Origin of the sequence: Pseudomonas sp. 2(2015) (genome assembly GCF_000955865.1) — a bacterium.
GTDB lineage: Bacteria > Pseudomonadota > Gammaproteobacteria > Pseudomonadales > Pseudomonadaceae > Aquipseudomonas.
On sequence record NZ_JYOF01000016.1, the window covers coordinates 56,916 to 99,175 of the forward strand.

The window sequence follows — 42,260 nt, forward strand, 5'->3', positions numbered from 1 at the left end:
CCTTGTAGGCTTTGTCATCATTGCCCAGCAGCAAGCCGCTGTCGGCCTTGAGCCCCAGTTTGTCGAGCACGGCTTGCGCCTCGCTGGCCAGGCCAATCGGCTTGAGGTGCTTGTAGGCTTCAAGCAGAAAGTGCAGCGCCACGCCGTCACCGGCCAGGGCCTGAAGCGAAGCCTTGCCGCCCGGCACCCAGGCCGCATCGAAGATCACCGACGGCATGCCTTCCATCGAGGCATCCACGGCCAGCGCCTTGCCCTGGGCGGTTTTTACCGGCGCCGAACTCGGGCCAAGGATCTTGATCTGCGCGCTCTCGGCTTCCAGCGCCTTGACCAGGCTATCGACACTGTCGCCATCCACGCCATCAGCCACCAGCACTGCAACCTTGCGGCCCTTGATGCCTTCGCCGAGCAGGTTCATCTGGCTCAGCGCCGGTGACTCCTTGAGGCTGGTTTGGGGCACATCCACCGTGCCTTTCTTCGGCGCCGGCAGGCCAAGGTTGGCGGCCACCCGCGCCGCCAGCTTAAGGTCGATGTTGGCAAGAATTTCATTGACCTCACGGGCGCGGATGAACTCCCGCTCAACTTTGCCCAGTTCGAAGCTGTAGGCGCTGATGATGTGCTCCTGCTCGGTCGGGCTCATGCTCTGGAAGAACAATCGCGCCTGGGAGAAATGGTCGGCGAACGACGGGCTGCGCTGGCGCACTTTGTGCGCCTCGATGCGCTCCGGATACGACTCGAAACCACCATCGCTGGCTGCCGGCGCAGTCTCCTTGGGCCAGCCACCGTCGATCGAGTTGGGCTCGTAAGAGGCACGGCCCTTGTCCAGCGTGGTGCGGTGCTGCGCATCGCGCTGGCCGTTGTGGTTAGGGGCTAGCGGACGGTTAATCGGGATCTCGTGAAAGTTCGGCCCGCCTAGCCGGCTGATTTGGGTATCGGTGTAGGAAAACAACCGGCCCTGCAGCAGCGGGTCGTTGGAGAAGTCGATGCCGGGGACGATATGCCCAGGGCAGAAGGCAACCTGTTCGGTTTCAGCAAAGAAATTGTCCGGGTTGCGGTTAAGCACCATCTTGCCCAGCGGCGTCACCGGTACCAGCTCTTCGGGGATGATCTTGGTTGGGTCGAGCAAGTCGAAGTCGAACTTGTGCTCGTCTTCTTCGGCGACGATCTGCACGCCGAACTCCCATTCCGGGTAATTACCGGTTTCAATCGCTTCCCACAGATCGCGGCGGTGGTAATCGGTGTCTTTGCCCGCCAGCTTCTGCGCTTCGTCCCACAACAGCGAACACACGCCGGCCTTGGGCTTCCAGTGGAATTTGACGAAGCTGGATTTGCCCTCGGCATTGATCAGGCGAAAGGTATGCACGCCGAAGCCCTGCATGGTCCGCAGGCTTTTAGGAATGGCGCGGTCGGACATCGCCCAGATCACCATGTGCGCCGACTCCGGCACCAGCGAGACGAAGTCCCAGAAGGTGTCGTGGGCCGAGCCGCCGGTGGGCATTTCGTTGTGCGGCTCAGGTTTTACTGCATGGACGAAGTCGGGGAACTTGATCGCATCCTGGATGAAAAACACTGGCATGTTATTGCCGACCAGGTCGAAGTTGCCTTCGTCGGTGAAGAACTTCACGGCAAAACCGCGCACATCGCGCACGGTATCACCCGAGCCACGCGGGCCCTGAACGGTGGAAAAGCGCACGAACACCGGGGTGATTTTCTCCGGGTCCTGGAGAAAACCGGCCTTGGTCAGCGCGGCATGCGATTCATAGGCCTGGAAGTAGCCATGGGCCCCGGTACCGCGGGCATGGACGATGCGCTCGGGGATGCGCTCATGGTCAAAATGCGTGATCTTTTCACGCATGATGAAGTCTTCCAGCAGCGACGGGCCACGGTCACCGGCTTTCAGGGTGTTCTGGTTGTCGGCAACCTTGACCCCCTGGTTGGTGCGCAGCGCCTGGCCGGTGGCGTCACTGCGAAATGTTTCCAGGCTTTGCAGCTTGGCGTTGGTATTGGCGCGGTCCGGGGTCTGGGTACCGGCGAGTTGGCTTTCCTTGGGTGGGTTCTTCTTGCTGGGCATCAGTGTGCTCTCCTCACTCAATCAGTCCTACGGTTCGACCCCACGGCGGGCCCTATTCAGTAGTGACTGATGGCCCCTGCAGGCGTTCCTTCGGATTGACCACTGATCGCGTTATTCCAGTAGCATTGGTCAATTGCGAAATAAATGCTAAGAACCTCTATACGAACAGGCTAAAATGCGCGCCCGGCTAACCGCTGACCCCATTCCCATGCGCCCCACAAGGTTCGCTACGTGATCGAGTTTCAAAATGTTCATAAAACCTACCGCGTAGCCGGTAGGGATATCCCCGCACTGCACCCGACCAACCTGAGCGTCGAAGACGGCCAGGTGTTCGGGCTGATCGGCCATTCCGGCGCCGGTAAAAGTACCCTGCTGCGCCTGATCAACCGCCTTGAAGCGCCAAGCGGCGGCAAGATCATCGTCGACGGCGAAGACGTCACTGGGTTCAACGCCAACGATCTTCGTCGATTCCGCCAGCAAGTCGGGATGATCTTCCAGCACTTCAACCTGCTGGCCTCCAAGACCGTTGCCGATAACGTAGCCTTGCCGCTGACCCTGGCCGGCGAGCTGTCACGCAAGGAAATCGACACCCGCGTCAACGAGTTGCTGGCCCGCGTCGGCCTGGCCGATCACGCGAAAAAATACCCGGCACAGCTTTCCGGCGGCCAGAAGCAGCGCGTCGGCATCGCCCGCGCCCTGGCCACCAAGCCGAAGATCCTGCTGTGTGACGAAGCCACCAGCGCCCTCGACCCGCAGACCACCGCCTCGGTGTTGCAACTGCTGGCCGAGATCAACCGCGAACTGAAGCTGACCATCGTGCTGATCACCCACGAAATGGACGTGATCCGCCGGGTCTGCGACCGCGTGGCGGTGATGGATGCCGGGCAGATTGTCGAGCACGGCCCGGTGGCCGATGTATTCCTGCACCCGCAGCACCCGACCACCAAGCGCTTCGTCCAGGAAGACGAGCAGATCGACGAAAACGAACAGCGCGACGACTTCGCCCATGTGCCAGGACGCATCGTGCGCCTGACCTTCCAGGGCGATTCGACCTACGCGCCGCTGCTGGGCACCGTCGCCCGGGAAACCGGTGTGGACTACAGCATCCTCGCTGGCCGCATCGATCGCATCAAGGACACCCCGTATGGGCAGCTGACCCTGGCCGTCACTGGCGGCGACATGGAAGCGGCGTTCGCCCGCTTCACTGCGGCTGATGTTCATATGGAGGTACTGCGTTGATGGACGCCTTGAGTTTCTTTGCCAACGTCGACTGGGCCGAAATCTGGCTGGCTACCATCGACACCATGATCATGCTGTTCGGCTCGCTGTTCTTCACCGTGCTGCTCGGCCTGCCGCTGGGCGTGTTGCTGTTTCTTTGCGGCCCGCGCCAGCTGTTCGAGCAGAAGGGCGTGTACGCGCTGCTGTCGCTGGTGGTAAACGTCCTGCGCTCGCTGCCGTTCATCATCCTGCTGATCGTGATGATTCCGTTCACCGTGCTGATCACCGGCACCTCGCTGGGCGTCGCCGGGGCCATCCCGCCCCTGGTGGTCGGAGCCACGCCGTTCTTCGCGCGCCTGGTGGAAACCGCGCTGCGTGAAGTCGACCGCGGCATCATCGAAGCCACCCAGTCGATGGGCGCCACCACTCGCCAGATCATCACCAATGCCTTGCTGCCCGAGGCCCGTCCGGGCATCTTCGCGGCCATTACCGTCACCGCCATTACCCTGGTGTCGTACACCGCGATGGCCGGTGTGGTGGGCGCTGGCGGCCTCGGTGACCTGGCGATCCGCTTCGGTTACCAACGTTTCCAGACCGACGTGATGGTGGTCACCGTGGTCCTGCTGCTGGTACTGGTTCAAGTCCTGCAGAGCGTGGGCGACAAACTGGTTGTGCATTTTTCCCGTAAGTAACCCCATGGGTCGGCACTGCCGACGCACCGGGGGCCGGACTGGCCCTCACAAGGAGTGATTTGATGAAAAAGCTGCTTGCTGTTGTCGCCGCCGTCGCGGCCTTCTCGGCCCAGGCCGAGACCCTGACCGTCGCCGCCACCCCGGTGCCGCACGCCGAGATCCTCGAGTTCGTCAAACCGGCCCTGGCCAAAGAAGGCGTGGACTTGAAGGTGAAGGTGTTCACCGACTACATCCAGCCGAACGTGCAAGTGGCCGAGAAGCGCCTGGACGCCAACTTCTTCCAGCACCAGCCGTACCTGGATGAGTTCAACAAGGCCAAGGGCACCCATCTGGTCAGCGTTGCCGGCGTGCACCTGGAGCCGCTGGGCGCCTACTCGAGCAAGTACAAGAAGCTCGACGAGCTGCCGTCGACCGCTACCGTGGTCATCCCCAACGACGCCACCAACGGCGGTCGCGCCTTGCTGCTGCTGGACAAGGCCGGTGTGATCAAGCTCAAAGACAACAGCAACATCCTCTCGACCGTCAAAGACATCGTTGAGAACCCTAAGAACCTGAAGTTCCGTGAACTGGAAGCGGCAACCATCCCGCGGGTGCTGACCCAGGTCGACCTGGCGCTGATCAACACCAACTACGCGCTGGAAGCCAAGCTCAACCCTGAGAAGGACGCACTGGTCATCGAAGGCAGCGATTCGCCTTACGTGAACATCCTTGTTGCCCGCCCGGACAACAAGGACTCGGAAGACATGAAGAAGCTGGCGGCTGCGCTGCACTCGCCTGAGGTGAAGAAGTTCATCGAAGAGAAGTACAAGGGCGCGGTCAAGCCGGCGTTCTGATAAGCCGCATCGCCCTCATCGCTGGCAAGCCAGCTCCCACAGGTTCAGGTGCGAAGCCGGACCTTGTGGGAGCTGGCTTGCCAGCGATGCTTTTCAGTCGCGCTTAACCAGCCCAGGCAACTGCGCAACCAGCTTCTGGTTGTTGAACGGCGCGCGGATAAACCCGCGCTGCTTGCCGTCCGGCCCCAGCAGCGCCAGGTTGCCGCTGTGATCGACCGTGTAGTTCGGCTTGCTGGTATCGGCCGGAATGAACGGAATGCTCACCGCATTGGCCAGCTTCTGGATGTTTTCCAGCGAGCCGGTCACCCCGCGAAAATCCTTGTCGAAATAACCCAGGTACTGCTTCAGCTGTGCCGGGGTGTCGCGGTTCGGGTCGACGCTGACCAACACCACCTGCAAACGGTCTACCGCTTCCTTGGGCAGCTCGCTTTTCACCTGGCGCAGCTGGGCGAGGGTGGTCGGGCAGATGTCCGGGCAGAAGGTGTAGCCGAAGAACAGCAGCGACCACTTGCCCTTGAGCTCGTCCATCACCACAGGCTGGCCCTGTTCGTCGGTCATTTGCACGGCAGGCACGGTGCGGCTCTGCGGCAGCAGGATGATGCCGGCATCGATCAGCTCGGTCGGGTTGCCTTCGCTGCGGCCATTGAGCACCTTGTTGACGGTAAGCCCGAGGATCACGGCGACCAGGGCAACGAGAATAAAGACGGTTTTCTGGGTTCGAGTCATAGGTTCAACAGTAGGTAGTGGTCAACAAGCAGCGCGATGAACAGCAGCAACAGGTACCAGATAGAGTACTTGAAGGTCTTGATCGCCGCGTGCGGCCGACTGCCACGGTACAACACCCAGGCCCACTGCAGGAAGCGCCCGCCCAGGGCCAGGGCGCAGGCCAGGTACAACGGCCCGCTCATGTGGATGGCGTAGGGCAACAGGCTGACCGCCAGCAACACCAGGGTGTACAGGAGGATATGCACCTTGGTGTAGTGCTCGCCGTGGGTCACCGGCAGCATTGGAATATCAGCCTTGGCGTACTCTTCCTTGCGGTGAATGGCCAGGGCCCAGAAGTGCGGCGGGGTCCAGGCGAAGATGATCAGTACCAGCAGCAATGGCTCGGCGCTGATGTGCCCGCTGATCGCCACCCAGCCCAGCAAAGGCGGCGCGGCGCCGGCCAGGCCGCCGATAACGATGTTCTGCGGCGTGGCGCGCTTGAGAAAGCCGGTGTAGATCACCGCGTAGCCGAGCAGCGAGGCCAGGGTCAGCCAGGCGGTCAGGGCGTTGGTGAACACCAGCAGCAATGCCATGCCCAGGGTCGCCAGCAGCAGGGCAAAGGTCAGCGCCGCCGCCGGTGCCACGCGGCCCTCGGCAATCGGGCGTTTATGGGTGCGCGCCATCAAGGCATCGATGCGCCGGTCGACCACATGGTTGACCACTGCCGCACCACCGGCGCAACAGGCAATGCCCAGGTTGCCGAACAGCAGGATGGTCCACGGCACCCCGGCACGGGTGGCGAGGAACATGCCGACCAGCGAGGTGATCAGCATCAGCACCACCACCTTGGGTTTGGTCAGTTCGAGGTAATCGCGCCAGCCTGCCTGCAGCCTGCGCTCGCTCAGAAGCGTCGCCATGAATTATCTCCCAGATAATGAACGACTCCGCCGCTCGCCAGCGGGGTCAGGCGCCAGCCCTGGCTGACCCGGCGGACCTTGGCCTGGGCAACCAGGCGAATGCGGTAATTGACCAGCACCATACTCAGCAACAGCAGCGCGCCACCGGCGTTATGGGCCACGGCCACGGCCAGCGGCAGATGGAACAGCACGTTGCTGATGCCCAGGCTCACCTGCAGTGCCAGCGCCGCCAATACCAACCCGGCCAGCCGGCTCAAACCATGCCGGTGCAGCTTCCAGCTCAAGACCAGCATGACCGCCGTCACCAGCAAAGCGCCCAGGCGGTGACTCATATGGATCGCCGTGCGCGCGTCACTGTCGAGCTGGCCACCGAGGTAATTGGGGCCGATATGCTGGGTCAGGTGAAAGCCGTTGGCGAAGTCTGCCTGCGGCCACCACTGGCCATGGCAGGTCGGCAGGTCGATGCAGGCCACTGCCGCGTAGTTGGCGCTGACCCAACCGCCCAGGGCGATCTGGCCGATCACCACCAGCAAGCCCAGCGCCGCCACCCGGCGCACGCTCAAAGGCAGCTTGGGCAACGGCGCAAAGGCCCGTGACAGGCGCAGGCTGAGCAAAAACAACAGGCTCAAGGTGGCAAAGCCGCCCAATAGATGTGCCGTGACCACCTGCGGCCACAGCTTGAGAGTCACCGTCCACATGCCGAAAGCCGCCTGGGCGAACACCACGCCAAGCAACAACAGCGGCAGGCGATAGGGCTGGCCGTCGCGGCCATGGCGGCGCCAGGCCTGCAGGGCGAGCAGGGTAATCACCAGGGCCAGGGTGCCGGCAAAGTAGCGATGGACCATTTCGTTGCGGCCTTTGTGCGCTTCCACCGGAGTGTCGGGAAAGTGCAGCTCGGCGTGGGCCAGCTGTGCTTCAGTCTTGGGCACGCTGATAAAGCCGTAGCAGCCGGGCCAGTCAGGGCAGCCCAGGCCAGCATGGGTCAGACGGGTGTAGGCACCGAGCAACACGACAACCAGTGCCAGCAGGGTGGCGAAGACGGCGAGGCGAAATCCAGGTCTGGCCATGGCAATGTCCTACCCGATATTGGACAGCTTCAGCAGGTGGCGCAGGTCATTGAGCAAGTCCTTGCCCTTGACCCTGGCGTCGTAACGCAGCACCAGGTTGCCGTGCGGGTCGACGATCCACAGCTGGGCATCCTGTTTGCCCTGGCTGAGCGCGCCATAGCGCGACAGGTCCAGGGGGTAGCGTTGCAGTTGCGGGTACTCGCGCTCGAGCTTGGCCTGGTAGTCCGCCGTCAGTGGCTGGGCGTTGGCCAGGGCATGGCTGGCACGGCTGGCATCGCGGCCCAGGCCGATCTGGATCTGCCGGGCCAGGTACACCAACTGTTGGCAGTCCAGCCCGCACTCTTTAGGCGTGCTCACTAGCAGTTGCCAGCGTCCTTCCTCAGCGCTGACGCCGAGGTCGGCGAGGGTCTGGCCGTTGCCAATCATTTCGCCGTGGTAGCTGCGGCTGTCGGGCACCCAGAACTTGAGTTTGTACATGCTGGTGGCGAGGATCATCGGGCCGAGGACCACCAGCAGGATCAGCAGCAGTTGCAGGCGTCCACGCGCACGATTGCGCGGTTGCCTGCCCTCAGACATGTTGAGTGGACTTGTGGCGGCTCCCATGCTGTTTCTCCTTGTTGTTATGCCAGCCGAAGTAGAGGTAGAGCAGCACCAGGGCCAGGGCAAACCACTGCACGGCGTAACCCAGGTGTTTTTCCGGGCCCAAGGCGACCACCGGCCAGTCCAGCCGGTAGCTGGCCGGGCCTGGTTCCAGGCGCAATTCATGGGCAAAACCTTCGCGGCCCAGTTGCGGCCACAGCGCGCCGGCGTCAATCGCCGTGATCAGCCGCGGCCAGCTGCCGCCTTGCGGGTCGGCATGCAGCTGGAAGGTGGTGCCCGGGGCGACATACACCGAGGCGTCCAGGCTCAAGGCTTGCCCAGGGGTGCTGAACTGCACCGGGATGCGCCGGTCCGGCCACGGCAGCCAGCCGCGATTGATCAACAGCCACAGGCCGCTGGCCTGGTCGAGAAAGGGTTGCAGCAGCTCGACGCCAACCTGGCCATCGCGCATGCGGTTATCCAGCAACAAGCTGTGCTGGCTATCGAACTGGCCGTACAGGTGCACCCGGCGATAGGCCGGATCGGCGATCTGCAGCAACTGCGTGCTGCCCACCGCGTCGCCGGCACTGCGTTCGGCATACACCTGCAGCAGCTGGCGTTTCTGCTCGGCGCGCGCCAGCTGCCAGCAGCCCAGCGCGATCAACCCCGGCAGCAGCAACAGCACCACCAGGGTCGGCACGATGCCGGGGCGAAAGCGCTTCACCGGGCCCTCGAAAGGTCAGTCGCTATACTTGTACTCATCACTGCATCCCCCCGGAGTTTCGCCATGCTCAAAGCCGCGATTGTCCTGATGCTGTTGGCGACCATCGCCAGCCTGTTCAGCGGCCTGTTCTTTCTGGTCAAGGACGACGGACAGTCGACTCGCCTGCTCAAAGCCCTGACTATTCGTGTCACCCTGGCCGCCTTGACCCTGGCCCTGGTGACCTGGGGTTTCTACAGCGGCCAGTTGGTTTCCCACGCGCCGTTCTGAACCCGGCTACAGCACGTAAACGAAGATAAACAGCCCCACCCAGACCACATCGACGAAGTGCCAGTACCAGCTGGCCGCCTCGAAACCGAAGTGTTTGTCGGCGTTGAAATGCCCGCGCAGGATGCGCACCAGCATCACGATCAGAATCAGGGTGCCCATGGTCACGTGGGCGCCGTGGAACCCGGTGAGCATGAAGAAGGTTGCGCCATAGATACCCGAACCCAGGGTCAGCCCCAGTTCGGTATAGGCTTCGTGATACTCGTAGGCCTGCAGCACCAGGAAAGACAAGCCAAGAAGGATGGTCAGCGCCAGCCAGGCCTTGAGTGGCCCGCGATGGTTCTTGCGCAGGGCATGGTGGGCGATGGTGATGGTGACGCTGGAGCTGACCAGCAAAATGGTGTTGATCAGCGGCAAGTGCCAGGGGTCGATGATGTCTTTGGGCGGCGGAAACAGTTTCGGGTCTGGCGTGTTCAGTAGCGGCCAGGAGAACTCGAAGTTCGGCCACAGCATGTGCGCCACGCCCTTGGCGCCGTCACCACCAAGCCAGGGTCCGGCCAGGTTGCGCACGTAGAACAGCGCGCCAAAGAAGGCGATGAAAAACATCACCTCGGAAAAGATGAACCACGACATGCCCCAGCGGAACGAGCGGTCCAGCTGCGGACTGTAGAGCCCGGCGCGGCTTTCCTTGACCACCGCGCCGAACCAGCCGAACAACATGTAGGCCAGGCACAAGGCACCGAAGAAAAAGATCCACGGCCCGTGGGACTCCGGCCGCCCGGCCTTGAGGTCGTTGAACCAGGTGCCGAGGCCGAACACAGTGATGAACATGCCGACCGTGGCAATGATCGGCCACTTGCTTTGCGCCGGTACGTAATAGTGCTCATGGGAAGCCATCGTGGTGTTCTCCTTATCGGGCGCCCTGTGCAACCGGGTCCGCCAGGTGTGCGACCGGCGGGTGGCGAGCGGTGATATCGAACAGCGTGTAAGCCAGCGTCAGGTGTTTCACATCCTTGGGCAGGTCACGGTCGACGATGAAACGCACCGGCATTTCGATGCGCTCCCCCGGCTGCAGCACCTGCTGGGTAAAGCAGAAGCATTCGGTCTTGTGGAAATACGCCGCCGCCTCGGCTGGGGTAATGCTGGGGATGGCCTGGGCGCTCATGGGTTTGTCGGTCGGGTTGCGAGCGATGAACACCATCTGGTTGACCGCCCCCGGGTTGACGTCGATCTGGTCGGCGGTGGAATAAAAATCCCAGACCATGTCGCTGGCGTTGGTCGACATGAACTGCACCTTCACCGTGCGGTTCAGGTCGCTGACCTGGGTGCCTTCGTACTGGCCGCCGGTCTTGCCGTTGATGCCGAACGCCTTGCACATCACGTCGTAGATCGGCACCAGGGCAAAACCGAAGGCGAACATCACCACGGTCAGCAGCATCAGCCGCCACACCAGGCGCTTGAGCGAGGTCCCTTCACTCATGGCTGCATCCTCAGGCCGAAGCGGTTCATTTCACTTCCGGTGGAGTCTGGAAGGTGTGGTAAGGCGCCGGTGACGGCACCGACCATTCCAGCCCTTCGGCGCCATCCCAGGGTTTGGCCGGCGCCGGAGCGCCGCCGCGAATGCACTTGATGACGATGAACAGGAAGAAGATCTGCGTGGCGCCGAAGGTGAAGGCGCCAATCGAGGAGATCATGTTGAAGTCGGCGAACTGCAGGTTGTAGTCGGGGATCCTGCGCGGCATGCCGGCCAGGCCGACGAAGTGCATGGGGAAGAAGGCCATGTTCATGCCGATGAACGACAACCAGAAGTGCAGCTTGCCCAGGGTTTCGTCGTACATGTGCCCGGTCCACTTCGGCAGCCAGTAGTAGGCCGAGGCGAAGATGCCGAAGATCGCCCCGGGCACCAGCACGTAGTGGAAGTGAGCCACCACGAAGTAGGTGTCGTGGTACTGGAAGTCCGCCGGAGCAATCGCCAGCATCAATCCGGAGAAGCCGCCGATGGTGAAGAGAATGACGAAGGCGATGGCGAACAGCATCGGGGTCTCGAAGGTCAGCGAGCCTTCCCACATGGTGCTCACCCAGTTGAACACCTTCACCCCGGTGGGCACCGCGATCAGCATGGTCGCGTACATGAAGAACAGCTCGCCGACCACCGGAATGCCGACCACGAACATGTGGTGGGCCCAGACGATAAACGACAGGAAGGCAATCGCGCCGGTGGCATAGACCATCGAGGTGTAGCCGAACAGCGGCTTGCGCGAGAACGCCGGGATGATCGAGCTGACCGCGCCGAAGGCCGGCAGGATCATGATGTACACCTCGGGGTGGCCGAAGAACCAGAACACATGCTGGAACAATACCGGGTCACCACCGCCAGCAGCGCTGAAGAAGCTGGTGCCAAAGTGGATGTCCATCAGCATCATGGTCACCACGCCCGCCAGCACCGGCATCACCGCGATCAGCAGGAAGGCGGTGATCAGCCAGGTCCAGACGAACAGCGGCATCTTCATCAGGGTCATGCCCGGGGCACGCAGGTTGAGGATGGTGGCGATGACGTTGATCGCGCCCATGATCGAGCTGATGCCCATCAGGTGGATGGCGAAGATGAAGAAGGTCACGCTTTCCGGCGCGTAGGTGGTTGAGAGCGGGGCGTAGAAGGTCCAGCCGAAGTTCGGTCCGCCACCGGGCATGAACAGGGTCGAGACCAGCAGCAGGAACGCGGCCGGCAACAGCCAGAAGCTGAAGTTGTTCATACGTGGCAGGGCCATGTCCGGCGCGCCGATCATCAGCGGGATCATCCAGTTGGCGAGGCCAACGAAGGCCGGCATCACCGCGCCGAAGACCATCACCAGGCCGTGCATGGTGGTCATCTGGTTGAAGAACTCCGGCTGGACGATCTGCAGCCCGGGCTGGAACAGCTCGGCGCGGATGACCATGGCGAACGAGCCGCCGAGCAGGAACATCATGAAACTGAACCACAGGTACATGGTGCCGATGTCTTTGTGGTTGGTCGTCAGCACCCAGCGCATCAGGCCCTTGGCCGGCCCGTGGGCGTGCTCATGACCGTGGCTGTGGTCGTCGATCACTGCGCTCATGTCCTGTCTCCTGCAGTCCGGTGGCGGGGGCGCGGATAGGCATCAACCCGGCTCATTTGCTTTCTGCCTGTTTGATCGCCAGCACGTCTTTTGGCGTGACCATATCGCCCTTGTTGTTGCCCCAGGCGTTGCGTTCGTAGGTCACTACGGCGGCGATATCGACTTCCGAGAGCTGCTTGCCGAAGGCGGCCATGGCCGTGCCCGGCTTGCCGTGGAAGACCAGGCTCAGGTGATCTTCCTTGGGTCCGGTGGCAATTTTCGAGCCCTTGAGCGCCGGGAACATCGGCGGCAGGCCCTGACCTTCGGCCTGGTGACAGGCCACGCAGGTGGTGTGGTAAACCTTGTCGCCGCGCTCGACCAGCTCTTGCAGGGTCCATTCCTTGCTGGTCAGCTCCTTGAGCTTGGCCGCCTCGGCCTTGCGCTCGCCGAGCCAGGTGTCGTAGTCGGCCTTGGACTTGACTTCGACCACCACCGGCATGAAGCCGTGGTCCTTGCCGCACAGCTCGGTGCACTGGCCGCGGTAGATGCCGGGCTTCTCGACCCGGGTCCAGGCTTCGTTGACGAAGCCTGGAATGGCATCGCGCTTGACCGCAAAGGCCGGCACCCACCAGGAATGGATAACGTCGGCGGCGGTGACCAGGAAGCGCACCTTGGCACCCACCGGCAGCACCAGCGGCTGGTCGACTTCGAGCAGGTAGTGCTCGTCCTTGGGCGCTTTGTTGTGGATTTGATCGGCGGGGGTAGCCAGGTTGCTGAAGAACTCGACATCCTGGCCCAGGTATTTGTAATGCCATTTCCACTGGTAGCCGGTGACCTGGATATCGACGTCCGACTCGCTGGCATCGTAGATATCGATCAGGGTCTTGGTCGCCGGAATGGCCATGGCCACCAGGATCAGGAACGGCACCACCGTCCACATGATCTCGACCCAGGTGTGCTCGTGAAAATGCGCGGGCTGCTGGCCGGTGGAACGACGGTGGATGATCATCGACCAGAACATTGCGCCAAAGACCACCAGGCCGATGATCACGCAAATCCAGAAAATGGTCATGTGCAGGTCGAACACTGCGTTGCTGACTTCAGTCGCCCCTGGCGCCATGTTCACGGTCCAGGCGGCGTGCGCCTGACCGAATACCGACCACAACAGGAGGCCCATCCAGACATGTGGATGTCGCATCATTGCGGGTTCCCCTTATCGTTCTTGTTATCCCGGAGGCGTGGACCTACGGCTAAGGGTACGGCGGCCAAGACTGCGAACTTCGACGACCGAGCCCCTGCGAACTGCAGTCGGGCCTCATCAGCGAATCACTTTCAAACCGGAGTATAGACAGCGACCCCGGCGCCGCAATGCGCACAGGGAAAACATCGGCAGAAGTTGAACGTTTGCGCGCAAAGCCGCTAATTACCTGGCTTGAGGCACAATGATGGCATTTAGATATAATTGGCGAATATTAAGTTGTTAATGGTTATGCCAAATGCGTCTTAGGCATTTTCAGAACCGAGCTACCTTATGTCTTCCGTTTGTCACGCCTTTACCCTGGAGTTGTCATGAACATCGCCGCTTTGCGCGAGCAGATTACCCGTGCCCGTCAACATGAGACCGAAACCGGCCAACTGAAAACTCAACTGGAAAACCAGCTACCCCACCTGCACCCTTCGATCCATCTGCCAAAGGCCGATGCCCAAGGCGCCCTGGTGCGCTTCGTCGACGCCTATATCGATCAGGTACCGGAACTGCTGGAGGCGGCCAACGAGGTTGCCCGCGAAGCCGGCATCGAGTCGCAGATCAAACCGGTGCTGAAAATCGCCGAGCAGTACTTCCTGCAACCGCCCGCCATCACCGATACCCACCTCGGCCTGGGCTGCCTGCTGGATGAGGCCTACCTGGCCCATCGCCTGGTGGAAGAAGTTAACGACTTGTACATCAAGCACTTCAACCAGCCGCTGATCCCGCTCGACACCACTGTGGCCAACCTGATCGCCCACCAGCTGATCGGCGAGCAGTTTGCCAACCAGCTGGATGAAGTGGTGCACCACTCGGTGGACGAGATGCTCAACGAAGAAAGCTTTGCCCTGGAGTCGGTCGAGCAGTACCGCGACAAGCTCAGCAGCCCGAACACCGGCGAAGCCTGGAAGCGCTGGCCGTGCCTGTCGCGTCAGCTGGGTGTGGGCCTGGAGCTGGATCAGTCGGCTTAAGGCTGATTCGGTTCAAGCCCCCAACCCGGCGGTTGTCCGCACCCGCCCTTCGACCCGGCGCTTGAGCCGCCGCTGCTCGATCAGCAGCCGCGAGCCCTTGCCGGCATTGGCCCGGCCCCAGTCCTCGAGCAGCTCCAGGCAGGAGTGGTCGATGTAGCTGAGGTTGGCCAACGGCACGTGCAGGGTGGTCCCGGGCGGAATGCCTTCCAGCACCTGGGCCAGTGCCGGCACCTTGAGAAAGGTCGCCGCACCGCTCAGGCGCAGTTGCATATGGCCCGGTTGATCAAGGCTGGCCACGCTGATTTTCAGGCGTGCGGCCTTGAGCGCAAGCTTCAGCAGGGTCAGGGCAAAACCGAGCAGTACGCCGGTCAGCAGGTCGGTGAAGATGATCGCCAACGCTGTCGCCGCATAGGTGAACATCGGCATCCGGCCATACCGCCCCAGCCCGCGAAAGGCCTTGAAGTCGACCAGCTTGATCCCGGTGTAGACCAGCACACCCGCCAGGCTCGCCACTGGAATCTGCTGCAGCACGCTGCTGAGCACTACCACGAAAGCCAGCAACCAGACCCCATGCAGGATCGCCGACAGGCGCGTTTGCGCCCCGGCCTGGACGTTGGCCGAGCTGCGCACGATAACCCCGGTCATTGGCAGTGTCCCCAGAACGCCACAGAGCATATTGCCCAGGCCCTGGGCCGACAGTTCGCGGTCAAAGTCCGAGCGCTGGCCGTTGTGCATGCGATCGACAGCGGCGGCAGATAGCAGGGTTTCGGCGCTGGCGATAAAGGCCAGGGCAAAGGCGGCGACCAGCAGGTTGGGGTCGGCCAGGTGGAGCAGGTCGGCCGGGCTCAGCCAGTCGATGGCTTCGCTGAGGTTAGCCGGCACTTCGACGCGGTTCACCGGCAATGCCAGCCAGATGCTGATCGCGGTCATCAAGGCCACGCCTAGCAAAGCCCCAGGCACGAAGCGCAGCGACTGCGGGCGCAAGCGCTCCCACCCCCACATGATGGCGATGGTGCCGAGCCCGAGCGCACCGGCCTGCCAGCCGTTGCCCGGGCTTTCTAGCGGCAATGCCTGGGCCAGGGTCGCCGGAAAGCCCAGCAGGTTGGCCAGGCCCGAAGGTTGCGGGGCGCTGTCGAACATCACATGCACCTGGGACAAGACAATCAGCACGCCGATACCGGCGAGCATGCCGTACACCACCGCCGGCGCCGTGACCCGGAACCAGCAGCCCAGGCGCAAACGGCCGGCGAGCAGTTGCAGCAGGCCGGCCAACAGCAGGATCGGGCCGAGCATCGCCACGCCATGCTGGCGCACCAGTTCGAACACCAGCACCGCCAGGCCGGCGGCCGGACCGCTGACCTGCAACGGCGAGCCGGCCAGCCAACCAACGACGATACCGCCGATGATCCCGGTGATCAGGCCCTTGGCCGGTGGCATGCCCGAGGCGATAGCGATGCCCATGCACAAGGGCAGGGCGACCAGAAACACGACTACTGACGCCAGTAATTCACGCGGCAAGGCCGCTTTCACTTGTGTCTTGTTCACCCTGTTACTCCTTCTCTCACGTTTCATGGCCATTCCAATGGCCGCTGGCACAACCCCTGACTTACGCGCAGCCGCATACCGCCAGCGGGCGCCGGCACGGCAATCAGGGAGATTCAAGGCAGCCGATGACCAGGCCGCACCAGGCAGGTGCAGCCGTCAATCAGCGATTCGCGGGGGTGTCAGGGACGCTTAGTAGCGGCCTTTGGGGGTGGCGCAGGGGATCGGCTGGCCTTGGGCAAGCGGCAGGAAGCTGTCGCTGGCGGCGTCATAGGCCTCGATCTGGCTGGTTTCGATGTCGTAGATCCAGCCATGGATATACAGCTGGCCGGCTGCCAGGCGCGAAGCCACCGACGGGTGAGTGCGCAAGTGGTGCAGCTGGGCGATGACGTTTTCTTTGGTCAGCACCTGCATGCTTTCATGCTCGCTGCCACAGGAGCAGTTGTCTTCGACCACCGTGCGGGCGACCTCGGCATGGCGCAGCCAGGCTTTGACCGTCGGCATTTTCTCCAGGCTCTGCGGGTTGAGCACCGCGCGCATGGCGCCGCAATCGGAGTGGCCGCAGACGATGATGTGGTGAACACCCAGGGCCAGCACCGCATATTCGATGGCGGTGGACACACCGCCGTTCATCTGCCCGTAAGGAGGCACGACGTTACCGACGTTGCGAGTCACGAACAGGTCGCCAGGGGAGCTCTGGGTAATCAGCTCGGGCACGATGCGCGAGTCGGCACAGGTGATGAACATCGCACGGGGCTTTTGCGCGGTGGCGAGTTTCTTGAACAGCTCTTGCTGCTCGGGAAAAACGTCATGATGGAAGCGCAGGAAGCCGTCGACGATATGCTTCAGAGCGGCATCGGCGCTCTCGGCTGGGGCTTGCGGGACAACCTTGGATGGGTCCTTGACGGGCATGATTCATCCTCTTTGACGGTTTTGGGTTAAGTCCATTTTACCGGGTTGATGATTCAAACGGCGTATGACAGTTGGATGAAATACGCGCGCCAACCATCACATCAGTTGTTGACTGAATTCCTACGCTACTCGGCGAAACTTAACTCAAACTGAATTGCGAGGCTCTAGAACGGGCGTTCCAGAGATTCAAAGAGGTGTCTGGATAATAGCAAAAAAACATTAATGGCCAATACCCATTAATGAAATCAGAGCAGCGACATCTGCCCGCCTGGAGGACAAAACGCTGTGCAATCAAGCGCGTAGCCTTCGCGCCGATTCAGCCCCAGGCGGCGGATCGCCTTGCTGAAGCGTTGCGCCAGCAACTCGGCAAATACCCCCTCGCCGCGCATGCGCGCACCGAAGCGGCTGTCGTACAACTCACCACCGCGGCTCTGGCGAATCAGGCTAAGGACATGATTGGCCCGTTGGGGGTAATGGTCCAGCAGCCATTGCTCGAACAGCGGTGCCACCTCCAGCGGCAGGCGCAGCATCATGTAGGCCGCGTTCAGGGCGCCGCTGGCCTTGGCCGCCTCGAGCAAGTGCTCAAGCTCGCTGTCGTTGATCATCGGGATCATCGGCGAACACAGCACACCCACCGGCACACCGGCCTCGGCCAGCACCCGGATCGCCCGCAGACGTGCCTTGGGCGCCGCTGCCCGTGGCTCCAGCGTACGCTTGAGCTCGTCGTCCAGGGTGGTCAGGCTGATCATCACCTGTACCAGATTCTGCCGGGCAAGCTCGGCGAGCAGGTCCAGGTCGCGCAGAATCAGTGAGCCCTTGGTGACGATGGTGACCGGGTGCCGGTAGCGCAACAGCACTTCGAGCAGGCGCCGGGTCAGTTGTTGCTCGCGTTCGATGGGCTGGTAGGGGTCGGTGTTGGAGCCCAGGTTGATCGGTGCGCACACATAGCCAGGCTTGCTCAGTTGCTGTTCGAGCACGGCGGCAGCGTTGGTCTTGGCAATCAGCTTGGTTTCGAAGTCGAGCCCCGGCGACAGATCCCAATAAGCGTGGCTGGGCCGGGCATAGCAGTAGATACAGCCGTGCTCGCAGCCACGATAAGGATTGATCGAGCGATCGAAGGGCAGGTCGGGCGAGTTGTTGCGGGTGATGATGGTCTTGGCGGTTTCGATGCGTACTTCGGTACCCTGGGTCAGGGGCACTTCCTGGTACCAACCGTCATCCTCGGCCACCGAGCGATTCGGGGCGAAGCGGTTATGGGGATTGCTCGCGGTGCCACGACCCCGCACCGGCCCTTGAGGATTGAACATGAAAAACCCCGGATACTGTTTTTATATACAGTACACGGGGCTAGTGTTCGATTCCAGTACCGCTGGGCGCCAGCGGAAAATGCTGGCGCTGGCGCGTTTACTCGGTTGTCTTCTTCAACTTCGGATTGGGGAAGAACTGCACCGTCTGCACCGTGGTCGCGGCAGGTTTCACCTCGACCTTGTTGACCCGCGTACCCAGTTCCTTGGGCACCGACAGCCCTTGCTCGTTAAGGGTGTCAGAAAAACCGCAGGCCACACATTCCCGGTGCGGAACGCTGTCTTCGCTCCACATCATCAGTTTGTCCGGCTCGCTGCACGCCGGGCAGACCGCCCCGGCGATAAAGCGCTTTTTCGTTACCACAGGCCCATCACTCATGCCGCCACTTCCTCACTCAGGCCACTGTGGCGCAAGAGTGCATCGATTGACGGCTCGCGGCCACGGAAGTCGACGAACAGCAGCATCGGCTCCTGGGAACCGCCACGGGCCAGGATCGCTTCGCGAAAGGCGCGGCCGGTGTCGGCATTGAGCACGCCTTCTTCTTCGAAGCGCGAGAAGGCGTCGGCCGACAGCACTTCCGCCCACTTGTAGCTGTAGTAACCGGCTGCGTAGCCACCGGCAAAGATATGCGCAAAGCTGTTAGGGAAGCGGTTGTACGCCGGTGGGCGCATGACCGAAACCTCGTCGCGCACGCCTTCGAGCACTTGCAGCACGCTGCGGCCGTCGCCGTGGCTGGCATGCAGTTCGAAGTCGAACAGCGAGAATTCCAGCTGGCGGACCATCATCAGCCCGGACTGGAAGTTCTTCGCCGCCAGCATCTTCTCCAGCAAATCCTGGGGCAGGGCTGCGCCAGTTTCGTAGTGGCCGGAAATCAGCGCCAGGCCTTCAGGCTCCCAGCACCAGTTTTCCATGAACTGGCTCGGCAGCTCGACCGCGTCCCAGGCCACGCCGTTGATACCGGAGACACCGGCATGCTCGATGCGGGTCAGCAGGTGATGCAGGCCATGGCCGAATTCGTGGAACAGGGTGGTGACTTCGTCGTGGGTCAGCAACGCCGGCTTGCCGGGGGCGGCCGGGGTGAAGTTGCACACCAGGTTGGCCACCGGGCTCTGCAGCTGGCCGTCAGCGGTCAGGCGACGGTCGCGGGCGCCGTCCATCCAGGCACCGCCACGCTTGTTGGCGCGGGCATAGAGGTCGAAGAAGAAGCGCCCGACGTGCTGGCCGTGCTCCTTGATTTCGAACAGGCGCACGTCCGGGTGCCAGCTGTCGAAGCCCTTGAGTTCGGCAATTTCGATGCCGTACAGGCGCTGGACGATGGTGAACAGGCCGCTCAGCACCTTGTCGATCGGGAAGTAGGCGCGCAGGGTTTCCTGGGAAACGCTGTAGCGCTGTTCACGGAGTTTTTCCCCGTAGAAGCCGCTGTCCCAGCTCTGCAGGTCCGGGCAACCCTGCTCGGCGGCATAGGCCTTGAGCTGGGCCAGGTCCTGGGTGGCAAACGGCTTGCTGCGCTTGGCCAGGTCACGCAGAAAGCTCAGCACCTGGTCGCTGGACTCGGCCATCTTGGTCGCCAGGCTCAGCTCGGCGAAGTTGGCGTAACCGAGCAGCTCGGCCAGCTCCTGACGCAGGTCGAGAATCTCGGCCATCACCGGGCCGTTGTCGAACTGGCCGGCATTCGGGCCCTGGTCGGAGGCGCGAGTGCAGTAGGCGGCGTAGATTTCTTCGCGCAGGGCGCGGTCTTCGGCGTAGGTCATTACCGCGTAGTAGCTGGGGAACTCCAGGCTGATCAGCCAGCCGTCGAGGCCCTTGGCCTGCGCCGCGGCGGCCATTTGTGCTTTGGCCGAATCAGTCAGGCCGGCAAGCGCCGCTTCGTCGCTGACATGCTTGGTCCAGGCCTGGGTGGCGTCTAGCAGTTGGTTGGAGAAACGGCTGCCCAGCTCGCTGAGCTTGCTCTGCACTTGCGCGTAACGCTGCTGCTTTTCGGCCGGCAGGTCGATACCCGACAGGCGGAAGTCTCGCAGGGCGTGTTCAAGAATAGTTTTTTGTGCCACATCGAAGCCGGCAGCTTCGGGGCTGGCGATCAATGCCTCATAGGCCTGAAACAGCTCGCGGTTCTGGCCCATTTCGGTGGCATACGCGCTCAACGCCGGCAAGCAAGCCTCGTAGGCTTCGCGCAGTTCGGCGCTGTTGCACACGGCATTGAGGTGGCTGACCGGGCTCCAGGCGGCGCCCAGGCGGTCGTTGAGTTCGTCCATGGCCAGGATCAGGCCGGCCCAGCTCGGGCTCTTGCCCTGGGCCTTGAGGATGTCGGCAATGGCTGTACGGTTGTCGGCCAGGATCTGTTCAATCGCCGGCTGCACATGCTCGGCACGGATCGCCGAGAAGGGCGGCAAGTCATAAGACTGCAGAAGCGGGTTGTTCGCACTCACGGTTAAACACCTTGGCAGAAGAAACACTTCCCCATCTTAATTACAATCGACGCCGACCGCAGCCCTATCCATACCAAAGAGAATTCCTATCATGGCCATCCGTAGCTTCCAGCATCACACTCCCAGGCTTGGCGAACGCGCCTTTGTCGACCGCAGTGCCGTGGTACTGGGTGATGTCGAGATCGGTGCCGACAGCTCGGTGTGGCCATTGACGGTGATCCGCGGCGATATGCACCGCATCCGCATCGGTGCGCGCACCAGCGTGCAGGATGGCAGCGTGCTGCACATCACCCATGCCGGGCCGTTCAACCCGGACGGCTTCCCGCTGCTGATCGGCGATGAGGTAACCATTGGTCACAAAGTCATGCTCCACGGCTGCACCCTGGGCAACCGCATCCTGGTCGGCATGGGCAGTACCATCATGGATGGCGCCGTCGTCGAAGACGAAGTGATCATCGGCGCTGGCAGCCTGGTACCGCCGGGCAAGCGCCTGGAAAGCGGGTTTCTGTACGTCGGCAGCCCGGTCAAGCAGGCCCGCGCCCTGAGCGAGAAGGAGCGCGCGTTCTTCCCCTACAGCGCCGGCAACTACGTCAAACTCAAGGACCAACACCTGGCCGAAGGCTATCACCTGCCCGAGTGAACCTGTCCACCGCCTTATTCGAGACCGCCATGCACCAGCAAAACATCCTCTTTGACCTCGACGGTACCCTGACCGACCCGCGCCTGGGTATCACCCGCTCGATCCAGTACGCACTGGCCAAGCTGGGCATCGACGAGCCGGACCGGACGCGCCTGGAACACTTCATCGGCCCGCCGCTGCTGCAGGCCTTCATGCAGTTCTATGATTTTGATGAGGCCAAGGCCTGGGACGCGGTGAATTTCTATCGCGAACGCTTCAAGGTCACCGGCCTATACGAAAACCAGGTGTTCGACGGCGTCAGCGAAATGCTCGAAACCCTGCAAGGGCAGGGCCGCACCCTGTATATCGCCACCTCCAAACCTTGGGAGTTTGCCCGCAAGATCGCCCGCCATTTCGACTTCGCCAAGCACTTCAAGGTGATCTACGGCAGCGAGCTGGATGGCACCCGTACCAACAAGGTAGAACTGATCCGCCACCTGCTGGCCGAAGAAGCCCTGGACCCGGCCCACACCCTGATGATCGGCGACCGCAAGCACGACCTGATCGGCGCCCGCAGCAACGGCCTGGAAGCGGTAGCGGTGGGGTATGGCTTTGGTAGCCATGAAGAGCTGACGGCGGAGCAGCCGGCCTACCACTTTGCGACCTTGGCACAACTGCACCAGGCGTTCCAGCGCGGCTGAGACCCTATCGCGGGGCAAGTCGGGTCGCCGCACCGCCGCTCCNGGCGGTGCGACGACTCGACTTGCCCCGCAATGCTTTTCAGCGCCTGCTGACGCTGCTCAAGGGGTAGCCGCCCGAATGCTTCTACTCGCTGATAAAACACCTGCCAATCGCCGCCCACCTCGGCAAACAGCTGGGCAAACGCCGGCACCCACTGGTCGTACAGACCAAACGGCAACAACTTGGCATTGTTCATCGGCGCATTGATCCAGGCGTCATAGCGTCCGACACCGCCCCACTGGTTATCGCGCAAGGCCCGGTATTCACGGCGCAAGCGTTCGAATTCGGCCTGCTTGCCCGCACGCTTGGCGGGTTCGGTGAGCGGCGCCGCATACAACGCCTTGAGCCGTTCGCGACTGGCCAGGACCAGGGCGACGAACTGCTCGCGCTGTTCGCTGCCATCTTCGACCAGCGTTGGCAGGCCCCGCGCCGCGCGCCATTGGCGAGTGCCTTCCTGCTCGACAAAAGTGGCGAAGGACTCGTTGAACGCAGTGTCGTCCTGGACATAGACGCGTTGATGGGCCAACTCATGAAAGATCACCGTGGCCAGGCGTTCATCACCCCAGCCAAGCATGGAGCTGAGGATCGGATCGTCGAACCAGCCCAGGGTCGAATAGGCTTCGACACCGCCGACATAGACATCCAGCCCTTGTTGTTTCTGCAGCGCAGCCGCCCCGCGCGCGGCGCCCTGGTTGTAATACCCACGGTAGGCAACGCAGCCGGCAATGGGGAAGCAATGGGTCTGCGGCTCCAGCGACAACTCGGGTGTGGCGAATACGTTCCAGACCACGAAGGGCCGGCCGATATCGGCATAAACCCGATAGCTGCGGTTGTCCGGCAGCTTCAACTGCGCGCTGGCGAAGGCGCGAGCTTGCTCGGCGTGCAGCAACTGCTGGCGCAATTTACTGTCGGTGGCCGGGTCTGCTACCAGCTCGGCAACCGGCTGGCGCGCCTGCAACAGCTGCCACTGACCGCTGGCCAGTTGCCCGTAGTAACTGACACTGGCACAACCGCTCAGCAGCCCGATGGCCAACAAGGGAACCAAGTAGCGAAAAAGACGGTCGAGTGCCCCATGACTTGAGCGCAACAAAAGAAATAGTCGAAGCATTGGTGTCCCGTATCCGCTCAAGTACTCATCCGCTTCAAGACTATCCTGCCCGGCTGGAGTTTTGCCATGCGTACACTACTCGTCGTCAGCACTGTTGTGCTTCTGTCCGGCTGCGCCGGCCTTCCTGCGCCTGACCCCAACCAGGCCTGGATCGACCTTGCCCCTGGTGAGGACGACACCTTGCACGCCGTCGAAGTAGACGAGCGCGCCTGGGCCGACAAACGCTATTTCGAAGTACCGCCAGGCAGCCATGAGCTGACCGTGCGCTATCTGTTTGCGGTCACGCCAAGCAATATCGGCCCGGTCGACGAGCCACTGTGGCGCGATTGCCAGCTCAATGTGAAATTCAAGGATTTCAGTGCCGGCCAGCGCTACCAGCTTGAGGCCGGCAGCATCGGCTTCCGCCCCTGGGCCAAGCTCTATGACGAACAGCGCAAAGTGGTCGGCAAAGGCCAGCCGGCGGGCTGCCAGCGTACCTAAAGGCGTGAATGGCGCTATGCTTATGCTTTGTAACCCGCACGTCGGAGTTCGCCATGCGCCAGCCTGTGATGCTGCTCGCAATCAGTACCCTGGGAGCTTGCGTTAGCCCCCTGCCACCTGTGGATAACAAACAGGCCTGGGTCGACCTCTACACCATCACGCCGGGCAAGACACTGATGGCCGAACGGCTCGATGGCAAACGCCTGACCGATGGCCGGTTCTTTCAGGTGACGCCCGGTGCCCACGAGTTGGTGGTGCGGTTCGACTACGAGATCTACTCCGGTGGATTCAGTACCGACCCGACCGAGCGCACCTGCTACCTGACCATCAAGTTCGCGCATTTCAAGGCCGGCCAGCGCTATCGCCTGGAAGCCCGGGCCCCGGCCATGCAGCCCAGCGCCTACCTCTATGATGCCCAGCGCAAGATGGTCGCCGAAGAGTCCAACGACGTCTTCTGCACCCCCTGAGGCCTAGCGATCGTTCTTTTGGTAAATGATCTTCTTGGTGCCGCCTTCACAGCTGCCGACCACCATGTTCTGGTCGTGGACCTCGTCATTCTTGACGATTTCCAAGGTGTAGGAACTCACGTTGTTGGCCTGGATCTTGGCTTCGATCTCGGCCTTGAGCTCTTCACAGGGTTTCGGCGCGGCCAGCGCAGCGGTTGCCAGCAGCGAAGCCAGCACAGCGATTGCAACACGGATCATGGGACAGCTCCTTGTGGCGGCAGTCGTTCTACCGACCCTCATTTGACCACAAGAAGCGCGCCCCGGTTCTGCCTTAACTCAGCAGCGTCGCATCCAGGCTGATTTTCGCGTTGAGCACTTTCGACACCGGGCAACCGACCTTGGCCTTGTTGGCAATCTCAAGAAACTGCGCTTCGCTAGCCCCGGGGACCTTGGCCTTGAGGATCAGGTTCACGGCAGTAATGGCAAAGCCATCCGGCAGTTTGTCGAGGGTCACTTCAGCAATGGTATCGATGCGTTCGGCGGTCAAGCCGGCCTCACCAAGCATCATCGACAGGGCCATGGAGAAACAGCCGGCATGCGCCGCGCCAATCAGTTCCTCCGGATTGGTACCCGGCTGGCCTTCGAAGCGGGTATTGAAGCCATAAGGGTTCTGCTTGAGAGCGCCGCTTTCAGTGGAAAGCAGGCCCTTGCCATCCTTCAAGCCACCTTGCCAGATAGCTGATGCTGTCTTTTTCATAAAGCCTCCTGAGCTCCCTGGGGCGCGGGATATCGCGCCTTGCCTTAATTTCAGAGAGCCCCGGCGCAGGCAAGTTCAGAAGGATTACAAGCCCCGGCATTGATTCCTGCAGATGTGCCCATACAGAGCTAGAAAGGCCGTTGGATTGTTTGCGGCCACTCGACTGCCCAGGAGGCGCCAACGCCCATGAAGCAACTTGCCGATATCAAGATTTCCACCCTCGACCTGGTGCCAGTACGCGCCGACAGCGGCCCGGCGCAGTCCCTGCGCAACTCGCTGGACCTGGCGCAACACGTCGAGAAGTTTGGCTACAACCGCTTCTGGGTGGCCGAGCACCACAACATGGATGGTATCGCCAGCTCCGCAACCTCGGTGCTGCTCAGCTACCTGGCCGGTGGTACCTCAACCATTCGTGTTGGCGCCGGCGGGGTGATGCTGCCCAACCATGCGCCACTGGTGATCGCCGAACAGTTCGGCACACTCGCCAGCCTGTATCCCGGGCGAATCGACCTGGGCCTGGGCCGCGCGCCGGGCTCCGACCAGATGACCGCCCGCGCCCTGCGCCGCGAACGCTCGGGCAGTGCCGACGACTTTCCCGATGACGTCGAAGAACTGATGCGCTACCTGGGCCCGCGCACGCCGGAGCAGAAGGTCATTGCCGTGCCGGGTTACGGTACCGAAGTGCCGATCTGGCTACTGGGTTCGAGCCTGTTCAGTGCACAACTGGCCGGCATGCGCGGTTTGCCCTACGCCTTCGCCTCGCATTTCGCTCCACGTTACATGCACGAGGCGATTCGCGTGTACCGCAACCACTTCAAGCCCTCGGCGGTGCTCGACAAGCCCTACGTGATGCTTGGCGTACCACTGGTGGCGGCCGAGACCGATGAACAGGCCGACTACCTGGCCACCTCGGTGTATCAGCGCATCCTCGCCCTGATGCGCGGGCAGAGCCTGGTGCAACGCCCGCCAGTGGAGACCATGGACGGCCTGTGGCTGCCGCATGAGCGGGAAGCGGTGGGCAGCTTCCTGGGCCTGGCGATGGTCGGCAGCCCGCAGAAAATCCGCGCCAAACTGGAGGTGTTGCTGGAGCAGACCGAGGCGGATGAGCTGATCTTCACCTGCGACCTGTATGAGCATGCCGACCGCATACGCTCTTATGAGCTGCTGGCGCAGACAGTGCTGGGCAACTGAGGGCCCTATCGCGGGGCTTGCCCCGCGATGGATTCAACACTATCGCCCGCGCTTATAGACTATTTCCTTGGTGCCGCCTTCGCAGCTACCCACGACCTTGCCGTCTGCGGCAGCGCCTTTATCGACAATCTCCAGCGAATAGCCGCTGACACCCTTGGCGTCCAGCTTGGCTGCTATTTCGCCCTTGAGCTCTTCACATGGCTTGCCGGCTGCCAGCGCGGTACCGGCCAGCGTCATCAAACCTATCGCTACTACCAACTTCTTCATCGATCGCTTTCCTTGTTCAGATCAAAATAGAGAAGGGCGCCAGGCAGGCCGGGCGCCTCAGGACTGTGTAACGCAATTGACCCGCACAAGCCAGTGTCGCCGCATCAGCTGTTGACGATGCGAAAGCCCACTTTGAGCGTGACCTGAAAATGCGCGGCCTTGTTGTCCTTGATATGGCCTCGGGTGTCGACCACCTCGAACCACTCAAGGTGCTTGATGCTCTTGCCTGCTTCGGCCAGGGCATTGTTAATCGCCTCTTCGATAGAGGTGGGCGACGAGCCGACCAGCTCGATTTTCTTGTAGGTGTGATGATCAGACATAAGCAATCTCCTTTTTGAATGTGAGATAGAGCCTAGCAGCGCCGGGCTGTTTTACCTGCGAGGGGTAAATGCCGTTAAAAGTTCGACTGCACTTTCCCAGCAGCCTGTAGTCGGAACCTACACAGCTCAACTCAACCTCGAAGGAGAGTCACCATGGCCAACACCTCGCTGCGTAAAGCTTCGCTGCAAAGCATGGAAGCGGAAATCGAAAGCCTGCTCAAGTCACTGGAAAGCCTCAAGGACGATGCCTCGGATGAGTCGCGCAAAACCCTCAAGACGCTCAAGGGCAACGCCGAGAATGCCCTGCGCCATTCGCGCAGCCTGCTCAGCGATGCCTACGAAGAAGTAAAAACCAAGACCCGCGAGACTGGCCTGGCCACCCGCGATTACGCCCAGGAACACCCGTGGACCACCGCCGGCGTCGCCGTTGGCGCCCTCGGTTTGCTGGCCGCCTACCTGATGTGCAAACGCGGTAACTAAGCGGCCTGGCGCGCAAGCTCCGCGCGCAACCAGCCGGCCAATTGCTCGGCGCGCCCGTCTGCGGCGCGTCGCGGCACCCACAGGGCCAGCGCGGCCTGGGTTTCGCAAAAACCCCATGGCGCCGCCAGGCGCCCGGCGCGCAAGTCGTCGGCTACCAGCGGTTGCGGCGCAATCGCCACGCCCAGCCCTGCCACTGCAGCCTCCAGCAAGTAATACAAATGCTCGAAATCCTGCCCGTAACGCAGCGCCTGCGGGTCGATACCTTGCTGCGCCGCCCAGCTTGGCCAGGCTTGCGGGCGCGAAGTGGTCTGCAACAGGGTTTGCGTCAGCAACGCCTCGGCTGGCGCCTGCTGCAAGCGGCTGAACCCGGCAAAGTGCGGGCTGAGCACCGGGCCAATACACTCCTGCGCCAGCACATGCACTTGCATATCCGCAGGCCAGGGCGGCTCGGCAAACACCAGCAAGGCATCCAGCCCTGGGCGACGCGGGTCGAGATCACCTTCACCGGCCGACAGGTGCAGGCGCAGTTCCGGCAAATCCGCTTTTAATCGCCCCAGCCGTGGGATGAACCAGCGCGCCAGCAGGCTGCCGGAGCAACCGAGGACGAACGGCGCATCGGCGCCGCTCTGGCTGATGTCTGCACACGCGCCGCGCAAGCGCTCGAAGGCATCACTACTGGCATCGCGCAAACGCATCCCGGCATCTGTGAGTTTAAGGCCACGTCCTTCCTTAACGAACAAGGCCACCCCAAGGTGTTCTTCGAGCACCTTCAATTGCCGGCTGACCGCGCCGTGGGTAACGTGTAGCTGTTCGGCCGCCTGGCTGACGCTATTGAGCCGGGCAGTGGCTTCAAAGGCCCGCAGGGCATTGAGTGGGGGCAGGTCCTGGCGCATGACGTGTGAGTTTTCCTGACAGGTTGTCGCAATCTTATCGGTTTTCAGTTGCGCGTGTCGTGGTTAGAGTAAAGCCATTCCCGACTTCACTACCGCCCTGGAGCGACCCATGACCCAGACCAACTTCCGCGCCGGCCCCGATGCCAATGGCCTGTTTGGCGCATTCGGCGGCCGCTACGTGGCAGAAACCCTGATGCCGCTGGTGCTCGACCTTGCCCGCGAATACGAAGCAGCCAAAGCCGACCCGGAATTTCTCGAGCAATTGGCGTACTTCCAGCGTGACTACATCGGCCGCCCGAACCCGCTGTACTTCGCCGAACGCCTGAGCGAACACTGCGGCGGTGCAAAGATCTTCTTCAAGCGTGAAGAGCTCAACCACACCGGCGCGCACAAGGTGAACAACTGCATCGGCCAGGTGCTGCTGGCCAAGCGCATGGGCAAAAAACGCCTGATCGCCGAAACCGGCGCCGGCATGCACGGCGTGGCCACTGCCACCGTCGCCGCGCGCTTCGGCCTGCCTTGCGTGATCTACATGGGCGCCACCGACATCGAGCGCCAGCAAGCCAACGTGTTCCGCATGAAGCTGCTGGGCGCCGAAATCGTTCCGGTCACCGCCGGCACCGGCACCCTCAAGGACGCGATGAACGAAGCCCTGCGCGACTGGGTCACCAACGTCGACGACACCTTCTACCTGATCGGTACTGTAGCGGGCCCGCACCCGTACCCGGCAATGGTCCGCGACTTCCAGTCGATCATCGGCAAAGAGACCCGTGAACAGCTGCAAGCCAAGGAAGGGCGCCTGCCCGACAGCCTGATCGCCTGCGTCGGCGGCGGCTCCAACGCCATGGGCCTGTTCCACGACTTCCTCGATGACGCCAGTGTGCAAATCATCGGCGTCGAAGCCGGTGGCCACGGGGTCGACACCGACAAGCATGCCGCCAGCCTCAACGGTGGCGTACCGGGCGTGCTGCACGGCAACCGCACCTACCTGCTGCAGGATGCCGACGGCCAGATCACCGACGCCCACTCGATTTCCGCCGGCCTCGACTACCCCGGCATCGGCCCGGAACACGCCTGGTTGCACGAAGTGAAACGCGTCGAGTACGTCAGCATCACCGACGACGAAGCCCTGGCCGCGTTCCACACTACCTGCCGCCTGGAAGGCATCATTCCGGCCCTGGAAACCTCCCACGCCCTGGCCGAAGCGATCAAACGCGCACCGACCCTGCCCAAGGATCACCTGATGGTGGTGTGCCTGTCCGGGCGCGGCGACAAAGACATGCAAACCGTGATGAGCCATATGGCCGCCCAGGAGAAACAGGCATGAGCCGTCTTGAACAACGCTTCGCCGAACTGAAGGCCGAAGGCCGCTCGGCACTGGTCACCTTCATCACCGCAGGCGACCCTGGCTACGACGCTTCGCTGCAGATCCTCAAAGGCCTGCCGGATGCTGGCGCCGACGTCATCGAACTGGGCATGCCGTTCACCGACCCGATGGCCGACGGCGTGGCAATCCAGCTCGCCACCCTGCGCGCCCTGGACGCCGGTCAGACCTTGGCGAAAACCCTGCAAATGGTTCGCGAGTTCCGCGTCGACAACCAGACCACGCCGATCGTGCTGATGGGCTACTACAACCCGATTCACCGCTTTGGCGTCGAGGCCTTCGTGGCTGAAGCCAAGAAAGTGGGCGTGGATGGCCTGATCATCGTCGACCTGCCGCCGGAGCACGACGCCGAGCTGGCCACCCCGGCCCAGGCCGCGGGCATCGACTTCATTCGCCTGACCACCCCGACCACCGACGACGTGCGCCTGCCGCGCGTGCTGGAACGCAGCTCGGGCTTCGTCTACTACGTGTCGGTTGCCGGTGTTACCGGTGCGGGTTCTGCGACCACTGAACACGTCAGCAGCGCCATCAAGCGTCTGCGCCGGCACACCGACCTGCCGATCAGCGTCGGCTTCGGTATCCGCACGCCAGAGCAGGCTGCGGCGATTGCCAGGCTGTCGGATGGCGTCGTGGTCGGTTCGGCGCTGGTCGACAAGATAGCCAATGCGGCCACTGCCGAGCAGGCTGTGGGTGATGTGCTCGAGCTGTGCTCGGCGCTGGCCCAGGGTGTGCGGGGTGCACGCAAGGCCTGATCCCTGTGGGAGCGGCGGTGCGACGCCTCGACTTGCCCCGCGATTGCGGTCCATCAGACAGATCGCAAATCGCGGGGCAAGCCCGCTCCTACCCCGGAGCTGTAAACTACTTGAAAATCGTCAGATCCAGCGGCCGCACCGCCCCCATCCAGATCGCATGATCACGATGATCGGCCAGCTCGTCACCAGTCAACGGATGCAGAAACACCACCAGCCCTTGGCGATATAACGCCAGCCAGGGCAGCACCACCCCCACCACTTCAGGCCCGAAGGCCAACTGGCAGCTCCAGTCCGGGTGCGGCCCGACCGGCTTCTGATGCATGCGCCCCATGGTCACCGGAAACAGCCGAGCGGCTTCTTCGCACAACTGGCGAGCCTGCTCCAGGGTGCTGGCGTCATAGTAGATATGCGCGTGATAGCCCTTGATCCTTTGCACGAAAACTCCTTAATCGCAACGAACCTGCGCCTGGCTACGCGGGTCAAACGATCACCCGTTGCCAATGGAGTGATCTGGTGAAAAATGCCGAAACCCCAGTGTTCAAACTGGTCCTGCTTGGAGGTTTGAGCAGCCTGGGCAGCGCCCTGATGGCCGAATTGCTCAAGCGCCAGCATGAGGTGATCGCCGTGGTCGATGATCTCAATACCCTGGCACCGCGCCCCGGCCTGCACTTCAAGACCGGCGGCCTCGATACTGCCGATCAGGCCGAACAAAGCGTGGCCGGCGGCTCGGCGGTGGTCTGCCTGTTGCCAGCACTGGCGCCCGATGACTTTGCCACGCAACTGCGCATGAGCCAGGCGCTGATCGCCGGCATGTCCCGCACCACTATACGCCGGCTATTGCTGGTGGGCGATTTCACCGTACTGGAGCAAAGCGAGGGGCACAATCGGCAGCAACGGGCCTGCGCCGAACGGATCGTCGACCTGTTGCAGCGCAGCCCGCTGCACTGGACCCTGATCAACACCCCGCAGCAAGTTGCCGGCCTGGGCATCGAGCACTTTCACCAGACCCATGGCACCCTCGAGCCGGGCCTGGCCGAACCACTGCAACGCCTGGCCCGAGTGGCAGCGGCCATGGTCGATGCCCTGGAGCTCAAGCTGCACCATGGCGAGCATGTGAACTTTGTTTTCTGACGCGGCTTGCACCCGAGCGCCCGACATCGCACCCTGAACAGCTTCCGCCTGCAATAGAGAGTGCTCATGGCCTGGCCTGACCGCCATCGACTGCTGCCGTTTCTCACCTGGTTGGCGCGCCAGACCGGGGCCAGCGTGCGTCGCGATCTGCTGGTGGGCCTGAGCGGGGCGATCCTGGCCCTGCCGCAATCAATCGCCTATGCCCTGATTGCCGGGCTGCCCGCCGAGTACGGGCTGTACGCAGCGATCGTACCGGTGATCATCGCCTGCCTGTGGGGCTCGTCCTGGCACCTGATCTGCGGGCCGACGGCGGCAATCTCGATTGTCCTCTATGCCAGCGTCAGCCCCCTGGCAGTTGCGGGCAGCAGTGACTACATCACCCTGATCCTGCTGCTGACCTTCCTCGCCGGGGTGTTTCAGTGGTTGCTGGGGCTGCTGCGCTTCGGCGCGCTGGTCAATTTCGTCTCGCAGTCGGTAGTGCTGGGTTTCACCCTCGGTGCTGCGCTGGTCATTGCCCTCGGGCAATTGCCCAACCTGATGGGTATCGACTTGCCCAGCCAGGCCACCGCCCTGAAGACCGTGCAAAACCTGCTGGCGCATGCCCCGGAGGTGGATTGGCCCTCGTTGTTGCTGGGGCTGGGTACGCTGCTGCTGGGTATTGCGTTGAAGCTGTTGCAGCCGCGCTGGCCGGGCCTGTTGATAACTCTGGCGGTGGCCAGCGTGCTGGTCTGGCTGCTCCCAGGTGTTTTCGGCCATGTGCAGTTGGTGCCCGGTTTCATCGGTCAGCTTCCACCGATAAGCCCCTTGCCGCTGCTGGACCTGGAGCTGATTTTGCGTCTGCTACCCAGCGCCGTGGCGGTCGGCATGCTTGGCCTGGTTACCAGCCTGTCGATTGCCCGCTCGCTGTCAGCACGCTCCGAGCAACTGATCGATGCCAACCAGGAAATCCGCGCCCAGGGCCTTTCAAACATGGTCGGGGGATTTTTCTCCGGCTACCTGTCATCCGGTTCCTTCACCCGCTCCGGGCTCAGCTACGAGGCCGGCGCCCGCTCGCCCCTGGCCGGAGTGTTTTCCGCCCTGTGGGTAACGTTGTTTGCAGTAGCAGGGGCAGGGCTGATCGCGCATATTCCGATCCCGGCCATGGCCGGCAGCATCCTGCTGATCTGCTGGGGCCTGGTCGATCATCGGGCGATCCGCGCGCTGTTTCGCGTCAGCCGTTCGGAATTCCTGGTGATGGCCCTAACGGCAGCAGCAACACTGTTGCTCGAGCTGCAAACGGCGATCTACGCCGGGGTGCTGGCGTCGCTGTTCTTTTACCTCAAACGCACCTCACGGCCACGGGTGCAGCAGTCCCGCGAAGGGGATGCCGACGTGTTGCGGGTGGGCGGGTCGATCTTCTTCGGCGCCAGCCACTACCTGCAGGTGCGCCTGCAGCGTTGCCAAGGGCCGCAGGTGGTGATCGATGCCCGGCAGATCAACTTCATCGATTATTCCGGGGTCGACATGCTTCATCGCGAAGCGCGCCGCCTGGGTCGTGCTGGCGGCAGCCTGACGCTGCGCCGGGCGCGGGCGCAAGTGATCGAGGAGTTGCACAAGCTGGAGGGGGCAGCGCACTGCCCGATCCGCTTCGAAGATTAGCCGCGCGCCAGTTGACGGCGCAGTTCGTCGAGCACCGGCGCGGTGTCGGGGCGCACGCCGCGCCAGATGTAGAACGCCTCGGCGGCCTGCTCGGCAAGCATACCCAAGCCATCGAGGACCTTGGCCGCCTTGTGCTCGCCGGCCCAACGGCAGAAAGGCGTAGGCTCCTTGCCATACATCATGTCGTAGCACACGGTCTTGCCGGGCTCGATCAGGCTGGCGGAAATCGGCGGCAGCTCGCCGGCAAGGCTCGCTGAGGTGGCGTTGATGATCAGGTCGACCGGCTCTTCAAGCCAGTCGAAGCCGCTGGCAGCCACCGGCCCCAGGTCGGCGAATTCACGGGCCAGTCGCTCGGCTTTTTCCACCGTGCGGTTGGCGATTACCAGCGAAGCCGGGTTGTGCGCCAGCAATGGCTCCAGCACCCCGCGCACGGCACCGCCGGCGCCGAGCAACAGGATGCGCTTGCCAGTCAGTTGCACCCCGGCATTGACGGTAAGGTCGCGGACCAGGCCGGCGCCATCGGTGTTGTCGCCCTGCAAGGTGCCATCGGCGAGCTTGCTCAGGGTATTTACCGCCCCCGCGCGCTGGGCCCGTGGGGTCAGGCTATCGACCAGGCGATAGGCTTCTTCCTTGAACGGCACGGTGACGTTGGCACCCAGGCCCTGCTTGAAAAAGCCCTGGGCGCACATGCTGAAGTCATCCAGCGGCGCCAGCAGGGTGCTGTACTCCAGTTGCTGGCCGGTCTGGTCGGCGAACAGGCGATGGATCAGCGGTGATTTGCTGTGGCCGATCGGGTTGCCGAATACAACGTACTGGTCCATTCAGGCGGTTCCTGGGTCAAGGTCGGGCAGGGCCGGAAAGTTATCCACAACGGCTCAGTGGCTGGCCTTGGCCTCACCAAGCCAGTCACGGTCCTGCAGGAAATACTCGGTCAGGCGCGCTTCTTCGCTGCCTGGCGCGGCCTTCCAATCGTACCCCCAACGCACCTGCGGTGGCAGCGACATGAGGATCGATTCGGTACGCCCGCCCGATTGCAGGCCGAACAGCGTGCCACGGTCGTAAACCAGGTTGAACTCGACATAACGGCCGCGTCGGTATTCCTGGAACTCACGCTGCTCGGCGCTATAGGGCTGGTCTTTACGGCGCTGGATGATCGGCAGGTAGGCCTCGACATAGGCATCGCCGATGGCGCGGATGAAAGCGAAGCAGGTGTCGAAGTCCCACTCGTTGAGGTCATCGAAGAACAGACCGCCGATGCCGCGTGGCTCGCCACGGTGCTTGAGATGAAAGTAGCGGTCGCACCAGGCCTTGTAGCGCGGATAGACATCGGCACCGAACGGCGCACAGGCGCGCTCGGCGACCTGGTGCCAGTGCACGCAGTCTTCTTCGTTGCCGTAGTAGGGGGTCAGGTCGAAGCCGCCGCCAAACCACCAGACCGCTTCTTCGCCTTCTTTCTCGGCGATGAAAAACCGCACGTTAGCGTGGGAAGTCGGCACATGCGGGTTGTGCGGGTGGATCACCAGCGACACCCCCAGGGCTTCGAAACCGCGCCCGGCCAGTTCTGGTCGATGAGCACTGGCCGACGGCGGCAACCCGCTGCCGAATACGTGGGAGAAGTTCACACCGCCTTTTTCGATGACCTTGCCGTCGCCGATCACCCGGGTCCGCCCGCCACCGCCGGCCTCGCGCGTCCAAGCATCCTCGACAAAACGGGCGCCGCCGTCTTCGTTTTCGAGGGCGGTGCAGATACGGTCTTGCAGGTCGAGCAGGTAGGCTTTCACGGCCTCGGTGCGGCTAGTCATCAGGTCACCTGGAAGCGGGCTAAGGCAAATTCGGCGCGTAGCATACCACCGGCGGCGGGCTGGCCGCAGTTGACGGCGATCAAGCAAAGGCGTCCGATAGGGGTTTTCCCGCTAGCTTCAGGAGAGTGCAGATGGCCAAGCGTATCCAGTTCAGCCAGCATGGCGGCCCCGAAGTCCTGACCCTGGTCGACTTCGAGCCGGCAGCGCCCGGCCCGCAGCAGGTTCGCGTGCGAAACCAGGCGATCGGCCTGAACTTCATCGACACCTACTTTCGCAGCGGCCTCTATGCTCCGCCGTCGCTGCCCTCCGGGCTGGGTACCGAAGGCGCCGGGGTGGTCGAGGCGGTAGGCGAGCAGGTCAGCCGGCTCAAGGTTGGCGATCGCGTCGCCTACGCCGGCGGCCCGCTCGGAGCCTACAGCGAAGTGCACGTGCTGCCCGAAGCCAATCTGGTCAAACTCCCCGACAGCATCAGCTTTGAGCAGGCGGCGGCGGTGATGCTCAAGGGCCTGACCGTGCAGTACCTGCTCAAGCAGACCTACGCAGTGCAGCCGGGCGAGACCATTTTGTTCCACGCCGCCGCTGGTGGCGTCGGTTCCCTGGCCTGCCAATGGGCCAAAGCCCTGGGCGCCAGGTTGATCGGTACTGTCAGTTCTGCCGAGAAAGCCGAGCGGGCCAAGGCCCTGGGCGCCTGGGCAACCATCGACTACAGCCGGGAAGACGTCGCCCAGCGAGTGCTGGAGCTGACCGACGGCAAGAAATGCCCGGTGGTGTACGACGGCGTTGGCCAGGACACCTGGCTGACCTCACTGGACTGCCTGGCGCCGCGCGGGCTGATGGTCAGCTTCGGCAATGCCTCAGGGGCGGTGAGCGGGGTCAATCTGGGAATACTGGCGCAGAAGGGCTCGCTGTATGTCACCCGGCCAACCCTGGCCAGCTACGCCAACAACGCCGAGAACACCCAGGCGATGGCCGACGACCTGTTTGCGATGATCGCCAGCGGCAAGCTGGCTGTGGATATCCACCAGCGTTATCCACTGAGCGAGGCGGCCAAGGCGCAGAGCGAGCTGTCGGCGCGCAGGACAGTGGGGTCGACGGTGTTGCTGCCTTGAAACAGTAGTGAATTGATCGCGGGACAAGCCCGCTCCTACACAGTCGCTAGGAGCGGCGGTGCGGCGACCCGACTTGTCCCGCGATTGGCCTCAACCAGCCCGCACAACCTCACCGCTCGCCAAATCGCGAATCACACTCGGGTTACGCCGCCCGCCCAAAGCGCCACCAAGCACCAGGTCCAGTTGCCCACGGAAGTACTGCTCGACGCGCAAGCGGGTCTTGGCTGCCGGGCGACCTTGCGGGTTGGCTGAAGTGGAAATCAGCGGGCCGACCAATGCACAAAGGTCACGTACCACCGGGTGATCGCTAACGCGCAACGCCACGGTGTCGTGCACCCCGGTTATCCACTCGGGCAGCAGGTTCTGATGTGGCACCAGCCAGGTGTTCGGCCCCGGCCAGGTGGCAGACATGCGGTCGAGCCAGGTTTCAGGGAAATCCTCGAAAAGGAAGTCGAACTGGCGGATATTGTCGGCGATCAGGATCAGACCCTTATCGACCGAACGCGACTTGATCGCCAGCAGGCGATCCACCGCCTCTTCGTTCCATGGGTCACAGCCCAGGCCCCAGACCGCCTCGGTCGGATAGGCAATCACCGCACCGGCCCGAATTTCACGCGCGGCTTGTTGCACACGCCAACTGCTCACCATTGTTTTCACTCCGCATAAAGGCAGATGAGCAGTGTACTTAGCCGGGCCGGGCAAACCAACGTCCGGCTTCACTACAGACCCTTCCAGCCAGTTCCAGCTCGGTCAGCGCCGCCAGCACCCGGGGCAACGGCCAGCCGCTGCTGCTGGCCAGGCCCTCGGTAGTTTGCGGTGCGGCCAGCAACAGATCGACCAGTTCATGGCCGGCAATGGCGTCCACCTGCAACGGCGGCAAGCGTTGCCAACCCTGCAGGGTTTCGACGATCTGATCGACAGTCTCCACCAGCAAGGCGCCGTCGCGAATCAACTGGTGACACCCCTTGGATCCCGGGTGATGAATCGAACCCGGAATGGCATATACCTCGCGGCCTTGCTCGGCCGCCAAACGCGCGGTGATCAGCGAGCCACTGGCAAGGCTCGCCTCGACCACCAATACACCCAGCGACAGGCCACTGATGATCCGGTTACGCCGGGGAAAGTTGCCCGCAACGGGCCCGGCATCCAGCGGAAACTCGGAGACCACCGCGCTACCTTGCTCGATCATCGCCGCCGCCAGCGCTCTGTGCCGCTGTGGATAAAGTTTTTGCAGCCCTGTGCCGAGCACGCCGATGGTCTGCCCGCCAGCGTCCAGGGCAGCCTGGTGTGCGGCGCCATCGACGCCCAGGGCCAGGCCGCTGGTAATGACAAAACCACCCCGAGCGAGGCTGCGCGAGAAGGCCGCAGCCGTATCGAGCGCCGGCCTCCATGCCCTGCGGCTGCCGACGATCGCCAACTGGGGTTTTTCCAGAATCGCCGGGTTGCCGGCGATGAACAACAGCGGCGGGGCGTCGCCCAGTTCCGCCAGCAAACCTGGATAGCCAGGGTCGTCCCACATCAGTAAATGCTGGTCGCGGGCCTCTAGCCAGCGCATTGCCGCGGCGGCGCCTTCGCGAACTTCAAGGCTGCGCCGGGCATCGCTGCTGTCTGCGGGTACGCCCAGCGTACGCCAGGCCGTGGCTGGCGCACTGAGCGCTGCCGAGGCATTGCCAAAGGCCTGGATCAATGTGTGAAAACGCCGCGGCCCTAGGGACGGCAGCAAGTGAAGGCGCAATCGCGCTTCGAGTTCGGCGGGAGAACACGCCGGCGATAAGGGTTGCGACATGACGATCATCCTTGATCGGGAAGCTTGGGCCAGCCGTGAACAAGCTGTGGATAACTCTGTTGATAATACTTTGACAACCGGTTGACGGATTTCTCTCGGCGGCATTCTTTCAGGCTTGGCGCCATGGGTGGAAAAGCACCCTGAAACCTTAGCTGACCTTTGCCAGGTGCCGAATGCGCCGAATCCCTTTATTATGTGTACTCATGTTTGTAATTCATCGCACAGTGCAGCTCATACGCTTATGGCCATTCTGAACATCCTCGAATTCCCGGACCCGCGCCTTCGCACCATCGCCAAGCCGGTGACCGAAGTCGACGACGGCGTTCGCCAGTTGATCGATGACATGTTTGAAACCATGTACGAAGCCCCTGGCATCGGCCTTGCCGCTACCCAGATCAACGTGCACAAGCGCATCGTGGTCATGGACCTGAGCGAAGATCGCAGCGAGCCACGGGTGTTCATCAACCCCGAGCTCGAGATGCTGACCGACGAAATGGACCAGTATCAGGAAGGCTGCCTGTCGGTGCCCGGCTTCTACGAGAACGTCGACCGCCCGGTGCGGGTCAAGGTCAAGGCGCTGGACCGCGACGGCAAGCCGTACGAGCTGATCGCCGAAGGCCTGCTGGCGGTGTGCATCCAGCACGAATGCGATCACCTCAACGGCAAGCTGTTCGTTGATTACCTGTCGACGCTCAAACGCGACCGGATCAAGAAGAAGCTGGAAAAACAGCATCGCCAGCAAGCTTGATCTGCTCTTCCCAAAGGCTTGCTCCGGCAAGCCTTTTTCTTTTTAAGCGAGAACTCCATGCGCATTGTCTTCGCAGGCACCCCAGAGTTTGCCGCCGAACACCTCAAGGCCCTGATCGCCAGCCCCTATGAAGTGGTAGCGGTCTACACCCAACCGGACCGTCCGGCCGGTCGTGGGCAAAAACTGATGCCCAGCGCGGTCAAGCAACTGGCTGTGGATAACGGTATCCAGGTCCTGCAACCCGCGACCCTGCGCAATGCCGAGGCCCAAGCGGAGCTGGCGGCGCTCAAGCCGGACCTGATGGTAGTGGTCGCCTATGGCCTGATCCTGCCCCAGGCGGTCCTGGATATTCCGCGCCTGGGCTGCATCAACAGCCACGCCTCGCTGCTGCCGCGCTGGCGTGGCGCAGCGCCGATCCAGCGCGCGGTCGAAGCTGGTGACAGCGAAAGCGGCGTCACCGTGATGCGCATGGAAGCAGGCCTGGACACCGGGCCAATGCTGCTCAAGGTCAGCACCCCGATCAGCGCCAGCGACACGGGTGGCAGCTTGCACGACCGCCTGGCCGAAATGGGCCCGCCGGCCGTGCTCGAAGCCGTTGCCGGTCTCGCCGCGGGCACCTTGCAGGGTGAAGTCCAGGACGACAGCCTGGCCACTTATGCACACAAGCTGAACAAGGACGAAGCGCGCCTGGACTGGAGCCGCCCGGCCGTTGAGCTGGAGCGCCTGATTCGCGCCTTCAACCCGTGGCCGATCTGCCACAGCACCCTCAACGGTGAAGCCCTGAAGGTGCTCGGCGCGAACTTATCCACAGGCTCCGGCAACCCGGGTGAAATCCTCTCTGCCAGCAAGGACGGCCTGATCGTCGCCTGCGGCGAGCAGGCGCTGTGCCTGACCCGCCTGCAATTGCCGGGTGGCAAGGCGCTGAACTTCAGCGACCTGTTCAACAGCCGCCGCGAGAAATTCACCACCGGCACGGTGCTTGGCCAATGAATCCACGTCTGGCAGCCGCCCGCGCCCTGGCGGCAGTACTCAGTGGCAAGGCGTCGCTGAACAGCTCGCTGCCAAGCCAGTTGGACAAGGTCGAAGTGCGTGACCGTGGCCTGACCCAGGACCTGGCCTTCGGCACTGCGCGCTGGCAGCCACGGCTGTCGGCCCTGGCCGAACGCCTGCTGCAAAAACCGTTCAAGGCCGCCGATGCCGACGTCGAGGCGCTGCTGCTGGTCGGCCTGTACCAGTTGCTCTACACGCGCATCCCCGCCCACGCCGCCATCGGCGAGACCGTCGGCTGCGCCGACAAGCTGAAAAAGCCCTGGGCCAAGGGTTTGCTCAACGCCGTGCTGCGCCGTGCGCAACGCGAAAGCGGCGATATCTTCGCCGAGCTTGAGCGCGACCCGGTCGTGCGCACCGCGCACCCGCGCTGGCTGCAAAAGTCGCTCAAGGCGTTCTGGCCCGAGCAGTGGGAGGCCATCTGCGCCGCCAACAATGCCCACCCGCCGATGATCCTGCGGGTCAACCGACGCCATCACAGCCGTGATGCCTACCTCGAACTGCTGGGTGAAGCCGGCCTTGAAGCGGCGCCGTGCCAGTTCAGCGGCGACGGCATCTTGCTCGCTGAAGCCTGCGATGTACGTGGCCTGCCCGGTTTCGACCAGGGCTGGATCAGCGTCCAGGACGAAGCCGCACAACTGGCCGCCGACTTGCTCGACCTGGCCCCCGGCCAGCGCGTGCTCGACGCCTGCTGCGCCCCGGGCGGCAAGACCTGCCATCTGCTCGAAGCCCAGACCGGGCTCGACGCCGTGGTCGCCATCGACCTGGAAGCCAAGCGCCTGACCCGCGTGCGCGAGAACCTCGATCGTCTCGGCCTCGACGCCCAGTTGATCGCCTGCGACGCCCGCGACACCGCCAGCTGGTGGGACGGCAAGGGCTTCCAGCGCATCCTGCTCGACGCGCCGTGCTCGGCCACCGGCGTAATCCGCCGCCATCCGGACATCAAGCTGACCCGCCAGGCCGATGACATTGCCGCCCTGGCCAGCCTGCAAGGCGAGCTGCTTGACGCCCTGTGGCCAACCCTTGAGGTCGGCGGCATCCTGCTCTACGCCACCTGCTCGACGCTGCCGACGGAAAACACCGAAGTGATCGAGGCCTTCCTCGCCCGCACTCCCGGCGCCCGTGAGCTGGACCTGGCGACCCAGGCCGGTATCCGCCAGCCCCATGGCCGCCAGTTGCTGGCCCAGGCAGGCGGACACGACGGCTTCTACTATGCCAAGCTGATCAAAATCGCCGCCGCGCGCGGATAACAAGAGAAAGGAACAGCGGATGAAGATCATCATCCTCGGCGCAGGGCAGGTCGGCGGCACGCTGGCTGAACACCTGGCCAGCGAAGCCAACGATATCACCGTGGTCGACACCGATGGCGACCGCCTGCGCGACCTCGGCGACCGCCTCGACATCCGTACCGTGCAGGGCCGCGCCTCCTTCCCGACCGTGCTGCGCCAGGCCGGCGCCGACGATGCCGACATGCTGGTGGCGGTCACCAACAGCGACGAGACCAACATGGTCGCCTGCCAGGTTGCCCATACCCTGTTCCACACCCCGACCAAGATCGCCCGGGTGCGCGAATCGGCCTACCTGACCCGCGCCGGGCTGTTCGACAACGACGCCATTCCGGTCGACGTGCTGATCAGCCCCGAGCAGGTGGTCACCCACTACATCAAGCGCCTGATCGAACACCCCGGGGCCCTGCAGGTGATCGACTTCGCCGAGGGCAAGGCCCAGCTGGTAGCCGTCAAGGCCTACTACGGCGGGCCGCTGGTGGGCCAGCAATTGCGCCAGATCCGCGCGCACATGCCCAATGTCGACACCCGCGTGGCGGCAATCTTCCGCCGCGACCGGCCGATCCTGCCGCAGGGCGACACGGTCATCGAAGCCGACGACGAAGTGTTCTTCATTGCCGCCAAGGCGCACATCCGCGCGGTGATGGGCGAGTTGCGGCGCATCGACGAAACCAACAAGCGCGTGGTCATCGCTGGCGGCGGGCAAATCGGCGAGCGCCTGGCCGAGGCGATCGAAAGCCGCTACCAGGTGAAAATCATCGAGATGAACCCGGCCCGTTGCCGGCACCTGTCCGACACCCTTGAAAGCACCGTGGTGTTGCAGGGCAGTGCCTCGGACCGCGACCTGATGCTTGAAGAGAACATCGCCGAAGCCGACATCTTCCTGGCCCTGACCAACGACGACGAAGCCAACATCATGTCCTCGCTGCTGGCCAAGCGCCTGGGCGCGCGCAAGGTGATGACCATCATCAACAACCCGGCCTACGTCGACCTGGTCCAGGGCGGCGAAATCGACATCGCCATCAGCCCGCAGCTGGCCACCATCGGCACCTTGCTGGCCCACGTGCGCCGCGGCGATATCGTCAGCGTGCACTCACTGCGCCGCGGTGCGGCCGAGGCCATCGAGGCGATCGCCCATGGCGACTCGAAGTCGAGCAAGGTAATCGGCAAGGCCATCGAAGACATCGCCCTGCCACCAGGCACCACCATCGGCGCAATCATCCGCGACGAAGAAGTGCTGATCGCCCATGACGACACGGTGATCGAAGCGGGCGACCACGTGATCCTCTTCGTTGTGGATAAAAAGTACATCCGTGACGTCGAGAAGCTCTTCCATGTAGGGTTGAGCTTCTTCTAAAGAGGGAGCTGGAATGCGCGAATCACTGGAAAAGATGCTGGCCAAGGGTGTGGATAACGCCCTGTTGCGCTTTGGCCTGGGCAAGGCCTGGCTCGATGAAGGCAACGGCGCCGAGGCGGCCGTGCATTTACAGCGCTGCGTCGAGCAGGACCCGAAGTATTCGGCGGCGTGGAAGCTGCTGGGCAAGGCGCATCAGCTCGAAGGTGACCTGGCAGCTGCGCGCAAGGCCTGGGAACAGGGGCTGGAAGCGGCTCGCGCGCACGGCGACAAGCAGGCAGAGAAAGAGATGACGGTGTTTCTGAAGAAGCTCGACAGGGCTGTTTAGGACCGCTTCGCGGTCCATCGCCGGCAACGCCGGCTTGTGTCTTGAGGTTG

47 protein-coding genes (1 of these 47 only partly in view) are annotated in these 42,260 nt (G+C 62.9%); 21 read left to right on the top strand and 26 right to left on the bottom strand.

Features of this window, described 5'->3' with window-relative positions; genetic code table 11:
* Positions 1–2,068, bottom strand: the 5' portion of a protein-coding gene (gene katE / locus UB48_RS21230) for a catalase HPII (RefSeq protein ID WP_045200682.1). It extends 71 nt beyond the left edge of the window; only the first 2,068 of its 2,139 coding nucleotides appear in the window; its start codon is at positions 2,066–2,068; its stop codon lies beyond the left edge, outside the window.
* 231 nt (positions 2,069–2,299) lie between these two features.
* Here katE and UB48_RS21235 point away from each other — a divergent pair, with 231 nt between their 5' ends.
* The 3 genes from UB48_RS21235 (at position 2,300) to UB48_RS21245 (ending at position 4,811) form a co-directional block, all read left to right on the top strand.
* The gene (locus UB48_RS21235; RefSeq protein ID WP_045200684.1) at positions 2,300–3,307 is read left to right on the top strand and encodes a methionine ABC transporter ATP-binding protein; all 1,008 of its coding nucleotides are present in this window, start codon (positions 2,300–2,302) and stop codon (positions 3,305–3,307) included.
* A complete protein-coding gene (locus UB48_RS21240; RefSeq protein ID WP_045200686.1) occupies positions 3,307–3,978 on the top strand; it encodes a methionine ABC transporter permease in 672 nt (223 codons plus the stop codon). The genes UB48_RS21235 and UB48_RS21240 overlap by 1 nt, the downstream gene beginning before the upstream one ends.
* A gap of 62 nt (positions 3,979–4,040) precedes the next feature.
* Entirely contained in the window at positions 4,041–4,811 is a 771-nt protein-coding gene (locus UB48_RS21245) for a MetQ/NlpA family ABC transporter substrate-binding protein (protein ID WP_045200689.1), read from the top strand.
* Between the two features lie 93 nt (positions 4,812–4,904).
* Here UB48_RS21245 and UB48_RS21250 read toward each other — a convergent pair whose 3' ends face one another.
* From UB48_RS21250 to UB48_RS21270, 5 genes are read right to left on the bottom strand one after another with little or no spacing between them, the layout of a single operon-like run.
* The gene (locus UB48_RS21250) at positions 4,905–5,537 is read right to left on the bottom strand and encodes an SCO family protein (protein ID WP_045200691.1); all 633 of its coding nucleotides are present in this window, start codon (positions 5,535–5,537) and stop codon (positions 4,905–4,907) included.
* Complete coding sequence (gene cyoE, locus UB48_RS21255) at positions 5,534–6,433, bottom strand: heme o synthase (protein WP_045200693.1); 900 nt, start codon at positions 6,431–6,433, stop codon at positions 5,534–5,536. Before cyoE ends, UB48_RS21250 begins: the two co-directional genes overlap by 4 nt.
* Complete coding sequence (locus UB48_RS21260) at positions 6,418–7,500, bottom strand: heme A synthase (protein WP_045200695.1); 1,083 nt, start codon at positions 7,498–7,500, stop codon at positions 6,418–6,420. The genes cyoE and UB48_RS21260 overlap by 16 nt, the downstream gene beginning before the upstream one ends.
* A 9-nt stretch (positions 7,501–7,509) precedes the next feature.
* Positions 7,510–8,103, bottom strand: coding sequence for a hypothetical protein (locus UB48_RS21265; protein WP_045200697.1), 594 nt, complete (start codon positions 8,101–8,103; stop codon positions 7,510–7,512).
* A complete protein-coding gene (locus UB48_RS21270) occupies positions 8,069–8,803 on the bottom strand; it encodes an SURF1 family protein (RefSeq protein WP_045200698.1) in 735 nt (244 codons plus the stop codon). Before UB48_RS21270 ends, UB48_RS21265 begins: the two co-directional genes overlap by 35 nt.
* A 63-nt stretch (positions 8,804–8,866) precedes the next feature.
* Between UB48_RS21270 and UB48_RS21275 the strand changes: the two genes are divergently transcribed.
* On the top strand, positions 8,867–9,070 hold the full coding sequence (locus tag UB48_RS21275) for a twin transmembrane helix small protein (RefSeq protein ID WP_045200700.1): 204 nt from the start codon (positions 8,867–8,869) through the stop codon (positions 9,068–9,070).
* A 6-nt stretch (positions 9,071–9,076) separates the two neighbouring features.
* Here the strand turns inward: UB48_RS21275 and UB48_RS21280 are convergent, their stop codons facing one another.
* Genes UB48_RS21280 through coxB form a run of 4 tightly spaced genes read right to left on the bottom strand, consistent with a single transcriptional unit; the run spans position 9,077 to position 13,342 of the window.
* Complete coding sequence (locus UB48_RS21280) at positions 9,077–9,964, bottom strand: cytochrome c oxidase subunit 3 (protein WP_045200702.1); 888 nt, start codon at positions 9,962–9,964, stop codon at positions 9,077–9,079.
* A gap of 13 nt (positions 9,965–9,977) precedes the next feature.
* Positions 9,978–10,547: a cytochrome c oxidase assembly protein gene (locus UB48_RS21285; protein ID WP_038997842.1), complete on the bottom strand. Its 570-nt coding sequence runs from the start codon at positions 10,545–10,547 to the stop codon at positions 9,978–9,980.
* A 25-nt stretch (positions 10,548–10,572) separates the two neighbouring features.
* Positions 10,573–12,162, bottom strand: coding sequence for a cytochrome c oxidase subunit I (ctaD, locus tag UB48_RS21290; protein ID WP_045200704.1), 1,590 nt, complete (start codon positions 12,160–12,162; stop codon positions 10,573–10,575).
* Positions 12,163–12,214: 52 nt separating this feature from the next.
* A complete protein-coding gene (coxB, locus tag UB48_RS21295) occupies positions 12,215–13,342 on the bottom strand; it encodes a cytochrome c oxidase subunit II (protein ID WP_045200706.1) in 1,128 nt (375 codons plus the stop codon).
* A 368-nt stretch (positions 13,343–13,710) separates the two neighbouring features.
* On the opposite strand from coxB, the gene UB48_RS21300 reads away from it, so the two are divergent.
* A complete protein-coding gene (locus UB48_RS21300; protein WP_045200708.1) occupies positions 13,711–14,358 on the top strand; it encodes a hypothetical protein in 648 nt (215 codons plus the stop codon).
* Between the two features lie 12 nt (positions 14,359–14,370).
* Here the strand turns inward: UB48_RS21300 and UB48_RS21305 are convergent, their stop codons facing one another.
* From UB48_RS21305 to prlC, 5 genes are all read right to left on the bottom strand, one after another.
* Positions 14,371–15,903: a SulP family inorganic anion transporter gene (locus UB48_RS21305; protein WP_045200710.1), complete on the bottom strand. Its 1,533-nt coding sequence runs from the start codon at positions 15,901–15,903 to the stop codon at positions 14,371–14,373.
* A 189-nt stretch (positions 15,904–16,092) separates the two neighbouring features.
* Positions 16,093–16,812: a carbonic anhydrase gene (locus UB48_RS21310; protein ID WP_045200712.1), complete on the bottom strand. Its 720-nt coding sequence runs from the start codon at positions 16,810–16,812 to the stop codon at positions 16,093–16,095.
* A 245-nt stretch (positions 16,813–17,057) separates the two neighbouring features.
* The gene (locus tag UB48_RS21315) at positions 17,058–18,119 is read right to left on the bottom strand and encodes a PA0069 family radical SAM protein (RefSeq protein WP_045200714.1); all 1,062 of its coding nucleotides are present in this window, start codon (positions 18,117–18,119) and stop codon (positions 17,058–17,060) included.
* A gap of 97 nt (positions 18,120–18,216) precedes the next feature.
* Positions 18,217–18,495 carry a YheV family putative zinc ribbon protein gene (locus UB48_RS21320; protein WP_045200716.1) on the bottom strand — a complete coding sequence of 93 codons (279 nt, stop codon included), beginning with the start codon at positions 18,493–18,495 and terminating at the stop codon, positions 18,217–18,219.
* A complete protein-coding gene (gene prlC, locus UB48_RS21325; RefSeq protein ID WP_045200718.1) occupies positions 18,492–20,543 on the bottom strand; it encodes an oligopeptidase A in 2,052 nt (683 codons plus the stop codon). The genes UB48_RS21320 and prlC overlap by 4 nt, the downstream gene beginning before the upstream one ends.
* 91 nt (positions 20,544–20,634) lie before the next feature.
* Here prlC and UB48_RS21330 point away from each other — a divergent pair, with 91 nt between their 5' ends.
* Together UB48_RS21330 and UB48_RS21335 are read left to right on the top strand one after the other, a co-directional pair.
* Positions 20,635–21,183: a gamma carbonic anhydrase family protein gene (locus UB48_RS21330; protein ID WP_045200720.1), complete on the top strand. Its 549-nt coding sequence runs from the start codon at positions 20,635–20,637 to the stop codon at positions 21,181–21,183.
* A 29-nt stretch (positions 21,184–21,212) separates the two neighbouring features.
* Complete coding sequence (locus tag UB48_RS21335) at positions 21,213–21,863, top strand: HAD family hydrolase (RefSeq protein WP_045200773.1); 651 nt, start codon at positions 21,213–21,215, stop codon at positions 21,861–21,863.
* Here UB48_RS21335 and UB48_RS21340 read toward each other — a convergent pair.
* On the bottom strand, positions 21,812–22,993 hold the full coding sequence (locus UB48_RS21340; protein WP_082075491.1) for an aminopeptidase: 1,182 nt from the start codon (positions 22,991–22,993) through the stop codon (positions 21,812–21,814). The genes UB48_RS21335 and UB48_RS21340 overlap by 52 nt on opposite strands.
* An 84-nt stretch (positions 22,994–23,077) precedes the next feature.
* Here UB48_RS21340 and UB48_RS21345 point away from each other — a divergent pair, with 84 nt between their 5' ends.
* A complete protein-coding gene (locus tag UB48_RS21345) occupies positions 23,078–23,491 on the top strand; it encodes a hypothetical protein (protein WP_045200722.1) in 414 nt (137 codons plus the stop codon).
* A gap of 53 nt (positions 23,492–23,544) precedes the next feature.
* The gene (locus UB48_RS21350; RefSeq protein WP_045200724.1) at positions 23,545–23,958 is read left to right on the top strand and encodes a hypothetical protein; all 414 of its coding nucleotides are present in this window, start codon (positions 23,545–23,547) and stop codon (positions 23,956–23,958) included.
* Positions 23,959–23,961: 3 nt separating this feature from the next.
* Here UB48_RS21350 and UB48_RS21355 read toward each other — a convergent pair whose 3' ends face one another.
* Positions 23,962–24,195, bottom strand: a complete 234-nt coding sequence (locus UB48_RS21355) for a DUF1161 domain-containing protein (protein ID WP_045200726.1) — start codon at positions 24,193–24,195, stop codon at positions 23,962–23,964.
* 73 nt (positions 24,196–24,268) lie between these two features.
* Positions 24,269–24,694, bottom strand: a complete 426-nt coding sequence (locus tag UB48_RS21360; RefSeq protein ID WP_045200728.1) for an OsmC family protein — start codon at positions 24,692–24,694, stop codon at positions 24,269–24,271.
* A gap of 186 nt (positions 24,695–24,880) precedes the next feature.
* Here UB48_RS21360 and UB48_RS21365 point away from each other — a divergent pair, with 186 nt between their 5' ends.
* Positions 24,881–25,885, top strand: coding sequence for an LLM class flavin-dependent oxidoreductase (locus UB48_RS21365; RefSeq protein ID WP_045200730.1), 1,005 nt, complete (start codon positions 24,881–24,883; stop codon positions 25,883–25,885).
* Positions 25,886–25,924: 39 nt separating this feature from the next.
* Here the strand turns inward: UB48_RS21365 and UB48_RS21370 are convergent, their stop codons facing one another.
* A complete protein-coding gene (locus UB48_RS21370; protein WP_045200732.1) occupies positions 25,925–26,152 on the bottom strand; it encodes a DUF1161 domain-containing protein in 228 nt (75 codons plus the stop codon).
* 104 nt (positions 26,153–26,256) lie between these two features.
* Positions 26,257–26,472: a dodecin gene (locus UB48_RS21375; RefSeq protein ID WP_010222667.1), complete on the bottom strand. Its 216-nt coding sequence runs from the start codon at positions 26,470–26,472 to the stop codon at positions 26,257–26,259.
* A gap of 153 nt (positions 26,473–26,625) precedes the next feature.
* Here UB48_RS21375 and UB48_RS21380 point away from each other — a divergent pair, with 153 nt between their 5' ends.
* Complete coding sequence (locus UB48_RS21380) at positions 26,626–26,952, top strand: YqjD family protein (protein ID WP_045200734.1); 327 nt, start codon at positions 26,626–26,628, stop codon at positions 26,950–26,952.
* Here UB48_RS21380 and UB48_RS21385 read toward each other — a convergent pair.
* Positions 26,949–27,845, bottom strand: coding sequence for a LysR family transcriptional regulator (locus UB48_RS21385; RefSeq protein WP_045200736.1), 897 nt, complete (start codon positions 27,843–27,845; stop codon positions 26,949–26,951). The two genes, UB48_RS21380 and UB48_RS21385, sit on opposite strands and share 4 nt — an antisense overlap.
* A 109-nt stretch (positions 27,846–27,954) precedes the next feature.
* Here UB48_RS21385 and trpB point away from each other — a divergent pair, with 109 nt between their 5' ends.
* Entirely contained in the window at positions 27,955–29,172 is a 1,218-nt protein-coding gene (gene trpB, locus UB48_RS21390) for a tryptophan synthase subunit beta (protein ID WP_045200738.1), read from the top strand.
* Positions 29,169–29,981: a tryptophan synthase subunit alpha gene (trpA, locus tag UB48_RS21395; protein ID WP_045200740.1), complete on the top strand. Its 813-nt coding sequence runs from the start codon at positions 29,169–29,171 to the stop codon at positions 29,979–29,981. Before trpB ends, trpA begins: the two co-directional genes overlap by 4 nt.
* 106 nt (positions 29,982–30,087) lie before the next feature.
* Here the strand turns inward: trpA and UB48_RS21400 are convergent, their stop codons facing one another.
* A complete protein-coding gene (locus tag UB48_RS21400; protein WP_045200742.1) occupies positions 30,088–30,417 on the bottom strand; it encodes a DOPA 4,5-dioxygenase family protein in 330 nt (109 codons plus the stop codon).
* Between the two features lie 77 nt (positions 30,418–30,494).
* On the opposite strand from UB48_RS21400, the gene UB48_RS21405 reads away from it, so the two are divergent.
* Positions 30,495–31,112 (top strand): NAD(P)-dependent oxidoreductase, encoded by a 618-nt coding sequence (locus UB48_RS21405; RefSeq protein ID WP_045200745.1) that lies wholly within the window; start codon positions 30,495–30,497, stop codon positions 31,110–31,112.
* Positions 31,113–31,178: 66 nt separating this feature from the next.
* Positions 31,179–32,750 (top strand): SulP family inorganic anion transporter, encoded by a 1,572-nt coding sequence (locus UB48_RS21410; RefSeq protein ID WP_045200747.1) that lies wholly within the window; start codon positions 31,179–31,181, stop codon positions 32,748–32,750.
* Here UB48_RS21410 and aroE read toward each other — a convergent pair.
* Positions 32,747–33,571 (bottom strand): shikimate dehydrogenase, encoded by an 825-nt coding sequence (gene aroE / locus UB48_RS21415; protein ID WP_045200749.1) that lies wholly within the window; start codon positions 33,569–33,571, stop codon positions 32,747–32,749. The genes UB48_RS21410 and aroE overlap by 4 nt on opposite strands.
* A gap of 54 nt (positions 33,572–33,625) precedes the next feature.
* Positions 33,626–34,552 (bottom strand): oxygen-dependent coproporphyrinogen oxidase, encoded by a 927-nt coding sequence (gene hemF, locus UB48_RS21420; protein WP_045200751.1) that lies wholly within the window; start codon positions 34,550–34,552, stop codon positions 33,626–33,628.
* 131 nt (positions 34,553–34,683) lie between these two features.
* Between hemF and UB48_RS21425 the strand changes: the two genes are divergently transcribed.
* Entirely contained in the window at positions 34,684–35,661 is a 978-nt protein-coding gene (locus UB48_RS21425; RefSeq protein WP_045200753.1) for an NADPH:quinone reductase, read from the top strand.
* Positions 35,662–35,751: 90 nt separating this feature from the next.
* On the opposite strand, the gene UB48_RS21430 is transcribed toward UB48_RS21425, so the two are convergent.
* Together UB48_RS21430 and dprA are read right to left on the bottom strand one after the other, a co-directional pair.
* The gene (locus UB48_RS21430; RefSeq protein WP_045200754.1) at positions 35,752–36,309 is read right to left on the bottom strand and encodes an L-threonylcarbamoyladenylate synthase; all 558 of its coding nucleotides are present in this window, start codon (positions 36,307–36,309) and stop codon (positions 35,752–35,754) included.
* 37 nt (positions 36,310–36,346) lie between these two features.
* Positions 36,347–37,447, bottom strand: a complete 1,101-nt coding sequence (gene dprA, locus UB48_RS21435; protein WP_045200756.1) for a DNA-processing protein DprA — start codon at positions 37,445–37,447, stop codon at positions 36,347–36,349.
* Between the two features lie 241 nt (positions 37,448–37,688).
* Between dprA and def the strand changes: the two genes are divergently transcribed.
* Genes def through UB48_RS21460 form a run of 5 tightly spaced genes read left to right on the top strand, consistent with a single transcriptional unit; the run spans position 37,689 to position 42,210 of the window.
* Entirely contained in the window at positions 37,689–38,195 is a 507-nt protein-coding gene (gene def / locus UB48_RS21440; protein WP_038605133.1) for a peptide deformylase, read from the top strand.
* Positions 38,196–38,252: 57 nt separating this feature from the next.
* Positions 38,253–39,185, top strand: coding sequence for a methionyl-tRNA formyltransferase (fmt, locus tag UB48_RS21445; RefSeq protein WP_045200758.1), 933 nt, complete (start codon positions 38,253–38,255; stop codon positions 39,183–39,185).
* Positions 39,182–40,492, top strand: a complete 1,311-nt coding sequence (gene rsmB, locus UB48_RS21450) for a 16S rRNA (cytosine(967)-C(5))-methyltransferase RsmB (RefSeq protein ID WP_045200760.1) — start codon at positions 39,182–39,184, stop codon at positions 40,490–40,492. Before fmt ends, rsmB begins: the two co-directional genes overlap by 4 nt.
* A 19-nt stretch (positions 40,493–40,511) precedes the next feature.
* Positions 40,512–41,885 (top strand): Trk system potassium transporter TrkA, encoded by a 1,374-nt coding sequence (gene trkA / locus UB48_RS21455; RefSeq protein ID WP_010222685.1) that lies wholly within the window; start codon positions 40,512–40,514, stop codon positions 41,883–41,885.
* 13 nt (positions 41,886–41,898) lie between these two features.
* On the top strand, positions 41,899–42,210 hold the full coding sequence (locus UB48_RS21460; protein WP_045200766.1) for a tetratricopeptide repeat protein: 312 nt from the start codon (positions 41,899–41,901) through the stop codon (positions 42,208–42,210).
* Positions 42,211–42,260: the final 50 nt, after the last annotated feature.

What these genes read in the sequence shown, in the direction of transcription:
- UB48_RS21355 (WP_045200726.1), bottom strand. Translation starts at nt 24,195, where the DNA reads ATGATCCGTGTTGCAATCGCTGTGCTGGCTTCGCTGCTGGCAACCGCT.
- UB48_RS21260 (WP_045200695.1), bottom strand. Translation starts at nt 7,500, where the DNA reads ATGGCCAGACCTGGATTTCGCCTCGCCGTCTTCGCCACCCTGCTGGCA.
- UB48_RS21240 (WP_045200686.1), top strand. Translation starts at nt 3,307, where the DNA reads ATGGACGCCTTGAGTTTCTTTGCCAACGTCGACTGGGCCGAAATCTGG.
- UB48_RS21360 (WP_045200728.1), bottom strand. Translation starts at nt 24,694, where the DNA reads ATGAAAAAGACAGCATCAGCTATCTGGCAAGGTGGCTTGAAGGATGGC.
- trkA (WP_010222685.1), top strand. Translation starts at nt 40,512, where the DNA reads ATGAAGATCATCATCCTCGGCGCAGGGCAGGTCGGCGGCACGCTGGCT.
- rsmB (WP_045200760.1), top strand. Translation starts at nt 39,182, where the DNA reads ATGAATCCACGTCTGGCAGCCGCCCGCGCCCTGGCGGCAGTACTCAGT.
- UB48_RS21370 (WP_045200732.1), bottom strand. Translation starts at nt 26,152, where the DNA reads ATGAAGAAGTTGGTAGTAGCGATAGGTTTGATGACGCTGGCCGGTACC.
- trpB (WP_045200738.1), top strand. Translation starts at nt 27,955, where the DNA reads ATGACCCAGACCAACTTCCGCGCCGGCCCCGATGCCAATGGCCTGTTT.
- UB48_RS21385 (WP_045200736.1), bottom strand. Translation starts at nt 27,845, where the DNA reads ATGCGCCAGGACCTGCCCCCACTCAATGCCCTGCGGGCCTTTGAAGCC.
- UB48_RS21365 (WP_045200730.1), top strand. Translation starts at nt 24,881, where the DNA reads ATGAAGCAACTTGCCGATATCAAGATTTCCACCCTCGACCTGGTGCCA.
- UB48_RS21380 (WP_045200734.1), top strand. Translation starts at nt 26,626, where the DNA reads ATGGCCAACACCTCGCTGCGTAAAGCTTCGCTGCAAAGCATGGAAGCG.
- UB48_RS21425 (WP_045200753.1), top strand. Translation starts at nt 34,684, where the DNA reads ATGGCCAAGCGTATCCAGTTCAGCCAGCATGGCGGCCCCGAAGTCCTG.
- UB48_RS21330 (WP_045200720.1), top strand. Translation starts at nt 20,635, where the DNA reads ATGGCCATCCGTAGCTTCCAGCATCACACTCCCAGGCTTGGCGAACGC.
- UB48_RS21275 (WP_045200700.1), top strand. Translation starts at nt 8,867, where the DNA reads ATGCTCAAAGCCGCGATTGTCCTGATGCTGTTGGCGACCATCGCCAGC.
- UB48_RS21460 (WP_045200766.1), top strand. Translation starts at nt 41,899, where the DNA reads ATGCGCGAATCACTGGAAAAGATGCTGGCCAAGGGTGTGGATAACGCC.
- UB48_RS21310 (WP_045200712.1), bottom strand. Translation starts at nt 16,812, where the DNA reads ATGCCCGTCAAGGACCCATCCAAGGTTGTCCCGCAAGCCCCAGCCGAG.
- UB48_RS21300 (WP_045200708.1), top strand. Translation starts at nt 13,711, where the DNA reads ATGAACATCGCCGCTTTGCGCGAGCAGATTACCCGTGCCCGTCAACAT.
- UB48_RS21250 (WP_045200691.1), bottom strand. Translation starts at nt 5,537, where the DNA reads ATGACTCGAACCCAGAAAACCGTCTTTATTCTCGTTGCCCTGGTCGCC.
- UB48_RS21245 (WP_045200689.1), top strand. Translation starts at nt 4,041, where the DNA reads ATGAAAAAGCTGCTTGCTGTTGTCGCCGCCGTCGCGGCCTTCTCGGCC.
- UB48_RS21350 (WP_045200724.1), top strand. Translation starts at nt 23,545, where the DNA reads ATGCGCCAGCCTGTGATGCTGCTCGCAATCAGTACCCTGGGAGCTTGC.
- hemF (WP_045200751.1), bottom strand. Translation starts at nt 34,552, where the DNA reads ATGACTAGCCGCACCGAGGCCGTGAAAGCCTACCTGCTCGACCTGCAA.
- aroE (WP_045200749.1), bottom strand. Translation starts at nt 33,571, where the DNA reads ATGGACCAGTACGTTGTATTCGGCAACCCGATCGGCCACAGCAAATCA.
- UB48_RS21430 (WP_045200754.1), bottom strand. Translation starts at nt 36,309, where the DNA reads ATGGTGAGCAGTTGGCGTGTGCAACAAGCCGCGCGTGAAATTCGGGCC.
- ctaD (WP_045200704.1), bottom strand. Translation starts at nt 12,162, where the DNA reads ATGAGCGCAGTGATCGACGACCACAGCCACGGTCATGAGCACGCCCAC.
- fmt (WP_045200758.1), top strand. Translation starts at nt 38,253, where the DNA reads ATGCGCATTGTCTTCGCAGGCACCCCAGAGTTTGCCGCCGAACACCTC.
- UB48_RS21315 (WP_045200714.1), bottom strand. Translation starts at nt 18,119, where the DNA reads ATGTTCAATCCTCAAGGGCCGGTGCGGGGTCGTGGCACCGCGAGCAAT.
- UB48_RS21375 (WP_010222667.1), bottom strand. Translation starts at nt 26,472, where the DNA reads ATGTCTGATCATCACACCTACAAGAAAATCGAGCTGGTCGGCTCGTCG.
- cyoE (WP_045200693.1), bottom strand. Translation starts at nt 6,433, where the DNA reads ATGGCGACGCTTCTGAGCGAGCGCAGGCTGCAGGCAGGCTGGCGCGAT.
- UB48_RS21280 (WP_045200702.1), bottom strand. Translation starts at nt 9,964, where the DNA reads ATGGCTTCCCATGAGCACTATTACGTACCGGCGCAAAGCAAGTGGCCG.
- UB48_RS21320 (WP_045200716.1), bottom strand. Translation starts at nt 18,495, where the DNA reads ATGAGTGATGGGCCTGTGGTAACGAAAAAGCGCTTTATCGCCGGGGCG.
- UB48_RS21335 (WP_045200773.1), top strand. Translation starts at nt 21,213, where the DNA reads ATGCACCAGCAAAACATCCTCTTTGACCTCGACGGTACCCTGACCGAC.
- trpA (WP_045200740.1), top strand. Translation starts at nt 29,169, where the DNA reads ATGAGCCGTCTTGAACAACGCTTCGCCGAACTGAAGGCCGAAGGCCGC.
- coxB (WP_045200706.1), bottom strand. Translation starts at nt 13,342, where the DNA reads ATGATGCGACATCCACATGTCTGGATGGGCCTCCTGTTGTGGTCGGTA.
- UB48_RS21410 (WP_045200747.1), top strand. Translation starts at nt 31,179, where the DNA reads ATGGCCTGGCCTGACCGCCATCGACTGCTGCCGTTTCTCACCTGGTTG.
- UB48_RS21345 (WP_045200722.1), top strand. Translation starts at nt 23,078, where the DNA reads ATGCGTACACTACTCGTCGTCAGCACTGTTGTGCTTCTGTCCGGCTGC.
- UB48_RS21285 (WP_038997842.1), bottom strand. Translation starts at nt 10,547, where the DNA reads ATGAGTGAAGGGACCTCGCTCAAGCGCCTGGTGTGGCGGCTGATGCTG.
- UB48_RS21265 (WP_045200697.1), bottom strand. Translation starts at nt 8,103, where the DNA reads ATGGGAGCCGCCACAAGTCCACTCAACATGTCTGAGGGCAGGCAACCG.
- def (WP_038605133.1), top strand. Translation starts at nt 37,689, where the DNA reads ATGGCCATTCTGAACATCCTCGAATTCCCGGACCCGCGCCTTCGCACC.
- dprA (WP_045200756.1), bottom strand. Translation starts at nt 37,447, where the DNA reads ATGTCGCAACCCTTATCGCCGGCGTGTTCTCCCGCCGAACTCGAAGCG.